The organism is Cupriavidus sp. GW823-FHT07A04 (assembly GCF_058794615.1).
Genome location: NZ_JBXAHA010000012.1, coordinates 57,672 through 115,342, shown reverse-complemented (window position 1 = coordinate 115,342; position 57,671 = coordinate 57,672). Strand labels below are relative to the sequence as shown.

The window sequence follows — 57,671 nt, the reverse complement described above, 5'->3', positions numbered from 1 at the left end:
CGCCGGCAAACAACGCTCGGAGAAGGCCATCGGCTGGATCGGCGACAAGTTCAGTGGCGAAGGCAACGACGATACCCCGGAGGACGAAGAGCTTGAAGAGGTGGCACCTGCACAGGCTGTCATGGAGCCTAAAGCTCCGGTAGCAGCGGCACCGGCACCGCTCGTCGTCAAGCCGCCGCGTCGCCCCCGCAGCATGAAGCAGATTGCAGCAGGTATTGCGCCCGAACCGGCCTTCACCGCAACGGAAAGCATCGGCGCACGGTGCGTGCAGGTCAGGAAGATCGCGCGCAAACGTGTCTTCTTCTACCAATACGCCAATCACGTGCGCCGGGTCCTGCCCGGTGAAGTGGGCCAGGCCCGCGAGCAACTTGGCATCCTCACCCGGGCCGAGTTCGAGGAAGCCGGTCTGCCCTTCGGCATTCCCAGCGCGGTGACACTCACCGAGCTGATGCTCAAGAGCGAATCCGGCTCAACGCGGAATCAGCCAAAGGCGGCGCTTGCAACGGTTCACCCGTTGCATGGCGTGGACGTCAACGCTGCACTGGCCGATGCGAGCGCAACGCAAGACGCACCGCCCTGGGAAGCCGCGGACTACGAGTTGCCAGAGCCGATGGCATTGGCGCCGGAGTCACAGCCGGCACCACTGTCCACCAAGCCTCAACCCGCCAAGGTAACGCCGCTCGCGCCGCAAGCCCGCAAGAGGCCGATCAAGGTTGGTGTCGGCCGCATTGTGGACATGGGCGTGCGTCAGTTCAAGCCGGAAGGCCGCAAGCCGTATCAGTCCTTCACGGTCACCCTAGAGAAACGCGACGGCAGCCGCAAGGCGTTCAGCGGCGAGCACCTCGCGGAACTGGTCTCGGAGCGCCACGTGCGCGTCGGCGACACCGTGAAGATCAGCATGCTCGGCCGCGTTGCCGTCCAGGTCCCGCATCCCGAACAAGTCGGGAAGTTCATCGATACCCATCGCAACGAGTTCGACCTCCGGCACGTGCGCTCACTCGCGGCGTGATTCAACAGCAGCAAACAAAGGAAAATCAATGGCATCCATCAACAAGGTCATCCTCGTCGGCAATCTGGGCGCAGATCCGGAAACCCGCTACTTGCCCAGCGGAGACGCCGTCAGCAATATCCGGCTGGCGACGACTGATCGCTACAAGGACAAGACCAGCGGCGAGACGAAGGAGGCCACCGAGTGGCACCGCATCGCGTTCTTCGGCAAGCTCGCCGAGATCGTCAGCCAGTACCTCAAGAAGGGCTCGCAGGTCTACATCGAGGGGCGCATCCGCACCCGGAAATGGACGGACCAGGCAGGCGTGGAAAAGTACAGCACCGAAATCGTGGCCGAGCAGATGCAGATGTTGGGCAGCCGCTCAACGGGCGCGTCGAACGGTGATGACGAGGGCGACGGCAGTCAAGCCCAGCGTGCGCCGGCACGCGCGTCCAACAACAGCGGCCGGCAGAACGGCGCCGCAGCACCCAGCAGTCGTGGCGCCCGCACGCCGCCCCCATCACCGCCGCCCAAGCAGCAGTCTGGTGGCTATGGCGGTGGTGGCGCGCCGCGTAGCGGCGGCTTCGAGGACATGGATGACGATATTCCGTTCGCGCCTTGTAAGGCACTTGACGGCATTCCGTTCCGGCGCTGACGCGCAGTGCGGCAGGCCCTTCGGGGCCTACTCGCTGCTTCTTCAACCTTCCCCCTTTTCGGGGGCTTTCCTGATGCGCGCTGCGCTTCAGAAAAGCCTCTGCACCTCAGCAGTGGTCTCTCCGCTTTTGAATTGCCTTTCCGAGGCAGGAGAACACGATGAGCCTGAACTTTAAAGATATCGACTGGGTGAAGGTGCTGACGCGTGCCCAGCTCGACGTGAAATATCTATCGAAGCGCCAAGGACCCTGCCCTCTCTGTGGGGGCAAGACCCGCTTCCGATTCGACAACAAGGATGACGCCGGCACCTACTTCTGCAATCACTGTGGTGCCGGTAATGGCTACACGCTCCTGCGCGCATTCACCGGCATGAACGATCGCGAAGCGCTTGAGTTCCTGAAGGACGATGCATGCTGTCGCCAGGTAGGGCGGCCAGCCGCCCGCCACGACGAGCGCAGCCTCAAGGCGAAGGCGGAAACCGAGGCCAGAAAGAAGCGGGCGAAGCTGAACGCAGCCTGGTCTGGCTCGGTAGCCATCACGGAGACTTCGCCCGTGTGGGTCTACCTCAGTCGGCGGGTGCCCCGCCTGCAACTCGCGTGGCTCGCCCCCGACCTTCGGTATCACTCGGCCATGGCCTACTGGGATACAAACGATGAAGACAAGCCGGCGAATCGCGGTGACTGGCCGGTCATGCTGGCCAGGGCAAGGCGCGCAGATGGGGCACCCGTCACGCTCCACCGCACCTATCTGAGCAAAGATGGCTACAAGGCGCCCTTCGCCGATGTGAAAAAGCAGATGGCCAGCCCCCAGAAGCTCGCTGGCGCCGCCATCCGCCTGAATTGCCCGACCGCCCAAAACCGCAGGGTCATTGTTTGCGAGGGTATCGAAACCGGCTTGGCCCTGGTGGCCGCCACCGGCAATCGCATCGAAGTCTGGTGCCTGTTGAACGCCGGCAACCTTGCCGTTGCTGACATCCCGCGAGATCGCTTCGACGAGGTGATCATCTGCGCAGACCGGGATCCCCTCGATCCGAAGCACCGCTGGCGACCAGGTGAACACTATGCCGAGCTGCTGAAGGCCAGATTGATCACCGAGGGCTTCGGCGTGCGCTTGCACGTGCCGACGAACGAGGGGGAGGACTATTCCGATCTTTGGCTCAGGGCTGCGCATCTGCGGCTCGCTGCCTAGGCCTAGACCCAACAAGGAGTTGGCAATGGAGGCGATCTCTGTATTGTTAATGCGAGCGCCCGATGAGGCACACCGGGCGATTTGCGAGAGCGAAGAGGCGGCCGCGCATTACGGCGAGGGTTTTAGCCGTTGGGATGCCTGGTGCTGCTGGTGGCGCGGATTCTTCAGTGTCGCCCGGCCGGATCGCTGTCCTATAAAGTGATCCAAGGGGCTTTTAGGCCGCCGGTCTCTCCGACTGACAACTGCCCCTGCCGCACCTAGCCGACCCGATGGGTCGGTTTTTTTTTCGCCAGGCATAGCGCCCTCTCGCTGGAGGGTGCAAGTCCCACACACCCCGCAACGGAACAGCATGCGGCCAAGAAGTCACGGGAGTCACGTGCCGGCTGCCGGTAGGTGTCTTTTGTAGCTCCCCAAGCGCTTCCCAATGCGCGTCACCTTCCGAAGGCTGCGCGAGTCATCCCCAAATCCGCATTGAAAGCGTTTTATACGTCATACGCCACTATCTGCCGGATACCGCCCCACATGCGGACAGTCCGCCCACGCTTCAACCGAGCCCTGCTGCATTCCACCCGAGGTTCATCCCAAAACAGGGTACCTTTCGCTGCGGCCAAAGGTACCCGGCTATGGTAAGGCGACGAGGCTCAGAGGACCACAATTCCCATAGACGGGTACCTTTTCACCATGGCAGCCGTCCACCCTCATTTTATTGCGCCAGTTACAACAAAAGTGGTTACTTACTTACTTTTCAAGGGCGCCGAGCCACAATCCCATAGACCGGCACCTAAACCTGCTTGGACCAGCTTGTAGACACCTTTCCCCACGATGACTTGCGGAGTATAGGCAGTCGCGCAAAGCCTTATATGTACTGGGCTTGCGGACGTTTGGCGGCCGGGAACACGACTCGGCATCCCTGAGCAACGAGTCCCATACACGGGTACCTATCGGCGTCAGGATCCCTCAAAGAGGACAGATTCGCGGCCCAAAACCGATCCCATAGCCGGCTACCTACGTAGTTATCCCATAGGCGGGTACCTCAGGAACCATCGGGACACCCCCATAACTGGGTACCTTTTGCCAGATTTCGCCCCGGCGAGAAGCTCCCAGAAACGGGTACCTCTCTCCCATATCCACATACCTTTCTTCCCATTGGAAGCTACCGTCAGTCCCATATCCACATACCTGGGTTCCCATAGCTGGGTACCTTCACCCCATATCAGGGTACCTATCGGTCTGGAAACCCTTTGTTTAAGCGGCTCTCCAGGCTCTAAAGGTTTACTAAAGAAGTAAAGTGTTAGGTAAACACGTAAACGGAAGGTGTCTTCTGAAAAGACCCTCAACCACGGGCATAGGTACCTGTCTGTGGGATATTCCAGGCTCAACCTCAGCTGCGATATCCCAACGCCGCTGCCCGAATCGAATAGGTATACTCGGTCGGGCCAAGCCAGCAGAGAAGGCAGGCCGACTGTATAGCTGAAACGGTGTCCACGACTGGCCAGAAATATGGCACAACATCCCCGCGGCCCTTCAGGCAAACTTCGACGTTGATATTGAAGGTACCAAGGTGTAATATGGGCGTGGCGCCTTTACACCTATGGCGGACTTTTCGGTATCACATCGATGGCCAGACAAAATCGTACACCGCCTACGGACACCCAAATCGCCCTCTTCCAGACCGTAGAGTCCCCTGAGCCATTCCGAAAAGCTGTTCAAGCAATCCACATCGCTCCGCGCTCCGGCATCATCTCGCTCCAACAGCGCAAGATGTTCAATTCGCTAATCAAGAATGCGATCAGCCAAAACGAAGAGAATGAGGGTCGGACGCTCTTCGAAATGACAGCCGGCAGCCTCTCAAATGATATCGGACTTAATAGTAACAACAGTCAGTACGTCAAAGACACGCTGAATTCCCTGATCAGCACTGTAGTGAACTGGGACTTCCTTACGCCAGACAAACGAAACATATGGAAGTCATCCGGTTTGCTCGCCGGAGCAGAAATCGAAGGCCCAAAGCTTCGTTATTCCTTCTCTGATCAGATAAGGACAGAGCTTCTGAATCCGGAAATATATGCGCTTATTGATATGCGCATAACGAGACAGTTCCGTCGGGCCCACTCCTTAGCACTATGGGAAAACACGGTCCGCTATGAAGCTATTGGAATTACCGCCAAGTTTCCATTGAAAACATTTCGGGAGTTGATCCTCGGACTCGACAATGGAACTCAATCCTATGCGGAATACAAAGCATTCAAGAGTAAAGTAATCGTCCCGTGCGTCCGAGAAGTAAATGAAATATCGGACCATCTGCTAGAACTCGTTGAACACAAGAACGGCCGTTCAGTTGTGGCGATTCAGTTCAAGGTAAACCGTAAGGCTGAGGCGAAACCGGACGTCACCGAAAACGAGAATGCTCTTTTAGATGAAGTAGTAAAGCTTCAGGTGCCACGCTCAGAGGCTGCCAAGCTGATTGCTGAGTACGGGGAAGACCGTGTGAATTCCGCCATCGAATATACTCGCGCTAGGAAGGCAAAGAAAAATGCGCCGGCACTAGACAACGAGGCGGCCTATTTCAGGAAGGCCTTACAGTCAGGTTGGCAGGCAGCGCCTTCTAAGGCTCCCGATTCCGCAAAGCCACCGCCTCGCAAAAAGGTAACAACAAGCGACGTGCGCGAGCGTTATATCACTTCAGAGGTCCCGCGAGCCAGGGAGTACTTCAACGAGCTTTCCATTGATGACCAAGCTATTCTCATCGATCGTTACAATGGAACCGTCGAGGTCAAGAATCTAAAGATAATTGTCGGAAAGCGCTCGACAAAGCTCGCTGAGACAAGCTTTTTCAGTTGGCTTGTAATTGACACTTGGGGAGATCCTTCCGCAGAGGATCTCTTGAGCTTTGTTGTGAATGGCGGTGCAGCGATCGACGCGGCAGCCTAAGTGGCAGTTATCCGCGATTGCGAGGACGCCCACCCGAGTTCGGAGCATCTTGGGAAGCTTCAGAGCCAGGCGGATCGGTCTTCGCGTGTCCTAGACGGCGAAGCCTCTTCGATCGCAGTTGTCACGAAGAGACATTCATCGTATAAGCCCTTCCGCCGCTAAACGTCAGTCGACGTTATAGCGGGGTTTCGCGGGTCACAGACTTTGACTTGGCTCGTTGCCGATCCTGCGGTTTCGGTCTCGCCGCCACACCCGTTCCAGGCGTGTGCGCATCGATGAGAACAACCGACGCGCTTTTCTGGTCGCGCTGCATCGTGTGCCCGCAATGTGGGCACACGATGCATGCGTTGCGCGAGGGACTTGGGAGCGAATTCCCAGCAATGCGCGCAACGCTGCGACGGCTTGAGTTGGCGCGTGATTGACACATACAGGCGCGTACCAGTTTCTACCGCTTTGTACGCGAGCATTTGATGCACCATGGCAAGCCCGACCGAGAGGATCTCGCGGTTCAGGCCCGCCTTTTGCCTCACCCGCCGGCCAGGCCGCGCGCGTCTTGCTCGTTCCCGATTCGTTTCAGGCCGGGGCACCTATAGCTTTGGCGCGAGGCTTCGAACACTAGGTCGTGCCCCCACCTATTGCCGGCATCGCGTCAGGCGGCCTCATCCAAGCCGAACTGGCGCTTGAGGGCCGCCAGGTGGCTATCGCGCTTGGATGGGTCGTCCAGTTTGATGTCGAGCACGATGCGGCCGCTGTCCCATTCCTTCAGGGTGCCAACCTCCGCCCCGCCCTGCCGGATCTTGTGCTGGCGCGACATGGCCTTGGTGGGCTTGGCGCCCTGCTCCACCGCCTTACGGATCGCCTCAACCTTGTTGAAGGGCAGTTCTTCCGCCACGACACGCTCCGCCAGCGTGGCCGCCTTGTCTTCGCCGACCTTCTTTGCGTAGAGGGTCAGCTCATAGGCGATCGAGATTCCGAAGGCACTCGGGTTCTGCGCGATCACGTCTTGCACGGGCTTGGGCAGCGCCACCACAGCGAGCATCTTGTTGACCTTGGACCGGCTCTCGCCAACGATCGCAGCCAGTTCCTCGTCGGTCTTGGCCAAGCCCTCATCCAGTAGTTTCTGATAGCCGAAGGCGACATCAAGCACGGATTCTTCTTCGCGCTCGGCGTTTAACGTACGCGCCAAACGGTAAAAATCTACCTTGGTGAGATTTTCAAGGATGCAAACATCCATGTCCGCCTGGTTAAGATGGCGGATTGCCCTCTTCCGGTAGTGCCCGTCGATGAGAATATAGCGACCCGGGTGGGTGGGGTTGGGGGTCACCAGCGCCGGAGTGAGTTGAGTCTCCGCAGCGATCGATGTTGCGCGCGCGCGGACCTTCTCCTCGCTGTAGAAGGTCCGGCTATTCAGCGGATTATCATCGAGTACTGCGATGGGCAGCCTGGTGTAGTGCCGCGACGCCTTGCCTGCAGCCACAATTTGTTCTACGTAGAACACTTCCGGCGCGGCCACTGCGGTCGCAGGGCTAGGCTTCACTGGCGGCGCCAGCAAATTTGGACGCCCTTCCAGTGCGTCCGTCACGTTGTCGAAACGGTTGTCGAGTTCTGCGCGCTTTGCGATCTCCGCCTTCGCGCCGCCGGACAGCGCCGAGCCAAATGACTTTTTACCAGCCATTATTCCTCCTCGTTCAGGACTTCCAGCACTTCGCGCACGAGACTTTGCATCTCAACGCGGGCCGGGTCATTCTTGCCGGCGATCTGCATCACCACTTGACCTATTGTTTCTGCTTCACAGAAAACGTTGCGGTCTGAGATGCGTGTCTTCATGAGCGCTACATCTTCGTCGGCTTCCAGTTGCGCGATCACGTCGCGATTCAGGACCGTGCGATTCACCATGTTTGCCACAAAGCGCAACTTCAGGGTCGGGTTCTTGACTTGCGCCTCCATTCCCAATTGCTTGGCCGCCATCGACGCCCACAGTTGCCCGCCTGAGCCGCCGACAGGGATGATGCCTAGATCGGAAATCAGCAGCGCAATCGACGGCAACTTGGCCTCCACCGACGGCGGGCAGTCGATCACTACGAAATCGTAGACGTCCAGCTGCTTGCGAATCTCGATGTGTGGCGTCTTGCTGTCCGAGAGGTTGGTCACGGTGGCAGGGAACGGGCTTTCCTCAGCGGCTTGCGACGCGGAGCGGGTGCCAGTGCCTTGCTGATCTAGGTCTACATACAAAGACCGGTGGCCAAGCAAGGCAAGGGTGCCTGCTATCTCGGACGAGAGGCGCGTCTTACCGACGCCGCCTTTCTGATTGAAGACGGTGATGATTCTTGCTGCCATATCGGCCCTCCTGGTTGCAGGCGAATGTTCTACGTAGAACAGTCCAGGCGCACTATGCGCTACGGGACGAATGATATACAGCAACGATCACAATTCCAATGTGAAGTGGAAGAGTTTGTGGATTTGCAACGGTTTTGGAGGCTGCCCCCTGAGTGTTCTACGTAGAACACTCAGGGGGCAGCCTCAACCACAGTCACCAACGCCCCTGTGGGGCTTAGGCAACCTCGTTCTGAATCGGTGCGGCCACCGCCCGTACGGACAGTTTTGGCGAGCTGGTATAGAGGTCTCTCGGAAGCCGAGTAGGGCGCGCGGAAGGCGCAATGCTGAGCGTTGACGAAGCATCCGTGGTGGTTGAACACGGAGGTCACACAGCGTCAGCGCACGACGTAGGTCACGCGGCCTTAGCGGGCCCCAGAGTTTCCTGCTTCTGGATTGCCGGGATTCCGCATGTGCTTGGGAGCGTCGCTCCTGCCGGCACAAGGTAACTGCGGAGGAGTCCGCGAGCTGCCGCCTTTTGCGCTTCCAGTGTCGCCAAATGCAGCGGCACCCGGCGCCCGGCGCACTAGCTCGAGACCTGAGCACCGGTGGGGCTGGCCCTTGCTGGATGGCAAGAGGCGACCAGCCAAGCGCCAGCGCATGCCCTGGCTTGCCGACCTGCCCACAGCCCGTGCCGGACTGCGCCCGGAAGCAAGGAAATTTATATTACTAGAACTCGGTGAGAACCGGGGCTCCCGCTACCCGCGTCGGCCAACTTCTGCTGTGCCGATCTTGCCTGGCACGGTAAAAGACGCGAGCGGTGCGGTAGCTTCGGCCGCGCCCGGCCTCGGCACAGTCACCCAAGCACGCCACTCAGGTTGACGTCATGAAGTTCATGAACTAATCTGAGGGCATGAAGCCAATCAAACGCCACCCACGTCTCCGCATAGCTGCCCACTCCGCACGTGACAGTGCGGCCTTTCCGCCACCAGGGTGGATCGGTGCACGCCGGACGCTTCGTAGTGCCGCAACCCTGAACGACGAATCCACCAAGGCAAGTGCAGTGCTCAAGGCGATCGTGCTGTTGGTTGCCGACGCGTTTCCTGACAACGAACCGCCGCATTTGGGCAACAGGGAGGTTGACCTCATCCTTGGAAGGTTGCTGCGCACCCGACTGGAAAAGGTCGCTCCGGGGCCACTTGATCGGATCAACGCTCTCCTCGCGGCCCGGCACGCCAACGAAAAAACCATGCAGATGGCGACCGAGATGGTTGAGGCAGCGTTCCTGGACGCCGCCAGGGAGCTACGCGGCAGCGTGGAAGAAGCTCGAAAGGCGCAGTGGCTTCCCGGTGAGGCGGGCAGTGATCCGCTGCAGGCAGCGCGCGAGCGCGGTAAGCACCTGGCAGTCCAGGAATGGGAGAAGCCAGAAAACTTGACCCTGAAGGACGCGGCTGACTATGCTGGCCGATCCGACCGTATGATCAACCTGAATCGGCAAGCAGGGCGACTGTATGCCCTGGTTCCTCCCGGAAAAGAGCGCGGCTTCCGCTACCCCCGCTGGCAGTTCAATGCCGATTCGGCCCGGCTCGAAGCGGCGCTTGCCCCGTTCGCCAGGGCTGGCGCCAGTTGCTGGGTGGTGCATAACTTTATGCTCCGCCCCATGGAGCGCCTGGACGGTAAGACCCCGAGTGAGTGGATTGCGGACCCGACGAGGCCGATCGAGTCGCTTGTGCGTCTTGTGGAGACGCGTTACCTCGGCGACCAGGGCGCTGCATGAACTTCACTGCCGAGGAATTGGGCTGCCCGTTCGCTGCCGCGCCTGTTTTTGGACCCAGCGTCGACGCCGCTGTGGCGTATTCACCGTGCAGCCTTCGCGCCGATCTTCTTGTACTTACCGCTTCGCTACCGCCGGTGACGAGTTTGGCGTCCGCCGTGGCCTCCCCCAGCTAGAACGTCCGGCCTTGGCCGCCGCGCAGGGCGCATTCGAGCCAACACTCGAACGAGAAATCTAAAAATATAGAAGTGAAGTAGGTCGTACCACCCAGAGATAATTCCGCACCAACGTGCGTCATAAGTGCTTGATTTCCAAGAAATTCCATCGCAAGAAGAATCTAGCCCCCCGAAGTTGTAGCCCAAATCACAATGCCGATAATTATGGCCGGATCGTGGATGGCTGGCCCTTCCTAATTCACGTCGATGTGAGCACCGGCGAGCCGCCAGAGCCAACTCTTGGTCCGGCGCTGACGGTTTGTCATTCCGGCTCGCCGTGGCGCAATCCACGGCGAGGCCGGAGCAGGGTGGAAGCGAATGGACCATAAGGCCGCAGAAGCCAACTCGGAAGAGCCGCATCGGGATCCCAAGCGGCTGCCTCGATTACTACTGCCGTGAATTGGATCTGGGCGCTGGCGACTATCCGCTGAACCATGCGGACAAGGCCGTCCGATCACTGGCCCGCTCGCTATAGTGGTGGCTGCAGGACGATTTCGGCCTTGCCGCGCGCGCCGCCGGCTGACGGATCAAGCCCGCGTCGGCGCTGCGGCAATTGCCGCGGCGGGGCTCCGCCGGCGGGATCGATACTGTCGAGTTCGACGCTCATAAGATGGACGTGGAGACAGCAACACTGGCCATGACATTGACGGAGTTTGGCCGTGATTGAGCGCCGTGACTGTCGTCTTGCGGACCTGGGCCTGACCCTCGCGGAGGGGCGGCCGCTGTTGGCCAAAGTGCAGGCCGAGCTGGTTTCGAAGCAAGCGGAGGGGTGGCTCTCGGGCCAGACCCATCTTCGGTGCTGTGGCGCGGCACCTCAAGGCCGCTGCGCCAGCATCGCTGCAGCCAAGTTGGCCATCGCAGAACTGGCTCCACGGCTACCGCAGATGCTGGTGGATAGCCTGCAAGACCAGCTTTCCCGGTTGCTGACTCTCGACGAGCAAATTCAACGGATCGAGCAACGCATCATGGCCTGGCGCCGCAGTGACGAAGCGTGCTGCCGCATCTCCGAGATTCCCGGGGTTGGCTTTGTTGACGGCCACAGCCGCGATCGCCGTCATTGGGAAGGCCCAGTCTTTCAAGTCCGGGCGAGAGTTCTCTGCCTATCTCGGACTTGTGCCTCGATAGAATGGCTCCGGCGGCAAAGTCAAGCTCGGCGGCATCAGCAAGCGCGGCGACGTGTGCCTTCGCACCTTGTTGATCCACGGGGCACGAGCCGTGATATCAAGAGCGCGACACTTACCCGACCACGTCAAGTCCATGCTTGCGCGACGACCCACAAACGTCGTCGCCGTAGCGCTCGCCAACAAAACGGCGAGAATCATTTGGGCCCTGCTGGCGTACGGACGCGCGTACCTGCCCCCCACGCTCCACCATTGCCGGCTTGACTTCGATAGGAACGACTACCCACACCACCCTTCACGGTTGCATAGGTTGATATTGAATGATGGCAAGACAGGTTGGACCGCGCAGAGACAAACCAGCAACTTTACTTGGACCTTGAGTCCGTAGTGTAGATGAGGACCTCTGCGGCGAAATCCATCGGGGCCGGCGGGCTTTCTCCCGCGATCGAGTCCGGATATAAGTCCGCAACCACCCTACTGGCTATCGACAATTTGCAAAAGGGAGGCGACCATATAAGTAAAGATGGGTCTTCCGCACTTTGTGTGACGGCCGCGTCGAGGGCTTGATTTCGGGCCGATCTAGCCCTACGTTGATCGTTACCATGAGCCAAGTTCTCGGTGGGATCGATCGTATTCTCGCCCGTGTGGGTAAGCGCGTCGTCTCCAGCGACGCGCGAGGGGAGACCATCACTGTCGAAGCCTGCAGTACGGTTCGCGCGGCACCTTGTCCCGCCTGTCGTCGTTGGAGTAACCGACTCCACGGCAGCTATGTGCGCAGGCTGGAAGAACGTCCGATGCTTGAGCAGCGAGTCGTTCTCGCCGTGGAGGTGCGTCGCTTCAAGTGTACGAATGCCGGCCGCCCCCGTCGTACGTTTGCCGAGAACATCCACGCCTTGGCCGGTCGGCATCAGCGTCGAATGCGATCACAGGCTCGGGCGTTGCACGCGCTGGGCCACGCCCTCGGTGGTGAAGCGGCAGCCCGGCTTGCTAACGTCTTGGGCTTGCGCACCAGTGCCGACACCGTGCTGCGGGAGTTGCGAAGAGCTCCTGGGCGCAAGCGCAAACCACGACCACGGGTCGTCGGCATCGATGACTGGGCGATCGCACGCGGTCATCAGTACGGAACGATGATCGTCGACTTGGAGCGACGTGAGCCGATCGAAGTGTTCGCCGGCAGGGAAACAACTGCGGTGACCGCGTGGATGCGTGCGCGCCCATCGATCGAGATCGTCGCCTGGGACCGGGCGGGGGCCTACTCCGAGGCGGTCGACATCGCGCTGCCGGCAGCCAAGCAAGTCTCCGATCGCTGGCATCTGCTGTGCAACCTGCGCGACAACGTCGAGAGGCTGCTGTACCGACTCGGACCGCAACTGCGCCAAGCCGCGCAGCAAGTCGAGGTCGGTGGCGTGACCCTGGGCCGGCAGGGGGTGCTGAGCCGCACCTCACTGCGGTCATGGCAGCGCCTGAGCGATCAGCGACGCGCCACGCGGCTGGCGCTGTACGAGCGGGTGATGGCGCTACGCGCCCAGGGCGGCACGATGAAAGGAATCGGGCGCGAGCTCTCAATCAACCATCGAACCGTGTGCAAGTTCGTCACCGCGGGGGCCTTCCCCGAGCGCGCACCCAAGGCGCGGGGTCCGACGCCTTTGGATCCCCATCGCAGCTATATTGAGGAACGAATCGCCCAGGGCTGTCGCTTTCCTGAACTGATCTGGCAAGAACTCAAGCAGCGAGGCTATACGGGCAGTCGCGCCGCCGAGCAGAATTGCGTGGTCCGCCTCCTCTTTCCGCAGGACAAGGTACCGCTTGTCCAGGCACCCGTGCGCACGATGCCGTGCCCGTCGGCCCGGCGCGTGTTCGGATGGCTTGTCGGATGGAGGAAGCTAGCCGTGGAGGAGCCCAGGAGTGCGGACCACGAGCGCTTTGCACCGGCCAATGAACTGACATCCTCGCCGCAAGTCAGGGCGCCTGACGAAATGGCCTCCCCCATCTTTTGCACGCTCTCCAAAAATCGCATCTCTACTACATTTGACGCAGGCGGCGGTCGAGCGGATGCGGGATGTGGTGCTCATGTCTCTGACAGGTTCTAGGCGGGGCGCGTCCTCGCGCTGCATTGCGAGGGCCCCGCTCAGTTTGTGGCGTGGCGACTGGCTTCAGAACGTGACTTCGGCCCGCATGGACACCGCGCCGCCCGGCAGCGCCGTCCAGACGAGCAGGCCATCCTCGTCACCGCCCTCGCCGGGCACTGCGTTGACGGTCAGTTCGTTCCCCAACGTGCTCGGTTGCACGCCCCGATAGCGAAAGCCTTTGAGCCGGCGGCCACTGACCTCCTCGGCAAAGCCGGCGAGCAGGGTAGCGTTTAGCGGGCCATGGATGACCAAGTTGGGATAGCCTTCTACCTCGCGGCAATAGTCTGCGTCGTAGTGGATGCGGTGCCCGTTGAAGGTCAGCGCCGAATAGCGGAACAGCGTGGTCGAATCAGGGCGGAACGGCTTGCTACGTGCGGGCGCCGGCATCGGCTCCGGCCTGGCAACCGCGCCGCCGACGGAGGCCTGCTTGTAGACGATGTCGTGCGTCTCGCTGATCGCCACCTGGCCATCATGCAGGATCTGATGCAGTACGGTGACGAAGACCAATTCACCGCTGCGCCCCTGCTTGTGTTCCACCGACAGGATGCGCGAGCGCTTCTCCACGCGGCTACCCAGCGGCAGGGGCGCATGGAAGGCGACGTTACCGCCGGCCCACATGCGGTTTGGCAAGGGTACCGGCGGCAGAAAGCCGCCGCGGGCGGGATGCCCGTCGCGGCCCAGTTCTGCGGGTGCCAGGCCTTCGAGGAAATAGATCCAGTGCCACAGCGGCGGCAACGGCGCGCTTTCCTGCAGGTCGGCTTGCGGCAGCCCAAGCGTGGCCGCCATCAGCCGGGCCTGCCGTACCGATAGCACATCGTGGTCGACGACTTCCTTGCCGACCCATTGGCGCAAGTGTGCGAGATCGATCGTACTCATGCTGCCAGCTCCTTGGTGTGGTTGGCGAACTCGGCGCGCAGGCTGGCCGTGTGCTGGCCGACGGCGGGCGCTAGGTCAAAGCGTTGGGTGTCCCATGGTGCGCGCACCGGCGGGGCAATCATGTCGATGTCGCGGCCGCTCACAGCCATGGGCCAGGTGCGCAATGCCGGGTGGGCGGCCATCTCCGCGACGGAGCGGACCTGGCCGTAGGCGGTGTTCGCCTCAGCCAGCAGCGCTAGTGCGTCGCCAGCATCAAGTGCCAGGAAGCGGGCGGCGATCATGGCATCGAGTTCAGCACGGTTGGCCACGCGCACGGTGTTGGAAGCAAAGCGCGCATCGCTGGATGCCTCGGGGCGCTGCAGGAATATGTCGCAGAAGTGCCGCCATTCGCGTTCGTTCTGGATGCTGATGACAATTTCTCGACCATCGCGTGTGGCATAGGCGCCATAGGGGGCAATGGAGGGGTGCTTCAGGCCTTGGCGCGTCGGCGCGCCGTTGCCATAGCGTTCATGCAGGTAGGGGATCGTCATCCAGTCTGCGGCGCCGTCGAACAGAGATACCGCAATGCCGGAACCCTCGCCAGTGCGCCCGCGCAAGGCCAGCGCGGACAGCACGCCGATGGCCGCGTTCATGCCCGCGCCAATATCGCAGATCGAGACTCCGATACGGCCGCAAGCCTCGGGCGCGCCGCTGATGCCGGCCAGGCCGCTTTCGCATTGCACCAGCAGGTCATAGGCCTTCAGCTCGCTGGCGGGTCCTTCGGCTCCATAACCCGAGATATCGCAGGTAATCAGGCGGGGATGGCGCCGGCGCAGGGCTTCACTATCGAAGCCCGCGCGCGCTAGCGCGCCGGGCGCCAGGTTCTGCACGAACACATCGGCGCTGGCGAGGATGCGTTCCAGCAGCGCGGCATCATCCGCTTGCTTGAAGTCGAGCACCAGCGACTCCTTGCCACGGTTGGTCCAAACGAAGTAGGAGGCTTCGCCATTGGCCGCCTTGTCGTACCCACGGGCGAAATCGCCTTCGGTCCGCTCAATCTTGATCACGCGCGCGCCCAGTTCGGCAAGGCGGCAGGTGCAGAGGGGCGCCGCCAGCGCCTGTTCGATCGATACTACTAGCACGCCTTCCAGCGGCTTGGCAGACTGTTGCAATGCAGCAAGCCCTTCCATTCCAATCTCCGTTCATCAGGGGTGTGCGGAGTATGGGCAGGAGCACGGCGCCGATAAAGCGAGCATTGTCGAACGGAGTGTTTGTTGAAATCGAGCGCTTACTGTACAAGGTGGCGATTCTGGCCAGATTTTGCCAGCCTCTGGCGGTAGAATATCGATGCCTTCGACATTGACTAACCCTCATGGCATACGATCTGACCGACTTAAAGGTATTCTTGGCCATCGCTGAAGAGGGCAATCTGTCACGGGGTGCAGAGCGATGCCATCTTGCGCCTTCCTCGGTCAGCCTGCGCATCAAAGGATTGGAAAGCGCTGTCGGCACGCCCTTGCTGGTGCGCCAGGCGCGCGGCGTGGCGCTCACCCCGGCCGGTCACGTGATGGTCGAGCATGCCCGCCGCTGCTTGGCGCAACTCGAGCAGATGCACGCGGACTTGTTGCCCTTTGCCCAGGGTCTGAACGGTCATGTGACCCTATTCGCAAACAACAATGCGCTCAGTTCCTACCTACCGGATGACCTAGCGCGCTTCTTTGCCAGCCACCCCTCGGTGCGCATTACTCTGGAAGAGCGGCTCAGCCACGACATTATCGGCGCCGTGGCCGCCGGACGTGCTGACGTTGGCGTCGTGGCGTTGGAAGGGGAATATCCGGAACTGGTCTTCCTGCCCTATCACGAGGATGAACTAGTCCTGCTGGCGCCGCGTGAAAGCAAACTGAGCAAGCACGGCAGGATCAGTTTTTCCGACTGCCTCGGCGAGCCATTTATCAGCCTACAACATGGTGCGGCGCTGCATACCTTCCTGATGAATCACGCCGCCGCGCTGGGCGGCCGGCTCGACGTGCGGGTGCAGGTGTCGGGCTATCGCGCCATCGCGCGCCTGGTGTCTTCAGGCGCAGGCGTTGGCGTCGTGCCTCGCTCAGCGCTGGAGCAAGCGGACAGAGACCGACTCGTTGTAGTGACATTGTCGGAAGCCTGGGCGCGGCGCGACTTGCGCATCTGCGTGCAGCGCCATCCGGCACAAGCCAACTATTTCCGGGAGTGGCTGGTCCAGACATTGTGCGGGAATAAGACCGAGACAGCGCGCACAGTGGTTTAGCGCAAGTGGCGGCACGATGTGACGCGCGGCATCCTCCACGTGAGCAGCGGGTCGCCGGTGCCTTCGGGCTCGATCTTGATTAAGCCGACGCCCACGGCGAAGGCAGCCAGCGTCTTGCCAGCATAGGGGCCGGTTCAGAACCTTGAGTTTTTTAGAGCATACAGGGCGCGCGTTCGGGGAGGCGTGCCCTGATGGATGCAGTTCGGCGCTGAAGCTGCCTTCCCAGAACACGCCGATATCCGCTAAGCCGTTCACGAAGGCGCGGGCGATATCGCCGCTGAGTTGTTCCTCCACCTCGACGTGGATCCTGGGGTGATCCACCATGAAGGTAGCGAGCCTTGCCTCGTCGCGATCCCTTGCTCGCATGAAGCGCTTCGATTTTGCGAGCTGTTTGCCGTACGATATGGTGAGACTGAATCACACCTCGTAATATGTACCTGTCGTGGAAGTGCCAATTGACGCTTGCGACCCTTCTGGCTGTAACAAGGCAATTAATCGTCAGGATTCCTGTCTCGATCGGATAGACGGCCATAGGGCGAGTAAGGCACGGACCCACACTCATCACTGGCGGACGGCCGACCGGTAAGCCTCAAGAAGAGGCAGCGGTTGACTCGACGCAAGCAAACTACTATCTACAACTCGCCTCCTACCGCAATTCTGTGCGCATGGCAGTCAAAGACGTCGAGCAAGCCCTAGTTGGTCTCGATGGCGCGGCTCAGCGCGGCGAAGACTCGATACGGGCTGCCGAACAATACCGCCGCTATGTCACGGCGATCGAATCAAGCTGGCGCGCTGGCTTCGAAACCCTGCTGATGCTGGAGGAGGCTCACGGCTCGGCAATCTTGGCAGAAATCACTTTGATCGGCCTACAGCGCGATCGCGTGCGCTATTGGGTATTGCTATACAAGGCTCTCGGTGTTGGCTGGCAGGTCGATGGCGATGTTCCTGGCAACTGGTTCGTATTGATCCCGACCGTGAGCGCCATCCCGGATACCGATACCCCTGGCAGGGGACACGCCTCGACCAGCCGGCGTTTATCCTTGGGGGCAAAGTCGCGCTTTCCATTGGAGCGAACACGGATCACCGGTAGTGGCAGAACTTCACATTCGTTGTCCATCATGCGTCCGCAAATCGTGGTTGCGGACGCAAGCATGCCCACGCTCAGCCACAAAAAGCTAGGTTGACATTCCTTCCTTTTGGCGTAGTATTAATAGAAACTACTACAAAGCAGGCGCCCGACGGGCCGGAGACAAGCATGCGATTTCTGAAATATATGTTACTTGTGAGCGCGTTTAGCACTCCATCTGCCTATGCCGATACTTGGCCGAGTCGGCCGTTGACGCTCGTTGTTCCCTTTGGTGCCGGGGGGAACATTGATCAGGTTGCGAGGATTCTTTCCAAAGACCTGTCGATACGGCTTAAGCAACCCGTCATAGTGGAAAATAAACCTGGCGCGGGGGGGATGATTGGTGCGGCCTATGTGGCCCGCAGCAAAGGCGACGGCTACACTTATCTTGTTGGCAGTAATGGCATTATCACCAATACCCTGATTCGCTCGGACCAGCCGTTTAAGGACTCGGATCTGGTGCCCGTTGCCCTGGTTTCGAGTGCACATTCTGTAATCATGGCCCAAGCTGGAACTTCGAGCAGCGATCTGCGTGATTTCTTGAAGTCCTTGCCGCGCGAGAATCCAGTCCCCTTTGCAACGGCAGGAGTGGGCAGCACGCCACACTTTGTCTCTGCGTTGCTGAAGGTGGCGGCAGATATCGACATCGAGCCGATCCAGTACAAGAGCGGCAATGATGCTGTAACGGCTGTGGCAAGCGGGCAAGTCAAGTTGGCGTCGGAATCTGTTCCAGTAGCGTTGCCCATGATCAAGGCGGGCAAAGTCAAGCCTTTGGCCGTCACCTTGGATCACCGATCCAAGGTCTTGCCCACTGTGCCGACCGCGCGCGAACTTGGCTTTCAAAGCGTGCAGATCGGCCACTGGGTCGGCATCATGGCGCCAAAGGACACGCCAGTTGGCATCTTGGATCAGTTGAATTCATCGATTCAGCAGGCGCTGGCCACGCCGGACGTAGTGAGTTTGCTGGCTTCTAGTGGCACCGAGCCCATGGGGGGCTCGCGGCAGGACTTTGCACGCTACATGCAACAGGAGCGAGAGCGCCTGCAGAAAGTGGTGCAGGCCGCAGCGATGACTAAATGAACCTCAGGTGCGAACGCAATGGATTCTACTATTCCCCTCATGCCAGGTCGGCCCACTATTCGGCCCGATCAGCTGATCCGTGTACGCGCTGCGCTTATGCGCGGCGGGTCCAGCAAAGGTGCCTTCTTTCTTGGTGATGATTTGCCCCAAGACCCTGCTCGCCGGGCAGCCATGTTGCTGGCGACTTATGGATCGCCTGACAGTCGGCAAATCGATGGTATTGGCGGATCGGACCCGTTGACCAGCAAAGCTGCAATCGTGTCCCTATCCGACCGCGACGATGCCGATGTCGAGTTCACGTTCTGTCAGGTCGGCATTGACAAACCGGTAGTATCGATGGGCGGGAACTGCGGCAATATGCTGGCAGCGGTTGGGCCTTTTGCCATCTTGCGCGGTCTGGTTCGCGCAGTCGCACCCGAAACCGTTGTGCGTATTTACACCACTAACACGCGCCAAGTGGTCATTGCGCGAGTGCCTGTTCAGGATGGTTTACCGGCCTGGGATGGCGAATGCCAGATCGCCGGCGTACCCGGCACAGGCGCGGCCATTTCGCTGGATTTTGGCGACTGCAGTGGCGCCGTGTCTGGCACGTTGCTGCCCACGGGGCAAGCGCGCGATGTGCTGGATGTCGATGGTCAGGCAGTGGACGTTTCTTTGGTTGACGCGGCCACGCCGTTTGTCTTTGTGCCAGCGCGGCAAGTCCAGGCCAGCGGCTACGAAACCCCAGATGCGATCAGTTCGAACTTGCCCTTGATGGCGCGTCTGGAGAAGATCCGCGGCTGGGCGGCGGTGCGACTGGGCTTAGTGCAAAGCGCGGATCAGGCGAAAGAGCGGACGCCGAACTTGCCGCGCGTCATGATGGTCGCTCCAGCAGCTGACTACCTGACTCCCAATGGCGTCACCATCAAACGTGAAAGCGTGGATGTCTGCGTTCGTCAACTGGCGATGCAACGTCCACACCGGGCGCTCGCGGTCACGGGCGCGGTTTGTGCCGCCGTCGCCAGCGCGATCCCCGGTTCGGTCGTCGCGGAATTGGCGGGAGAGTCAGGGCCGGCCGTCCGGCTAGGTCATCCCAGCGGGATGCTGCGGGTGGGCGCACATACCGAGCACGCCGATGGCTCGTTTCGAGTTCGCAGTGCAAGAATCGAACGCACGGCACGCTTGCTGATGGATGGCGACCTCTGCGCCAGGCGCAGCACGCTGGATCATCTCCTTAGTCTGATGGAGCAATGACATGCAACCCACTAAAGTACCTGCCGGTCTGCAACTACCGGCTCGCGACAGGAAGCCACGCCGTAAAGGTCTGACATCGATTATCGATTACGGCCCGGATTGCCTGGGATGGGGCGGCGAAAATGGCATAGGAGATCTTCTGGCCTGTGCTAGTCAATATATCGACTTTGCCAAGATTTATGCGCTCAATTCGCTTTTGATTCCGGCGGAAGTGGTAACGCGTATTGTCAAGCAGTATCAGGATGCCGATATCACCTGCTACGCTGGCGGGATCTTGTTCGAGCACGCGTATATGCGCGGCGAATTGCCAGCGTTGCTTGCGTATCTTCGCGTTTTGGGATTCGGTGCACTGGAGGTTTCTGAGAATTATCTGGTGCTGAATGACGAGCAACGTTGCCGTTGCTTCGATCAATGCACTGCCGCAGGTCTTTCGGTGGTCTATGAATTCGGTCGCAAGAATCCCGAAACGCCTCTGCAACTGGAAACGCTAGAAAGCATTGTCAAAGACGCCAAGAACGCTGGGGTGGAGCACATCATTATCGAGCAGTCTGAAATTACGCTCACAGCCCGTGACGACCCAGCAATTCTTCACGCGTTGCAAACACAGTCCTGGTTTGACCAAATTCTTATCGAGGCGGATCCGTTCAGATTTCCCGAGCAGCACGTCGGCTTGATCAGGGACTTCGGCGCGGACGTCAGCCTGGCCAATGTCGCGCCGGGACAGGCGCTGCGTCTGGAGGGTCTGCGGCAAGGCATCGGGCGTGCGGTCGACTATGAATTGTTCAAGACGCCGGCGCCGCCGCCTCGATGACCCACGTTACTCGCGGCCTGAGCATCTTGGCCGCCCGTTAGTACCACTCGCCTGATGGCGGTTTTTTTTATCAATATTTTTTTAGTAGTAGTTAACGCTACGCCGTCCAAATCAAATAGGAGTAAAGTCATGACAATGAACCAGGAAACCTCGCAAGCTCTGGAAGGACTCACCAAGCGCCTTGCCCAAGTTGTACACGACCTGAAGTTTGAGCAACTTCCCGCAGACGTGGTTCACAAGGCTAAACTGATTATCCGGGATGGTCTGGGTAACCAAATTGCGGCGTCGGCCATCAGCGATCCCGCCCGTCACGTCGTATCCATCGTGAAAGAGTGGGGTGGAAAGGGCGAGAGCACGGTTGTAGGGTATGGCTTCAAGGCCCCGGCGCCGCTGGCCGCAATGTGCAATGCCATGATGGGCCACGGCGTTGAACTTGATGACGCCCACGGCTCAGGCCTGATCAAAGCTGGTTCCGTCATGGTTCCCTCGCTAATGGCGCTGGCAGAAAGCCAAGGCAAGGGCGGTCGCGACGTCATTCTGGCGCTGGTGGGCGGCTACGAGGTGGCGGTACGTATTGCCAAGGCAATCAACCCAGGCCACCGCCAACGCGGCTTCCATACTACGGGCACGGTATCGTTGCTGGGGGCCGCCGCCGCAGGTGCAAAACTGCTGGGCTGCGACGTCGATGGCATCGCGTCAGCCATCGGTTTGGCCGCTATGCAAGCGGCCGGCATCCAATCCTATCTGGATGATCCTTGCATGGCGAAGCCGTTCAGCCCCGGCAAATCGGCCTTCAATGGCACCATGGCCGCTGTTATGGTCAGCCGCGGCTTCACCGGACCCAAGAAGGCGTTGGAAGGTCGAGAAGGCTTCTTCAATGCCTACTGTGAGGACATCCGCGTTACCGATCTCCTGGACGGGCTGGGCACAAAGTTCGCAATCATGGAAGTCGGCTTCAAACCGCATGCAGCATGCCGATACGCCCACGGCCCCATCGATCTGGCACAGCAGTTCTTCCACGAAGACGGCGTCCGTCTTGCGGACGTGGAAACGATCGAGGTTCACATGTGCGAATTGTCTATCCGGCAGGCCTCCAAGCCAAAAGCTCCCAATCTAAATGCCGCGATGGGAAGCACGCAGTTTGGCGTTGCCCTAGCGCTGGACCGTGGCCGCAACGGCTTGCGCGAGTACTGGGACGGCTTCAAGTCTAGCGACGTGCATACGGCCGCGGCTGAGCGGACCACGCTGATCTCAGAGGCAGCGTACGGGCTGACAGGGCGCCAAGCGGCTGTGGATCTGGTCATGAAGAATGGCAAGACCCTGCGCCGGGAGCAGCCAGAGCCGAAGGGCGAGCCGGCCAATCCCCTGCGCGATGATGAGTTGGCAGACAAGTTCACGGGCCTCGTCAAAATGGTACGTATGTCCAAAGACGCGGGTAACTCACTGTCCGATACGCTGATGAATCTGGAGAACGAGAAGTCGGTCGGAAATATCCTTTCGGATCTCAAGGCACAGGACGAAACTCCCGCTTTGCAAACAGCATAAGCGAGCGGCTCGGTGCATCTTTGATGCGCCGAGCTGCAGCCTTTCAACCAAAGCCAGTGGCAGTTGAATTTTCATGAAAATACTCGTGGCCATAAAGCGGGTTGTCGATCCCAATGTTCGCGTTCGTGCGGCGCCCGATGGCAGCGGCATAAACCTCGGGAATCTGAAGATGACCCTCAATCCGTTTGATGAGATTGCGGTAGAGCAGGCCGTACAACTTAAGGAAGCGGGCGTTGCCGATGAGGTGGTCTGTGTGACGGTGGGGGTGTCCCGCGCGATTGATACCTTGCGTAATGCCCTCGCCATGGGCGCTGACCGTGGCGTCCTGGTGGAGATGCCCGGAACAGCGGAACCTCTGATCATTGCGAAGATTCTCGAAAAGGTCATTGGCGAAGAGCAGCCCGACCTTGTTATTCTTGGGAAGCAAGCGATTGATGATGATTGCAACCAGACTGGCCAGATGCTCGCCGGCTTGTTGTCGTGGCCGCAGGCCACGTTCGTCTGTGATCTTGGCGTCGAGTCGGCTGAACTGGCGGTCACTCGTGAAATCGATGGGGGGTTGCAACGCCTTTCGCTGACCCTGCCCGCGGTCGTGACGGCCGATCTGCGGCTCAAGTCACCACGCTACGTCACACTGCCTCAGATTATGGCGGCGAAAAAAAAGAGGGTCGATGTCATAGACGTACAAACGTATGGCGTCGACACCGGGCCACGCACAGAGGTGCTGGCCGTCTTTGATCCGCCTGGACGCACTGCTGCCGGTACTACGGTGGCCGATGCGGCGCAACTGCTTGAGTGTCTGAAAGATGAGATAGGAGCATTAGGATGAGAACCCTCGTTCTGGCTGAGCACGACGGCAAGGCGCTGTGCGCGGTGACAAAAAACGCGGTCGCGGCTGCCGCGCTCCTCGGTGCTCCGATTGATGTTCTGGTTGTCGCGCATGAAGACGCAGAGCAAATTGCGGCTCGAACCGCGGTCATTTCCGGCGTGGCCCAAGTCTACGCAGTTGAGGGGCCCCACTATATCGGGGCCACTGCGGAAAACGTGGCGTGCCTGCTTGCGAGCATCGCAAAGGACTATACCCATGTCATAGGCGTCGCCTCCACCACGGGTAAGAACGTATTGCCGCGCACTGCAGCGTTGCTTGATGTTACCCAGATTTCCGATGTGGTCGCGATTGAGGCGCTTGACACATATATCCGCCCCATTTATGCGGGGAGCGTCATGTGTCGTGTGCGTTGCAAGGAAGCAATTCAGCTACTGACCATTCGTCCGTCCGCATTTCCCGCCCTGGCTGCAGAACAACCCGCCGTGCCAATCAAAGTTTTGCCCCCGGGCCCGGATCTCGGACTGGCCCGCTTTATTTCCAATTCCATCAAGGAGTCCGAGCGCCCCGATTTGAGCGATGCGCGGATCATCGTGTCTGGTGGCCGCGGATTGGGTTCGTCAGAGAATTACTGGACGGTTCTCGAGCCATTGGCCGACATGCTCGGCGCATCGTTGGGAGCCTCTCGTGCCGCGGTTGATGCCGGCTATGCCCCGAATGATTTTCAAGTCGGACAAACTGGCCGCATCGTCGCTCCGCAGGTCTATATAGCAGTCGGTTTATCCGGTGCCATCCAGCATCTTGCTGGGATGAAGGACAGTAAGATCATCATCTCGGTCAATAAGGATCCAGATGCCCCGATTCATGCGGTCGCGGATTATCGGATAGTGGATGACCTATTCAATGTCATTCCAGATCTAGTCCAACAAGTAAAATCCGCGCGGACTATTTAATGTTGGCTCGCCATTCGGAGAAAAAAATGGAACATGACTTCGGAACACCGGACGTGATTATCGTTGGTGCTGGCAATGCGGCGACTTGCGCAGCGCTCGCTGCAAGAGAGACAGGCGCCAGCGTCATCATGCTGGAGTCGGCGCCTAGTGATGAATGCGGCGGCAATAGCCGCTATACCGCCGGCGCAATGCGCGTAACCTTCTCCGGCGTAGAGGATCTACGAAAATTGGTACCGGATCTGACGCCAGCCGAGATTGAGAGCGCAGATTTCGGTTCTTATTCGCGAGAGGAATTTCTTGACGATATGGCCCGGTTGACAATGTATCGAACGGATCCTGAGCTCGCAGAAGCCCTTGTGAATAATAGCCTCGATACGTTGGTGTGGATGCGCAAAAAAGGCGTCCGCTTTCAGGCCAGCTTCGGGCGGCAGGCATTCAAAGTGGATGGAAAGTTCAAATTCTGGGGCGGTCTGGCAGTGGAAACCTGGGGAGGAGGCGAGGGGTTGGTGGAGTTGGGACACAAAGCCGCCAGGCGTGAAGGTATCCAGATCTTCTATGACTCGGCCGCAATTGACCTGCTGCAGGACGAACATGGCGTGGCCGGCGTGAAGATCCGCAGCCGTGGGAAGATTTATGAAATCCCTGCCAAGGCCGTGGTCCTGGCGTGTGGCGGATTCGAATCAAATGCCGCAATGCGTGCCCAGTATCTCGGCCCGAACTGGGACCTCGCCAAGGTGCGGGGTACCCGTTTCAATACCGGCGGAGGCATCACGATGGCGTTGAAGGCGGGTGCTATGCCATACGGACACTGGTCTGGCTGCCACTCGGTAGGGTGGGATCTGAATGCCCCCGCATTTGGAGATCTCGTTGTTGGAGAGAGCTATCAGAAGCACAGCTACCCACTGGGGATCATGATTAATGCTCGCGGTGAGCGTTTTGTCGATGAAGGGGCCGACTTTCGCAATTTCACCTATGCCAAGTACGGGCGCGCTGTTCTGGAGCAGCCTGGTATGTTTGCCTGGCAAGTGTTCGACGCTAAGATCAGCCCAAAGCTGCGCGATGAATACCGCATCCGCCAGGTTACTCGGGTACAGGCCGACACCCTGGAAAGCCTCGCGCAGAAGCTGGATGGGGTGAATCCGGAAGGATTCCTGAAGACCGTTGCCGATTACAACAACGCTGTGATGACTGACGTGCCATTCCATCCTGCAGTGAAGGATGGGCGCGGCACTCGAGGGTTGGCGATTGAAAAATCCAACTGGGCCAATCGCCTGGATTCCGGGCCCTATGAGGCGTATGCCGTTACGTGCGGCGTGACCTTCACCTTTGGGGGGCTGAAGATCTCTCTGCAAGGCGAGGTAGAGGATACCAACGGCAACATCATCCCCGGTCTTTTTGCAGCTGGCGAACTAGTGGGTGGGTTGTTCTACCATAACTATCCGGGTGGCACTGGTCTTACCGCAGGTTCGGTATTTGGAAGAATTGCAGGCGATTCGGCAGGAAAGAAGGCGCTTGCCGGTTGAGCAGAGGGCACTGCAGAAGCCGCCACTGTGGCGAGGCCTGCGGTGCTATCGTTTGGATTTCAGTCGGGCTTCCAGCTCTTTGACTTGATTGGTCGGCAGATACTTCTTGCGCAAGGATAAAAGAGCTGGGCCAAAATGCTTATCAAGTTCATCGCCGAAACGAGAAAATATTTCCGCTAAATAAATCTCGTGCCGAATCAGGCTGTCAGCGATGTTCACAATAGGCGCGCTTTGTGTGTATGCCCCGGACTCATCGTTCATGTTAAAAATCAATGCCTGATCGAAATCAACGGTAAGCGTAATTAAATACCTTCCAAATCCGACCACTCTGCCATCACCTTCATGCGCATAGGCATGGCAATTCTTTGAGAATTGATAGCGTGCGATTTCCTCCGTCTCACCAAAAAGAATCAACATAATAGAAACTCCTCGATCTGCTGCTTTTATCAATGAATCGCGATATGATTCAAGCTCCGTATGATGTGCCTTGATCCAGATATGCTTCTGTGCGCCAGCTATTAGCTCTGAGATTTTAACACGTGCCTCAGTATGGTTATTGATATTCCATACGTAGTGGATAGGTTCTGCGACCTTAAGTTTTTCAAGGCGCTCCTGCAAATTAGAGCATCGTGCGGTGACTGTCCGAGAGATGCGATCGAGCATGGCAGTCGGGTCGATCGGAACAAATCGGGCGGGATCGTGGCTTATGCACTGGACCGCATTCTTTCGCTCCAAATTTTCGAGTGCGGTATAGACATTTGCACGTGGTAAAGTATTTTTTTTCGCAATCTCGTAAGCCGTGGCGGGCGATTCCTGCAGCAATGAAATATATACCCTTGTCTCGTAATCGGTAAAGCCGAGCTCCTGTAGATCTCTTGATGCGGACTCAATATAGTTATCGTTGCTTTTCATTTTTTCTCCTAAATTTAATTATTATATACTAACTACGCATTGCAATCAATGGATTGGATTTAATTTTTTCTGATCATGTTGAGGTTATATCTATTTATGTAATGGAAGTTGTTATATTTGATTGGTGTGCTGTTGTCGTTGTTTTTTGAAATAATGTGATTCAATAATGTCGTGTCGATAAAGAATACTCCGGCATTCGCGACATACTGTCGGTCCTGTAGCCGGCGGTCAAGGTCGGACGTCCGCAGCTGATCGTTTCCGAGTACTTTGAGGCGAGCATTCTCAAGGCTGCCGCAGTCAAAGCGCTGGACCTCCATGATCCGCCGTAAATCATTGCTGAGAGACACCAAGATCCCGGCCGGCGGCCAGGTGGTGTCAGAACTGGTGGCGCCGTCGCTTGAAAGGATCGCGCTGGAGCAGAGGGGCCACCACTGAGCACGCGGCGAAAGCACCATCATCATCAGTGGGGTGGCGAGACTGCCCAGATGCAGCCACAGTTCAAGCGTTTCCGCACCCTCACCCAGTTCGACGAGGCCAGCTCCTGCTACGGCCGCGAGAAGCTGCAGGGTAACCGTCCCGTCATCCCACCTTGTCGGCGGACGGACGTTTGTGAGTGAAGCGAATGCGCTCAGCGCGTGGGACGCCAGTGGTGAGGAGGCAGTTCGTCGATACGACTGTTCAGGCGTGTGGGCAGGCGGGTCAATACATCGTTGAGGTAGGCTCATGGATCATGTCCATGGAGCGTGGCGGATTGCACCAGGCTCATCACGACTGCGGCACGCTGGCCGGCCAATTCACTGCCGGCGAACAACTAGGCACGCCTGCCCATCGCCCAAGGACGGATCAGGTTCCCGAAGCTGTTGTTTTCCACGCTCACCTCGCCATCGAGCGGGTCGCGCGTCCGCGTCGCCCAGTTTTTGAGGCAGTAATCCAACGCCTTGGCCGTGACGCTGCCATCGGGCACGCGAGATCGCTCCATTTGCAGCCAGGCACGCAGTTGCTCCCACAGCGGCTGTGCATCGCTGCGCCTTCCTGGCCAGCCGCTACTCACTGCCCAGCGTAGCCAGCTCCCGCCCCAGGCGATAGATCTGCGCGATGCGACTCAGTGCCTCTGGCGCGACCGTGCTGTTGCCCAGGTTCGTAGCAACTCGTCGAGCTTGCGTCGGGCATGCGCCGGCATCCAGCGGCCACGCGTCCTGGGTGGGCTTGCAACACGCTGTCGTAGACCGCATATTCGTTGCGCACCAAGGTTCTCTGCCAACTGCGCTCAGCGCCGTATTCCCTGGTTCCTCCAAGGAACGTAATTGGATACGGGGCCGCGCGACCCGTACAGAAGTCGTAGATCAATACGCTCACGGACTATTGCATTCGTCAGCTCGCCTGCAGCGTCCAAAGCGAGGACATCCCCTTCTTTAGTAAGATTGAGCCGCCGCGCCATCAGATTGTCGCCCGGAGGCCTTCTCACTGTGACGGCTGTCCCGCATAGAGCCCCTTGCTAGTGCACAGACCGAAGATCTAAAGCAGTGCCGACCATTGGTGACATGGAGTCGCTGATTTTTGCCACTGGGATGGACCGGCGTTTCTCGTGGTCGCCAATCAGTTGCTGGGCACCAGCGGGATGGTGCGAGCCGCCCGGGAATGCTGCAGCTAGGCGAGACCCACGCCCCCGTCAGGCCACGCTTCCACGTGGACTACCCCCTGCGGCCTCCGCGACTTTGATGAGCTCGTTAATAAGGGCCTTCGCGCACCCAGGAAGCCCCTCCAAATCTCGAGCCATCACAGTGCGCTCGCGTATGACCCATGGGTCGTCGAGTTCCAGAATCTCCAGCTTCATCGTCTGACGATGGCGTAGTGCCGCAGATAGCGGAACGATACCAATGCCAACTCCGGCTTCTATCATCCGGCACATCGCCTCAAAGCTACGAATCTGAATTCGAATTTGCAGCTTGCGTCGCTCGCCTCGGAGGAGGTCGGTAAGGAACGCATGAAGTGTGCTTCCCTCATGCAGACTTACATGCTCATACTCTAGTGTGTCAACAAACGAAACGTTTGGCCTTTCAAGCAGGGGATGCTCGGCAGGAGTCACCAACACCAACTTGTCCGTACTGAAATGGACGACCTCAAGGCCCTCCGAGTTTAGCGGTCCAGAGATGATTCCCAAATCGGCGCTACCGTCCAGCACGCCTCGAATGATGTCTCGCGTGAGGCGCTCTTGGAGGTCCACCGTGACTGCCGGCCGAGCGGCCATAAAGCGAGCAAGCACCTCGGGCATGAATTCCGTCACTGCAGTCGTATTCGCAAAGATACGTATATGACCAACTGAATCCTTGGAAAATTCCTCGAAGTCGCTGCGCACGTGCTCGAACTGGCGCTCGATGACCCGGGCATGCCGAAGCAGACGCTCACCTGCGGGGGTCAGGGCTAGGCCCTTGCTTTCACGATAGAAGAGGCGGGTTCCTAACTGCTCTTCCAGCGCCTTCAGCCGCGCACTAGCCGCAGCTGGGGACAAAAATGCCTTTTTAGCCCCGCGAGAAAGGTTTTCCTCCTCGGCGATGCGCGCAAACAGCCGGAGGTCGGCGAAATCAAAGTGCATGGATACTCCTTCGGCGTCACTGTAACAAGGCGTCACTTATGTCGCAAACTCTGTCTGAGGAATCCTCACCAGGAGGATGAACTGGCAGTTAGCCCAAGCGCTGCTTTCGGCGGAGGCGAACGAGTGGTTCGAGAAATCGAGATTTACCGTGTGTCTCCGCGCTGCGAGACTATCACCACGCGCGGAGATGCCGCCCCTTTCCTAGAGCAGCAGATGCCTGCTGCCTGTCGGTGAAACAAGATGTGCCGGCTTCGCGTGGCAACTTCCAGTTTATCGAGCGGCTGTCGCGCACCAAATTCTCTCGCCTGTTCCTGCTACGACGGCATGGCAGGCGATGTACTTTCTTACTAAGGCTGCTATGCGTCCCCTTGATGGCATCACCGTTGTCTCTCTAGAACATGCAATCGCTGCGCCTTTCTGCACCCGCCAGTTGGCCGACCTAGGCGCCCGGGTCATCAAGGTGGAGCGGCCCAAGGTTGGCGATTTCGCTCGGGGTTATGACGAGCGCGTGGATGGCATGTCGTCGCATTTCGCCTGGACGAACCGCTCCAAGGAGAGTCTCGCTCTAGACCTCAAGCACCGCGAAGCACCAGCCATTCTCCAGAAAATCCTCGACAAGGCGGACGTGCTGGTCCAGAACCTCGCTCCGGGTGCTGCCGATCGCCTCGGCCTCTCATACGAGGCACTTTCGCAACGCTACCCGGGCATCATCGTCTGCGATATTTCCGGATATGGCAACGACGGCCCCTACCGGGACAAGAAGGCCTACGACCTCCTCATCCAAGCCGAGTCAGGATTCGTTTCTATCACCGGCACGCCGGAGAGCCCCGCGAAAGCGGGTTGCTCCATTGCCGACATCGCAGCTGGCATGTACGCATACACGAACATCCTTGCTGCGCTGTTGCGGCGCGGCAAGACCGCTAAGGGTGCGCATATTGACGTATCGATGCTGGAGAGCATGGTTGAATGGATGAGCTATCCGCTCTACTACGCTTTTGACGGTGCCACGCCACCGCCGAGGGCAGGCGCGTCGCATGCAACTATCTTTCCTTACGGGCCGTTCACGGCTGGTGACGGAAAGACCATCATTCTCGGGCTTCAAAATGAGCGCGAATGGGATGCCTTCTGCCGGGTTGTCCTTGAGCAGCCCGAACTTGCGACTGACGAGCGGTTCGCCTCGAACTCACTGCGTAGCAAGGGCCGCGTGGAGCTTGCGGGGCTCATCACCAGTGCATTTTCCTCGCTGACTATTGATGCGGTAGTGGAGCGCCTGGAGCGCGCACAGATTGCCAACGCGCGAATGAACGATATGGGGGATGTCTGGAATCACCCGCAACTCAAGGCGCGGGAGCGCTGGACTTCGGTCCAATCGCCGGTGGGGGTCATTCCGGCATTGCTCCCTCCTGGGATGCCACAATCGTTCGAACCGCGGATGGATGCAATCCCCGCGCTTGGCCAGCACAGCGCGAGCATTCTTCGTGAGCTCGGCTACACCAGCGATGACGTCTCCCGCTTGAGCGGCGAAGGCGCAATCTGACTTCGCGCTTCACCGCGAACTGACGCGGCTCTCTCAATTCGCACAACCTCTTCACGCTGCGTTCGCGGGCGAGAGGAGGCATACGCGCTTGCTAACTAGAAGCTGACAAATGACAACCAACAACGCTGCTCGTTCCTATCTCTTTGTGCCGGCCAATCGTCCCGAGCGCTTTGCAAAAGCCCAAGCCTGCGGTGCTGATGTTGTCATTCTTGACCTTGAGGATGCCGTTTCGGTTGAGGACAAGGGCCGGGCCAGGCATCTCCTGGTGGACTACCTGGCAGGCGGCGGTTCTGGGATGGTGCGAATCAACGCCACGCAGACGCAATGGTTCGAGGACGATGTCCAGGTGTGCCGCAAAAACGGAGTCCGTGGTGTGATTCTGCCAAAGGCGGAAAGCGCAGCGGATATTGCACTGGTGGTGAAGCATCTTTCTCCGGACGTCGGGGTGCTTCCGCTTATCGAGACCGCCAAGGGCATGGCCAATGTGAGGGAAATTGCGGCCGCGCACGGGGTCGAGCGTCTTGTGTTCGGTACCGTAGATTTTCGGACTGAGCTTGGCATCGAGGGTGACGACCAGGAACTGCTCTTCTTTCGTTCGATGCTCGTCTTGGCGTCGCGGGTTGCGGGGATTGCTTCGCCGGTGGACGGGGTGACGGTATCTATTTCCGATATCGACGAACTTCACCGGGCGACTGAGCGCGGTCGGCGACTGGGATTCGGGGCAAAGCTCTGCATCCATCCAGCACAGGTCCCCGGGGTGAACAGTGCCTATCGGGCCACGGAAGCCGAGCTTGCTTGGGCAAAGGAGGTCGTGGAGCAAGCCAAGACCAGTCCCGGTGCCTTCCAGTTCGACGGAGAAATGGTGGATGCACCGGTCATTGCGCGTGCGGTGGACCTGCTAACGCGGGCCGGTCAGCAGCCAGACTGAAAACATTCACCCCAACATTCTCAACTACCAAGTGGCCCCCACGATGATGAAAATCCGCAGTCTCCTAGTCGCAAACAGGAGTGAAATCGCCATCCGCGTGATGCGCGCCGCCAGTGAGTTGGGTATCCGTACCGTAGCCATCTACTCTTACCAGGATCGGTTTGCACAGCATCGCTTCAAGGCCGATGAGAGCTACCTCGTTGGCGAGGGAAAGAAGCCCGTTGATGCGTACCTTGATATCGACGACATTCTGAGGGTGGCAAAGGAAACTGGTGTAGACGCTATCCATCCAGGCTACGGATTCCTGTCCGAGAATCCGGAGTTTGCCGAGCGTTGTGCTCAAGAAGGTATCGCCTTCATCGGCCCGAAGCCAGAGGTGATGCGGGAACTAGGCAACAAAGTGGCCGCAAGGGCGTTGGCGGAGCGCGTGGGTGTACCGGTGGTTCCTGCGACGAATGCCCTGCCGAATGACATTGCGGACGCCAGTAAGATGGCGGCAGCTGTCGGCTACCCCTTAATGCTGAAGGCTAGCTGGGGTGGTGGCGGTCGGGGTATGCGAGCAGTTCAACAAGAAGGAGAGTTGGCAGACGCGATCACCGCTGCCCGCCGCGAAGCGAAGGCAGCGTTCGGCAATGATGAGGTCTACCTCGAGAAGCTCATCGTGAGAGCGAAACATGTGGAGGTCCAGATTCTCGGGGATACCCACGGCCACATCGTTCACTTGTTCGAACGCGATTGTTCGGTGCAACGTCGAAATCAGAAGGTGGTGGAGCGAGCGCCCGCACCCTACCTGAATGAGGCTACGCGGCATGCCTTGTGCGGCGAGGCTCTGAAGCTTGCAAAGGCGGTGTCCTATACGCATGCCGGCACTGTGGAATTCCTGATGGATGCGGACACCGAGGAGTTCTACTTCATTGAGGTAAATCCCCGGGTACAAGTCGAGCACACTGTGACCGAGGAAGTGACGGGTGTCGATATTGTGAAAGCCCAAATTCGCATCACAGAAGGTGCGAGCATCGGTGACGCCTCGTCGGGGGTGCCAAACCAGGACGGTATCAAGCTGCGCGGACATGCTGTTCAGTGCCGAGTGACCACCGAAGACCCGGAGAACGGATTCGCACCTGACCACGGCAAGGTGACTGCCTATAGAAGTGCTGCAGGCTTCGGGATCCGCTTGGATGCGGGTACGGCGTACACCGGCGCCGTTGTGACCCCGTACTACGATTCGTTGCTCGTCAAGGTGACGTGCAAAGGTCGGGATGCCAATGAGGCCAACGAGCGCATGAGCCGGGCACTGCGTGAGTTCCGGATCCGTGGCGTAGCTACCAACCTTGCTTTCCTGGGAAACGTGATCGAACATGAAGAATTTCGCTCGGGACGCTGCACCACTCGATTCATCGACAATACCCCGGAGCTGTTCAGTTTCCGCCAGCGCCGAGACCGCGCGACGAAGCTTTTGAACTTCATCGCCGACGTCAACGTCAACGGGAATCCCGATGTCAAGGGGCGCCTCGTTCCCAAGTCCATCATCTTGTCGCACCCGCTTCCTTCGAAGGCAGTTAGTGATGAGATTCCGGAGGGAAGTCGGACTGTACTGTCCAGGCTTGGACCCAAAGCCTTCGCCCAGTGGATGAAGGACAGCGCGAGCGTCTTGCTTACCGACACTACCATGCGCGATGCTCACCAGTCTCTGCTGGCGACGCGGCTGCGCACGCAAGACATGACTGCAATTGCGCCTTACTATGCACGCCAGCTGTCGGGGCTCTTTTCAATGGAATGCTGGGGTGGCGCTACGTTCGACGTAGCGATGCGGTTCCTGCGCGAAGACCCCTGGCAGCGCCTTGAGGCGCTTCGTGCCGCTGTTCCCAATATCCTGTTCCAGATGCTGCTGCGCGGCTCCAATGCTGTTGGGTACACGAATTATGCAGACAACGTGGTGCAGTACTTCGTCAAACGCGCTGCTGCCGAAGGGATTGACCTTTTCCGGGTTTTCGACTCCTTCAACTGGGTCGAAAACATGCGAGTGGCCATGGATGCCGTCCTCGAATCTGGAGCGCTTTGCGAAGGCACGATTTGTTATACCGGCGATCTGTTTGACAGTTCGCGCGAGAAGTACAACATTCGCTACTACGTTGACCTGGCCAAGTCGTTGGAAAAGGCCGGCGCGCATATTCTGGGGGTCAAGGATATGGCAGGCGTTTGCAGGCCGCAGGCAGCATTTGCCTTGGTGAAGGCCTTGAAGGAAGAAGTGGGCATTCCCATTCACTTCCACACTCACGATACGAGCGGGGCATCAGTGGCGTCGGTGCTTGCGGCCGTGGAGGCGGGGGTGGATGCAGTCGATGGAGCGATGGACTCCATGAGCGGATTGACGTCCCAGCCAAGCCTGGGTGCCATTTGCGCGGCCCTCGAGCATAGTGCGCGCAGGCCAGCTGTCGGTTATCGTGACCTGCAGTCCGTCTGTACATACTGGGAATCCGTCCGCAAGAACTACGAGCCCTTCGAGGCGGCAATGCGGGCAGGCACCTCAGATGTCTACCGTCACGAGATGCCTGGCGGGCAGTATACGAATCTGCGAGAGCAGGCTCGGTCGCTGGGCCTCGAGGCGCAATGGCCAAACGTCGCACAGGCTTATGCTGATGTCAATGTGATGTTTGGGGATATCGTCAAAGTCACGCCATCTTCGAAAGTTGTAGGAGACATGGCGCTTCACATGGTCGCCAACAAGCTGTCCACCGACGATATCCTTGAACCGACAAAGGAAATCTCGGTACCGGAGTCTGTCGTCTCAATGCTCCGTGGAGAGATGGGGTACCCAGCCGATGGGTTCCCAGTAGTTCTCCAGCAAAAATTCCTGCGGGGCACCAAGCCAATCGTTGGTCGTGCCGGCGCGCACATCCCACTTGTGGACTTGGAAGCAGCACGCAGCCAGGCGGAGCGTGAGGTGGGTAGGCCAATTTCAGACAATGACCTGGCGTCGTATCTCATGTACCCCAAGGTCTTCAAGGACTTCTGCGCACATCACGAGCACTACGATGATGTCTCAATCCTTCCCACCCCCGTCTTCTTCTACGGACTGACACCCGGCAACGAAATTGCGGTGAACCTGGAGCGAGGCAAGACGCTGTTCGTTGGGTTGAACGCCCAGGCCGAGCCGGACGGTGAAGGCGGCGTGCGCCTGTTCTTTGACGTCAACGGTCAGCCGCGCCCGGTTCGTGCCAGCAAGCGAGAGGCTGGTCAGCTTGCCACGGGGGCGAGAATGGCCACCGCCGGCAATCCAATGCTTGTTGGCTCGCCGATGCAAGGTGCCGTGATAACTGTCAGCGTCAGGGTCGGACAAGTTGTTGCCAAGGGCGAAGCCGTCGCTGCTATTGAGGCGATGAAGATGGAGACAAGCGTCGTGACGGAAGTCGGTGGGACGGTGAAGGAGATTCTCGTGCAACCAGGCGCTCAGGTGCGCGCTGGCCAGCTTCTGATTGAATTGCAGTAGGATTCTCCAGGCGGATGAAGGCGGCGGCACGCTAGTGCCGCTGCTCTTGGTTCATCAGTCTTCAATGGAATGGATGACATCCAGAATGGTACCGTCACGGTATTCCACGATTCCAACTACTTTGCCCTCGGCTGTGCGGGGCTGAATATTGTTCTTAACGCCTTGGCAAGCCCTCGTCTGCAAGTCGTGGATGCTGACCACGGGAAGACCGGCGGCGATCAATCGTTCCTTGACCTCAAGGCGAAGCGGGTTGACAGCGATACCCGCTTCCGTCACAACCACGTCGATAGTGGCGCCAGGTGTGGTGACCGTACGTACCTGCTCCACAATCTTTGGCACGTTTCCAGCTCTCAGGCGCGTTGTGACGATGGCGAGTTCCGCGCCGGCAGCTGTGTCGCTGTGACCGCCGGACCCTCCAATGATTCGGCCGTCGCTGGCGGTCGTTACGTTGACATTGAAATCAAGGTCGACCTCTGCGGCACCCAGTATCATGGCGCTTAGACGGTTGACGACGGCCCCCTTGTTCCAAGGGTTGGCATACATTGACGCAGACATCGCCTGGTGAAGCGGGTTCGTGCGGAAAGACTCCACAGCCCGCAGGTCAAAACACTGGACGTCGAGGAGACTACGAAAGAGGCCCTGTTCGAGCATTTCGACCAGGAAGCCAGTGATTCCGCCGGCCGCAAAGCTGCCTTTCACACCTCGGCGAACCATGATATCCCTCAGTGCCGATGCCACCGCAAGTGAGATACCTCCCGCGCCGGTTTGAAAGCCAAAATTCTCGTCGAGGAGACCCGCAGCCTCGATGACACTTGCCGCCTGAGACGCAATTTCCAGCCCAACGGGCTCGTCGGTCGGCTTGGTCGTTCCAAAAACTATCTTTGCCCTGTCACCGATGGACGGGACTGAAACCACATAATCGACGTAATCCTGGCTGATTGCAATGGGGAAGGCAGGGTAGGGAACCAGGTTGTCGGTGACCGCAACCACCGTGGCGGCATAGCGCACGTCTACCTCGGCGTAGCCCAGCGTTCCGCAGGCTGACGGTCCATAGACGCCATTCAGGTTGCCGTAGCTGTCGGCAGTCGGTGCTGCCACAAATGCTGCATCGATATGGAGTGCTCCGGACTCTATGAGTCTGGCGCGGCCACCGTGGGTGTGCATAACAACAGGGTTGGCCAGGGCTCCCCCTACAAAGACGTCGGCGACCGGACCCGCCGCGTAGCCTGTATAAATCCTGCCGATTACGCCAGCCTCGATGAACTCGACCCATGCTTCATGGACCGGGAAGATAGAGCTGGCGGCTACCGTCAGCCCGCGGAGCCCCATTTTTGCAGCCTCACGGAGGATTGCATTCGCGACAGCATCACCGTTACGGAGATGATGATGAAACGAAATGCTCGACCCGTCCCGCAGGCCGGCAGCATCGAGGCTCTCTCGAAGTGAGGTCAGGACCTTCGGCACGCCACGAGAGACCGTACGAAGACTCGTGCCAACCCTGTGGCGAACGTCGGGACACGTACTGATGCCAGCGTACGGAACCAAGCGTTTGCCACCGGCCCACTCAGGAATTTCCCGTCCAATAGAATTCTTCACAGCTCCTCCGTAATCCGTTGTTTTCCCCTTACAACCCGTCCTCTCGCAGCCGAGAGACCGTCTGCAGTGAGACGCCAAACCAGTCGTAGAAGGACGACTCCAGGTCTTGTGGTCCCGCCCAGCCGACGCGGTCTTTAAGGTCGGCGACGGAAAGCTTGAACTGCATCGACTCGAAAAGCGCGCGCATCAAGCGCTGCGTACGGCATATTTGGGTGAATGCCATCCCTTTTGTAAAAAGGGCGCTTCGAATGTGCCGTGGGGTCGTACTGAGGGCATTCGCGACCACATCGGCGGTCCAATCTCGCCTCGGGTCATGGAATACGGTCCCCGAAATCAAGTCCCGTAGATATGGCGCCCAGGGTGAATCACCCAATGTTCCTTGGGTGATAAGGAGGCCGACTTCGCTGCGCCCCTTACCACCGAGTTCCAAACTACAGCTTGTTGCCGAGAATGCGTTGCCTGCGAAGTGCAGGTCAATGGATTCGAAGGCCGGGACCTCGATTGTGTGGCCAACCCTCACGGTGCGCTCGAAGCCACGTATCGTGAGGCGGTGGTCACCGTGAGCCGGCGCAATCCTCAGAGGGAAAGCTGGCACTAGTCTACGGAGAGAGACCCGGGAGCGGCAACGAATCTGGATGCGCATTTGACTTTCTAAGTCCTGTTCTGTTTCCAAATCATCGTCAGAGTGTCGTGCGGCGTAAATCTGATTCTTCCGAACGCACCGTTCGGCTAGCCATGCGCCACCTGCATTCTGTGTGAGCGAAAGGCGCGTTCCGAACTTTCGAATTGGATGTTGGCCAGGCCCCGTGCATAGTGGGGCCCTAGGAAACACACTGAAGAGACGTACATGGACATCGTGAAGCTGAAGGAGTGGATAGGCAAGTGCACCGAATCGCAGGACGAGATCACCGCATTTCCAATCAAGGCACTCTCGGCAACACTCGACCGCGAGGATCCCACGCCCACCCGCGGCGACGCGCTGGCGCCCCTTTGGCACTGGCTCTATTTCTTGCCACTGCACCAGCAGTCTGAGCTGGGCTCCGATGGGCATGCAAACCGCGGCGGCTTTCTACCCCCAGTACCACTTCCGCGTCGTATGTGGGCAGGTGGCAGGCTCAAATTCCACCAGCCTCTTCGTGTGGGGGACGCCGTCTCAAAGAGGTCCAGCATTCTGGACGTTAGCGCCAAAGCCGGGCGCAGCGGCTCGTTGGCCTTCGTAACGGTTGAGCACCAGTACTCCGGCCAGAATGGTCTGGCAATTACGGAAGAGCACGACATTGTCTACAGGGAGGCCGCTTTGCCGAACGCTCGTTCTCCCGAGCCGGTAGTTGCGCCGACGGATGAGGAGTGGGTACGCGAAATCGTGCCTGACCCCGTGCTGCTGTTCCGCTTCTCCGCCCTCACCTTCAACGGACATCGAATTCACTACGACAGGCAGTATGTGACTGGGGTCGAGCACTATCGCCACCTTATCGTGCATGGGCCACTGCTCGCTGTTCTTCTTCTTGACCTGGTGCGCAGGAACTTACCAGACGCCACCGTCAGCAGCTTCTCCTTTAAGGGACTTCGACCAACGTTTGTACCCCAACGCTTCTACGTTTGCGGGAAGCGAAACGGGGACGGGAGGTCTGTGGAACTTTGGATTCGCCACGAGGACGGTGCTCTCGCAATGAGCGCTTACGCCGAACTTAACTGAACAAACACTCACGGAGACATGCTGTGTTGAACAAAGTCGATGAATATCAAGAAATCCGCGAAGCTATCCGGGATTTGTGCGGCCAGTTTTCGTCTGAGTACTTCCGTAAAATTGACGAAGCCCGTGGCTACCCTGAGGAATTCGTCAATGCGCTGACCGCCGCCGGATGGCTGGCTGCCCTGATTCCCGAGGAATACGGTGGCTCGGGGCTGGGGCTGACCCAGGCGTCGGTCATCATGGAAGAAATTAACCGTGCCGGCGGCAACTCCGGGGCATGCCATGGGCAGATGTACAACATGGGAACGCTGCTGCGCCATGGCTCAGCAGCACAAAAGAAGGAATACCTTCCGAAGATTGCGAGCGGCGAATTGCGCCTGCAATCGATGGCCGTCACGGAACCGACTACCGGCACCGACACGACGAAAATCAAGACCACAGCGGTCCGCAAAGGCGACAAGTATGTGGTCAATGGCCAGAAGGTCTGGATTTCGCGCGTCCAGCACTCCGACCTAATGATTCTGCTGGCACGGACCACGCCACTGGCGGAGTGCAAGAAGAAGTCGGAAGGCATGTCCATCTTCCTCGTGGACCTGCGCGAAGCCATCGGCAAGGGCATGACCGTCCAGCCCATCATCAACATGGTCAACCACGAGACCAATGAGCTCTTCTTCGACAATCTCGAGATTCCGGTGGAGAACCTCATAGGTGAAGAGGGTAAGGGCTTTAAGTACATTCTGGATGGCCTGAATGCCGAGCGTACGCTGATTGCAGCGGAATGCATTGGTGATGGCTACTGGTTCATCGATAAGGTGACCAAGTACGTCAACGAGCGTGTGGTGTTCGGTCGCCCCATCGGTCAGAATCAGGGCGTGCAATTCCCTATCGCCAAGGCATTCGTCAATGTGGAGGCGGCAAGCCTCATGCGTTTCAAGGCCGCAAAGTTGTTCGACGAACATCTACCCTGCGGCGCGGAGGCTAACATGGCCAAGCTGCTTGCAGCGGATGCCTCTTGGGAGGCGGCTAATGCCTGCCTGCAGTACCACGGCGGCTTCGGCTTCGCCGCGGAATACGACGTAGAGCGCAAGTTCCGCGAGACGCGTCTCTACCAGGTTGCCCCTATCTCGACAAACCTTATCCTTTCGTATGTCGGGGAGCACATCCTAGGTATGCCCCGCTCTTTCTGAACTACACATCACGTTGACAAGAGCGGCCTGTGATTCGTCGTAGGTCGCCTTCTCCGAATGGCGATGCTACGCCCAGTGACTATCCAAGTCGGTGCGGGTCACGCGGGCGCAAGCGATCTTCAGATTCCCAGGAAGTTGCACATCTGTTCCGTATCTTCGATGCCAATCGTGGACCTCTCTAGGGACTCGTTGCCAGGATAATCGCGCAGTGGACCCATCAATGCCGCACATTGCGATCACACAACGCAGCTACCTGTCGGTATGCATCTTTCACGGCACCGCCAGCGCCGATAGATCTACCTTCAGAACCGGCCTTCCCGGTGCATCCAGAAGGTAAAGCGGAACTTGTCGGCGGGATACGTGTTTACCGTGATCAGGTAAGCCTTCTCCGCACGGTCCAGGTACAGCCGGGTGATCTCGAGTCCGGGCGTGCCGGAACTGACCAGCAGCCGCTTTGCCATGTCGCCAACAATGGTGGTCGCACCCAGCGTCTGCTTGATATCGGAGACGGCGACACCTGTCTCCCTCTCTATGATTTGGCACAACAAACCGGGGCCATTCGGCACCAGTGGCGCCACTTGCCTTCCGATCTTGGGCTCGAGATAGGCGTCGTTCCAGCACAGTGGCGTGTGTGCCTGGTCCTTCTCGGTCCGCAGCATTCTGATTCGCAACCATTTTGCGCCTGGCTTGCACTCGAGTGAGCTGGCCAATTGCTCATCAGCCACGATATTGCTGACGCCAAGCACTTCACGTTCGGTATGGCTGGCGTAGTTGATCAGGTCTTCGATTGTGTGGAGCGACTTGCTGTAACTGTTGCTAGCGGTCGTGGAGCAAACCACCGTGCCGGCGCGGCGGCGACGCGTCACAAGTCCGAGGCCTTCGACAATGGCAAGCGCCGCACGCACCGTTGAGCGGCTGACCTCAAATTGGGTGGCGAGTGCAACTTCGCTGGGCAACTGCTCGCCAACGCCGAAGCGTCCCTCGGTAATATTCTTGACCAGCGTGTTGGCGAGTTCCGTATAGCGCACTGAAAACTTGATTGGTGGCGGAATAAAAGAGTAAAAGCCGGCTGGGGCCGGCTTTGCATTGTACAGGATGCTAGGGTCCCGAACGTTCGTTCAGCCCATCAGCAGCGTCTTAAACTTGAGAACTTCCTCTTCGTACATGTCGCGGCCATGGGCGTCGTTGGTTACCAACAGCGGAAAACCCTCGATCTCCAGGCGCTGCACCGCTTCCGTCTTCAGGTCCTCATACGCGACCACTGTCGCCGTCTTGATGCAGGCGAATAAAGTTGCGGAGATGCCACCGATGGCCGAGAAGCAAACGGCGGTATTGTCGCGACATGAGGATCGAATCGCGACGCCACGATTTCCCTTGCCGATCGCGCCCTTAACTCCGTAGTCGAACAGCACTGTCGCATAGGGATCCATGCGGTAGGCCGAGGTCGGCGCTACCACGCCGATGACATGCCCAGGCTTGGCGGGGCCGGGGCCTCCGTAGAAGACGACCTGGCCAACGAGGTCAACGGGCAATGGCTCGCCGCGAGACAGCGTGTCAACGAAGCGCTTGTGCGCAGCATCCCGTGCCATGTAAATCACGCCTGAGAGGAATACTTCGTCCCCGGCCTGCAGTTGCTTAATGGCCTCGTCCGAGAGAGGGGTGCGCAGGTGATGGATTGTCATGGTTGCCTTCCCGCGTTTCAGATGATCGCCGTCGCGCGACGGCCCGCATGGCATTGGATATTGACTGCCACTGGCAGCGCAGTGATGTGGCAGGCGTAGGTTTCCACTGCCACCCACAATGCGGTGTTGATGCCACCATAGCCCTGAGGGCCGATTCCGGTCTTGTTGATCGCCTCCAGTAGGTCGGCTTCCAGCTTTGCAATATGCGCTTCCTTGTGATGCACGCCGATATCCCGCAGGATGGCCTTCTTTGCGATCGCGGTCACTTTGTCAAAGCTGCCGCCGATTCCGACGCCCACGGTCAATGGCGGGCAAGCCGCACCGCCGGCGGCTTCGATGGCCGACAACACGAACTTCATTACACCTTCCGCGCCTTCGCCGGGCAGTAGGAACTTCATCGTACTCCAGTTTTCGCTACCACCACCCTTGGGTACAACGGTCAGCTGGATATCGGAACCGGGCACGATCTCGGTATGCAGAACGGCCGGCGTATTGTCATTGCTGTTCACGCGCAGCAGCGGGTCAGATACCACCGACTTCCGCATGTAGCCATCGGCATAGCCTTTGCGCACGCCGGCCTGAATGGCCTCCACATAGCTGCCGCCAACTAAATGGACGTCTTGGCCCACGTCGGCAAACACGATAGCGAGGCCCGTGTCATGGCAATACGACACCTGGTTCTCACGCGCTATCCGGTCATTGTCGATCAGCTTCAGCAGCACAGATTTTCCGAGTGGCGAGATTTCCCTTTCAGCCGCCGCGTGAAAGCTCTCTACCAAGTTGTCAGGCAAGAGATGACAGGCGTCGATGCACAACTGCGCGACGGCATTGGTTAGTTCATTAACATGGATCTCACGCATTATTCACCTCTACTAAAGACACTGTTCAAATTCACGCGCCAGCTCGGCCTTGCGCTCAAAGCCGAAACCTGGAAGTTGTGGAACCCGCATACTCCCGTCCTCTATCACCGCATCGTCTGTGAAGCCGCCCAAGGGCCGGAAGATATCCGGATAGACTTCGCAGCCCCCGAGTCCAAGCCCCGCGACCACATGTAGTGCCATCAACTGACCGCCATGCGGGAAGGCAAATCGTCGAGAGAAGCCACGGCTCTCCATCTCGTGCAGCATGCGGACATAGCCGGTGATGCCGTAGGACAGCCCAGAGTCCATCTGAAAGATATCGAGATCGCGACGTGCGCCGCCGAACAGCACCAGGTTCCTCACATCCTGGGGCGAGAACAGGTTTTCGCCCGTAGCCAATGCGCCGCGGTACTCGGCCGCCAATTTCGCATTCGCCTCGTAGTCCAGAGGATCGCAAGCTTCCTCGTACCACATCAGCCCGAAGTCCTGCAGCTGGCGGGCGTATTCAATTGCCAGTGCTGCGTCGAGGCGTCCATTGGCATCGACGGCAAGATGGCTTGCTGCCCCCGCGGCACCTACGGCGACCTCGACCCGACGGATGTCCTCCGCCAGCGAGATGCCTCCGATTTTCATCTTGAATCGGGTGAAGCCGCGTGCCCTGTAGCTTTCAATTTCCTTCTGCAGGCCGTTGCCACTTTCGCCGGGGTAGTAGTACCCGCCGGCCGCGTATACCGCGATTCTCTCCTGCGCATGGCGGCCAAAATGGCGCGCGATGGCGACGGCTGCAGGCTCATCATTCAGCTTCGCATTCAGGTCCCACGCAGCGAGTTCCAGTGCGGCCGCCGCATGCGCACGGTCGCCATGGCCTCCCGGCTTCTCGTTCTGCATGGCGCAAGCGAGCACTTTTTCCGGGCTGAGCATTGGGCCCTCGTCCTGCAGCAAGCTGTTCGGCTCCGCTTGCAGCAGGCGAGGGATCATGCGATCGGCCAAAATGCCATCTTGTGCGAAACGGCCGATCGAGTTGAAGGCAAGCCCGACCACCGGCTTGCCGTTCCGGGTCTGATCTGAAACCAGCGCTACCAGAGAAACGGTGTGACTGGAGAAATTGACGAGCGCATTCGAGATATTGCTTTGCAGGCGGACCGGCCGCTGCAGGATCTTCACTATCCTCATCCTTGGCTCGCTCAGTATTGTTCAACCTGGACATTCGAGTCCTCAACAATCTTTTTCCAACGCGCGACCTCATTGGCGAGGTAGGCGCCAAACTGGTCCGGCGTTCTCTCGTCGGGCGGCGTCAGCGCCTGCTCCTTCAGCTTTTCCCTGAAGGCCGGGGTGCGGAACATCTGGAGGATTTGCTTGTTTAGCGTATCGACTACTTCATTCGGCGTGCCTTTCGGCGCGACCAATCCGAAAAATGCCACGGTCGACAGCATCGGGAAGCCCGCTTCTGCCAGAGTCGGCACGTTCGGCAGGTAGGTCGAGCGCTTGGCGTCTATGACCGCCAGTGCCCTCATCTGACCGCTCTTGATGTTGGTGAGCACGGCGGGCAGCGAGTCCGAAGTGACTGGAATCATTCCGCTCATCACCTGCATTTTCGATTCGGAGCTTCCCTTGAACGGCACATGCACCATCGGGAAACGCAACTCCTTCTTCAGCAGTTCCATCGTTAGATGCTGGGTGGAACCATTACCAGCCGAGCCATAGGACATGTCCTTGGTCCGGGCCTGCTTGACCATCTCGGCAAAGCTATTGATGCCGGATTGGTTGGACACAGCAATCACCTGCGGGGTGGAGGCTGTTTCGGCGATAGCGGTGAAGTCGCGCACGGGGTTGTACGGTGTTCCTTTTGGATAGAGTGCGGGTGCAATCGCGAACGGGCCGGAGCTTGTCAACAACAGGGTGTACCCATCCGGCTTGGCCTTGGCCGCGAAGGCGGTGCCGATCCGGCCACCGCCGCCGGCTTTGTTGTCGACGATGAACGCATGGCCCAGTTGTACCGCCAATTCCTTGGCGATCAGGCGCGCAATGATGTCGCCGGTTTGGCCCGCAGCAAACGGAACGACGATGGTGACAGGTGCGGTTGGCCATGCGGCTTGTACCGTACCGGCAGCCAAAAGGCTCGCGATAGACCCGCACAGAAGCTTCCTCAACATGTTCTCCTCCTTCTTGATTATAGTACGTACCATTTATTGGTACGTACTAATGATATGAGGAACCGAACCATCCGTCAACGCGACTGAGCCTGTGGGCGCGTGGCTAATCTTGCTCCGGACCGAGGGGTGCCAAATTCCGACTGAGGTTGCGGCAGAAAGTACATTCCAGTGCCGGACCGGGGTCCCCATGGGCCGGCCGAATCGTCCTTGGATTCGCGTAAATGGGTACGGCTTTCTTCTCGAACTTGCGCGTGACGCAGGCGTGCTGCATTGCGACCGATGGCATGACGGGCATCGCTACCTACTGTCCGGCGAACAGATCCAGTACGCTCGTGCAGGACCCACCTGGCCAACGGCTGAGCGTGAGCGAAGTCACTCCGTGCTGATATCGTGGTGGCCGGTTTGATACGCTGCCGCACGAGAGCAATAGCGCACGTGGAGGAAAATTCTGACTATTCGGAGACTTCGTCCAGTACCTTGATGTTTAATCGCCCCGAATCGCAGCATGCGGTTAGCGTTCGACTGCGTGGGAGACTACCGAGTCCGAGCCGCTTCGTGGAGGATGATAGGTTTCGCCTAATGATCTGATCGTGAATTCAGAATTTACCGATGTGGAGTTTTGACGCATAGTCCGCGGTTCGACGCACGGCAACGATAATTGAGCTCGCGCAGCGCCGTCTCTAGCACAGCATCTTCGCTGGGCCGCTGACATCCCCTGCACCAGCTTCGGCGGGCCAGGGATGCGCACGCATTGACACCGCATCTCGGCGTTAGGTCTTGGCAGCTTCGCGATCAGCGGCGCGACCCGCGCCGCGCCCCAACGTAATGGCAGCGATGGGATCGACGGCCGATCGTCCCTTGCATGTTGTATTTGAAGAATGGCGAGCGATCGCTGTTCCGAGACATTGCCATCAGGCGTGAAGTCCTCTTTCTGCTCATGACGTGTTAAGAAGGCCAGCAGAAGAAGTCGACCAACACGGCAGTTTTTTAGCAGAATTGTATGGATGTATTTCGTGACACCGCGCGGGATTTAGGTGAATTCCGGTCGCGCGTGGGGGCGGCTGGCCTATTCGTGGTGATCTGCTTCGGCCTGCTGCTTACGCGTTTCTTGTGGCTACAGTGGTACAAGCATGATCAGTACGCGGCCAAGGCCGAGGACAACCGCATCTCGGTGGCACCGATCGAGCCCGACCGCGGCATCATCATGGACAGAAACGGCGTGGTCTTGGCGCGCAACTACTCCGCCTACACGCTCGAAATTACGCCGTCCAAGCTGTCCGAGACACTCGACAACACGATCGAGCAGCTGGCCCGGCTGATCGACATCCAGCCGCGCGACCGGCGCCGCTTCAAGCGGTTGATGGAAGAATCCCGCAGCTTCGAGAGCTTGCCGATCCGTAGCCAGCTGACCGACGAGGAAGTGGCGCGCTTCTCCGCGCAGCGCTTCCGTTTTCCCGGCGTGGACGTGCGCGCGCGGCTGTACCGGCAGTACCCGATGGCCGAGTCCGCCTCGCATGTGATCGGTTATCTGGGCCGCATCTCGCAGCGCGACCAGGAACGCATCGAGGCAATGGACGAGGCCAACGACGCCGAGGGCGTCAAGTACGATCCGCGCAAGGATGCCGACAACTACAAGGGAACCAACTACATCGGTAAGATCGGTATCGAGCAGAGCTATGAGACCGAACTGCACGGCCTGACCGGTTTCGAGGAAGAGGAAGTGAGCGCAGGAGGCCGGCCGATCCGCACGCTGTCTACCTCCCCCGCCACGCCCGGTAACAACCTGATTCTGTCGCTGGACATCCGCCTCCAGCAACTGGCCGAGGCGCTGTTCGGCGACCGCCGTGGCGCACTGGTAGCGATCGAGCCGGCTACCGGCGACATCCTGGCCTTTGTCTCCAAGCCCACCTTCGACCCCAACCTGTTTGTCGAGGGCATCGACAGCAATACCTGGAACAAACTGAACAACTCGCCCGATAAGCCGTTACTGGACCGCCCGCTGCGCGGCACTTATCCGCCCGGCTCGACCTACAAGCCCTTCATGGCTTTGGCGGCGCTCTCGACGGGAAAGCGTACTGCTGCCTGGGGCTTTCAGGATCAAGGGTTCTATACGATGGGTGGTCATACGTTTCACGACGATACACCGGCAGGGCATGGCTGGGTGGACATGCAAGCCTCCATTGTTCACTCGTGCGATGACTACTATTACATGCTGGCCCATGACATGGGTGTGAACGCCATCCACGACTTCATGAAGCCGTTTGGTTTCGGCCAGCTGACAGGCATTGACATCGAGGGTGAAAACGCCGGCATCCTGCCCTCTACCGATTGGAAGCGGCACGCCTACCGTCGCCCTGAGCAGCAGAAGTGGTATGACGGCGAGACTATTTCGCTGGGGATCGGCCAAGGCTATAACAACTTCACAATTTTGCAGTTGGCCAATGCCGTCTCAATCTTGGCGAACAATGGGGTGGAGATGAAGCCACACCTGGTGAAGGCTGTCGAGAACGCCGTAACCCGCGCGCGAACGCTCAGGGTATCTAGTGCGAGCTATCGAATTCCGCTCAAGCAATCGGATATCGATGTGGTCAGGAAAGCGATGATCGCAGTAACCCACTCGGGAACTGCGGCACGGGCCTTTGCCAACGCTGCCTATGAGTCGGCCGGAAAGACGGGGACAGCGCAAACGTTTTCGCTGAGCAGAGATGAGAAGTACAACCATCACGCTCTTGACGAACGACGGCGGGACCACGCCCTATACACGGGATTCGCCCCAGCAGCTAGCCCGAAGATTGCAATCGCGATGATTGTCGAGAATGCGGGTTGGGGTGCGGCGGAAGCAGCTCCCATTGCACGCATGGTCATGGACTACTATCTTCTTGGAAAATGGCCGGAGGCCCTGAGTGGTATCGCTCCGCCAGTCGGCGAGCGTTCAGGCGGGCGGGCGCCGGCGGACACCCCTAGTGTGTTTGCCACCGGACACACAGAGAGCATTGCCAGTACGACCGTGATGGCAGGCACCAATGGTGTCGACAACGAGACAAATGGATACGATTCGTCTGGACCCGACGCGATTGAAGCCGATCGGGAACCACTTGGGTTAGATCCAGATGCCATTGCCTCCGCGTCGTCTGGGGAAACGCTAACACAGAGATTGGAGCAGGCCCTGGCCCACAGTCACCCCGCCCCATTTCCCTCTGGAATTCGCCACTCAACGCAAAACTAGGCTTTCCGAGGATGTATTGCGTACAAAGTGCAGCGGCCGCGCACCCTGGGTACTTTGCGTTATTGGACCAGCGCAAGGAGCCATCCGCACGGCTACTACCGTCGCTTTGGGCTTACGGTATAAGGCGGCAAGGATGATGGCAGGCGGCCAATGACTTGGGCGTCGGAAAACCGGCCGGCGACGAGCCCAGGCCAGACATCCGCCGGGTATCATAAGCACTCGTAATAGAGTCAGGATGAAGGGTTTAGCTGACCCATATCGAGATATTGAGAAGGATGGCAGCGGGGGCGCACCGACGCATTGCACGCAATCCATGGGGAGAAGTACTTCAATCCGCGACACTGGAAAAACAGACGCACGAGGCGTCTGTTTTTCCCAAATTGAAGGCCCATTCTGGCACCTTCGATTTGGGTTCCGTTGCGTGAGACAACGGGGATTGTGTGTTAGTAGCGCCCGATGCTTGGCGGCCCGTTCAGGGCTTGCGAACGGCGGACCCCTCTGGCACCAGAGTAGTCGAAGGAGGGCTATTCGTGATCGACCGTGGTCTGGACGCAATCAGCAATGCGCCGCCTATGATGCCAGTGATGCCCAATGCAACAAACGATGGGCCGAATCCGTTGGAGATCGACTTGGTGTAGCCGACTAGCAGAGGACCGAGAAATTGCCCCAGGAAGCTTCCTCCGCCGACCACCACGCCGACTGCAGGCACGGCCTTGTTGAGGGGCAAAATCTCCGTCAGATAAGTCGATACCAGTGGCGTCGGCATTTTCAGCATAAAGCCGATACAAAGAATGAGACAGATCTGCAGATAGAGATAATGGTTCGGGACGGCGGACAAGACAACCAGCGTGATGCCGGTGACGATCATAGGAATGGCGGCATGCAGGCGTCGTTCCTGTCCATGCTTGTCGGAGCGGTGGGTTATATAGTAGATACCGAACATCGACATGACGAAAGGCGCACCAGAGAGGATGCCGACCATCATGCCGCCAATCTGGCTATAGGAATTGAAGATGGTCGGAAGCCACAGCGTGAGGCCATAAAGGATGATCTGGCTGCACGCAAATCCAATCATCAGCACCCAGACATAGGGCTCACGGAGGATAACGAGCCACGATACCGCTTCCTTCTCCCCATGCGCCTCCTGCTCTGCAGCGAGATCCTTCTCGATGGCGAGGCGATCGTCTTCGGATAGCCACTTTGCAGCGCTGAGGCTCTTGGGGATGGTATAAAACCAGACCAGACAGAAGATCCAGGCGGGCAGGCCCTCAATGATCATCATGGCACGCCAGTCATAGTGTGCCAGCACGGCGGCGGAGATCGGCCCCGCCAGGAAGCCGCCTGCGGCCACACTGAGGTTCCAGATGCCGAACGCGCGGCCCCGCTCGGACTTGATGAACCACTGTGCGAGCAGCATTGAGGACGCGGCATAGATGGGGCCTTCGGCGAGTCCGAGAAAGAATCGGACTGCGAGCAGTTCATCAAAAGTCCGCGCCAATCCCGTCAACATTGCGATCCCTCCGAAGAGAATCAGGCATGCACCAATCAGTCGGCGAGATCCAAATCGCAAGGCCAGATAGCCTGCCAGCAACTGCGTGATGATGTAGCCCCATGCGAACGATCCGCCCAACCAGCCAGCCTGGACGGGTGTAAGGGACATCTCCTTCGTAATGTATGGCAATGCCATCCCGATGTTGACACGATCGAAAAACGAAATCATGTACATCAGGAACACGGCTGGCAAAATGATGAGCCATCGTTTTCTTGCCGTGTTCTCAGTGTGGGCTATAGCTTTTGTGTACATCATGTGTCTCCGGTTGCCCCAGTTCTGGATGGCAAATAATCCACGTGCCGGTCCCGTCTTATTCGCCAGAGTGGGACTCGCCGCTGGCCAAGCGCCAGCAGGGAATGGGCACAGTTAAGCGCCGCCTCGAGGGATTCTGCTGCGCGAGGGAGGCGCAGTCAGTGTCCTTGAGGAGGCTACCTTTTCGGCGCCGAGAGGGCTGGAGGGAACTTGTGCAAGCCGATTTCCATTGAATTCCGGTGGATTCGACAGCAGTCTCCCGTCTGCATTCAACGAATGCGGTGCGGCGCTTACCACGCCGGCGGCTTCCATGAAGGGACTGTCGAGCGCTTGCTTCAGATCCAAGGCGTTTCCTGTATCGGTCCAGCGGCGAAGGGCACTGCGGCTAACGATGAGAATAGCGGTGCAGGAAGTGGGGTTCCTTGCATATAAAATGGTGCGCTCCTCTGACTCAATTGAGTCATGCGCGCATTTCTCGGCGTCTCCGTAATCTCATTCCAGCGCGACCTTGTCTAGGCGCGCTTGGATCGCAATCAACATGCTTCGTCCAAAGGACGGCAGATTTCCTGAGCGAGCCGCTCGCCATCAAATTTCAATGGGTTAGCCAGCAGCCTCATATCTGGCCTCATAGGATGAGGAACTGATTTCACCATGTCGACTTCTTCGACAAAAGGATTGCTGAGCGCCTGTTCCACATTGAGCACGGGTGAAACGGGGAGTACTCCGCTGAGAGCAGTCAACCAATGTGCAGTAGTTTCACGACGGAATTCCGCGTCAAGTACCTCCGTCAGTTCTGCACGGTGTTTCGCCCGCTCCTCCTTGGCCTTGAAACGTGGGTCTTCGCTGAGTTCTGGCCTTCCGATGGTGCGATTTAGCGCCTCCCAGAACTTCTCTGTCATGCACATCACGTAAATCCAACCGTCGGCAGTAGGAAACGTCTGTACGGGTGTGGCGGATAGGTGGGCACCCCGAGGAAGGCGGCTGGCCGCATGACCCTCATTCAGAAACCAGGTCGCAGCGTAGCCGAGCTGGTGAAGGGCCACGTCGAACAGGCTCACATCGACATCACAACCTTCCCCTGTCATTTGTGCGCGTCGAATCGCTCCCAGCAAGCCGAGCATTCCGGTGACTCCGGTCATATAGTCAATCACGGAGGCGCCGAAGCGCGTCGGGTCGCCTGCAGGATCGCCGGTCAGGTCCATGAGCCCGGCCTCAGCTTGCATCAGGAAGTCGTACCCCGGCCATGATGCCCGTGCGTTGTCTCGTCCGTAGGCAGAGATGTGCAGGCAGACAATCTTGGGGTTAATCTTGCAGAGGTTCTCGAAATCAATCTTAAGCTTCTTCGGTTGGTCGCCGCGCAGGTTGTTCACTACCGCATCGGCTGTAAATACGAGCGCCTCAAGTTCGGCGCGACCCTCCGGTGTCTTCAGATCCAGCGAGACGCTTTGCTTGTTGGTGTTCCAGCCCTGGAAGAACAAGCTGTCGGATGGGCCAAGTAGGAACGGCCCCATGTGGCGGGCGGGGTCTCCACCAATCTCCTTGTTCTCGATCTTGATGACGTCAGCGCCCATGTCCGCGAGGAACATTGAGCCGTACGGACCCGCGGCAAATTGTTCGATCGATAGGATGCGCAACCCTTCGAGTGGCTTCATGCTTGTGGATTTTTCATTCATGGTTTTCGCGACCCGCCGCGGTTACGCTATGCGGGCTCCCGTTAAGTTAACTAGATATTGGTGAACGAAGGGCCTTCCTTCGCGAGAAATGCTCGTACGCCTTCCGCGCATTCGGCAGAGCTGAAGGCCATATCGCTTGCAACGAAGGAGCGTTCCATGACTTCCTTCATAGGCAGCTCGAACGATAGGTCGATGATGGACTTGCACAGAGCCATCGCACGACGCGGCCTATTGACCAGGCTGCTGGCAAGTTCCATGGCGACATCCACTGCACGCCCAGTGGGAGCCAAGCGATTAATCAATCCCCAGGAAAGAGCGGTGGCCGCGTCGATCGGCTCCCCGATGAGCATCATCTCCTTCGCTCGACCTTCGCCAATCCGACGCGTAGCGCGGACCGTTCCGCCGCTGCTTGGGAAGACGCCCAGCTTGATTTCCGGCAATGCGAGCCTGCTGCCTTCCGACGCAACAAGCAAATCGCAGCACATGGCGATTTCGAGACCTCCGCCATAGGCCAATCCGTTGATGGCCGCAATGGTCGGCTTTGGGAATGCGTCTAGCCTGTTAAAGACCTCGTTTTGCCTCGCCAGCTTTTTGGGTACCACCTGACCGGGTGCCATGAGACCCTGAAACTCGTTGATATCGGAGCCCGCACAGAAGGCCTTGCTGCCGCTTCCAGTCACGATGAGCACACGCACCGCATCGTCGTTCTCTATTGCATCCAAGGCCTCATCGAGTTCACGCGTCAGCGTGAGGGTCACGACATTGAGAGGCGGGTTATGCAACGTAATCGTTGCGACCCCGTTCGAGTTTGTGTGTGAAACTTGTCTTGCGCTCATCTTGACTTTCCTTAGTCGAGGGTCAGCTTGGCCTGGACGACCAGCGTTTTGAAGTCAACCATTTCCTTCTTGATCAGTGCTGCGAACTCGGCCTGGCTGCTCGGATGTGGTTCGATTCCCTGGTCGAGCAGCTGTTTCTTTACCGCCGGATCGTTGACGACCTTAACTACAGCGGCGTTCAGCTTCGCGAGAATCGACGGCGGCGTGGCAGCCGGTGCGAGCAGGCCGAACCAGGTTCCGATGTCCATGCCCGGTACGCCGGCTTCGGCCAGTGTCGGTACATTGGGTAGAGCGCTTGAACGGGTGGCAGTCGTTACGGCAAGTGCACGGGTCTTGCCTGCCTTGATTTGCGGCAGTGCTGACGTGACGGTGTCGAACATGACTGACACCTGTCCTCCTATTAGGTCGGAGACCGCGGGAGCACTGCCGCGATAAGGGATATGGGTGAGCGGCGCGCCAGTACGTAGCTTGAACATTTCGCCAATCAGATGATGGGCGCTGCCTGAACCGGCGGATGCGTAGTTGTACTTGTCGGGATGGGCCTTCGCATCCTGGACGAGCTCCTGGATGGTGCGAGCCTTCACTTTCTCGTTCACGACGACCACGTTTGGAACAATCGCGACCAGGGCAATGGGCGCGAGGTCTTTGTCGAAGCTGTACGAGAGTTTTGGCAGGACAGCTTGGGCGATTGTGTGGTGCGCACTGCCAGCCAGCAACGTGTAGCCGTCTGGGATGGCCTTGGCTGCGGCGTCTGCGCCGAGCGTTGCGGCGGCGCCTGCCTTGTTGTCGACGACGATGGGCTGCCCCAACTCCTTCATCAACTTCGGCGCAAGCAAGCGCATCATGGTGTCCGTTGTACCACCAGCGGGGAACGGCACGATGACTCGAATAGGGCGGGAGGGGTAGCCGGCGGCGGGGGCGGCGGAGATTGCAGGCGTAGATGCGGTAATGCTACAGACGAGCGCACCCAGCGCCAGGCGTGACATGGCGAACATACTGTCTCCTATATGGACTAGTTTTGAGTTACTGCGGAAGGCCGTGTGCTATCCGGGCGTTATGGCTTGCGGGGGTGGACTTGCGCCGGATGTAATCTGTAGTAGTTGGCCGCCAGCGAGCCAACGCAAAGAATTGGTTTCTCGCCGGGGCTGAGGGCGGAGTGGAAGCCCGCACCGGCATGCCCCTCTAAAATCAAGCATTAGGAGATCGCCGTCGTGCATCCAGACGTAGCGTGAAATCCGCGAGGCGATGGCCCGAAATGCCATACTTTCTTGCGCGGGTGGTGCGTTCAGCGCTAAGCGCTTCGACGGTTTGTATCCCATGGCATCAGGCGTCCGAATGGATGTTCGCTCGGTCAGGCTTCCGCGCTAGTTGCACGGAAACGTACACTCTGCGTGTACCTGTCATGCGGGTAGTAGCTAATGGATGCTTGAATCAGCGCTTGATTGGCGTCGTAGAAAAAACGAACAATTTGCAAAGCCGCGCTGCCCACTTCCGCTTGCAGGACCTGGGACAACTCCTTGTCAACAATGGTGGCAGTCGTGTGCTGCTGAATTTCGCAAACACGTACCCCAAACATGCTCTCGATGCTCTTGTATACGGGCGTGTTGGAGATAGTGGGCCGTGCTTGCGCCGCAGCGTAACGCGGCGGAACGTAGATCTTCACGTAGCTCATTGGCAGCGCGGCGCCGGGGGTCTTGCGAAGAAATCCAGCCTCAGACAGCAAAAGGCCTGGCTTTGTGTTAAGCACCTTGGCCAGTTTTTCGTCCACGACTACCTCAACGAGAGAGACCGTGTGCATCTCCGTGTTCTCGACGAACTGCAGCAAGTCGTTGACAGAATTCACCGCGCTAAACACGTCATCGCGCTGCACCGGCTCCCGGACAATGGTTCCGATGCCGGGATGCGAAGAGATGAGTCCTTGTTCGCGAACCGCGCGGAGTGCCTGACGCACCGTCTGACGGCTCACGCCGTATCGCTGAGCCAGTTCGTTTTCAGAAGGCAGGGTCGTCGACGGCTGGTACTTACCCTCGTATATGTCATTGGAGAGAATTGTCGCTAATGCGGTGTGGAGCGGTTGTCGACCGCTCAACGCCAGGAGCGAGTTCCTTCCGGGTTGCGTTGCCATTGCGTGAGTCCCTTTGCACTGTTGGAGGCTTTCAGGCTCCGCAGGTGCGAAGCCATCCAGTCCTGAAAGGCAAATTATCTCCGACTGGCGCCGCGAGGCGTGCGCAATGCTGCGACACCCTCGAGGGTAGCCAGGCGGGCTTCCAGCTTGAAGTATCGCTCTTTGCACGTGGCACTGTCCGGTTGTACGAATGGTCTGGTTGTACGTATGGTACGGCTGTACGTACAATATACTAGTCGTGCGCGGACGCGTATGCGCGTTTACCCGTGGTCTCGGAAATTGGCGCGGCCACGATAGGAATGCCGGGCGTCTCGCCGCCAATACGTCAGCCGGCGCGCCGGCGTCAGAATTTGCTGTTGAGCTTGAATAGCGAAATAGTGTAACCAGTGGGCTGAGTAGCCAGGCTGATCACCGCGCAAGTCATTTGGTAGACACCCGGCGCCAGCTTGCTGCCGGTGGCTCCGATCGTCCAGGTCAGGATGATGGGCGCGAAGCCGCCGGACAGCGTCACCGCGTGTTGTACTGAAGCGAACGGCCCTGGGGCGGGCCATCAAGAAGGCGGAAACGTCGCCGCGCAGCGCCGAAGGGGAGAGGGATGGGCGCGTCGGAACGACGGGTGCGGCGCTGCAGCGGCTAGTGCCAACCAGATTCGATTAGCAGCTAGCGTATATCAGTCGGTCAGCGATTGGCAAAACTTCTGGATTGCCGTACAGGCTTGACGCAGCGACTCCGAATCAAGGGCATAGGCGATCCGGATGTACGGCGCAAGACCAAACGCACTACCATGAACAACGGCCACGTTGGCCTCGTCGAGAAGCGCTCCGGCAACGTCCTCGTCCGTGTTCAGCAGCGTGCCGGCGGGTGTTCGTCGACCAAGCAGGCCTTCGCACGAAGGAAACGCGTAGAAGGCACCGCCAGGCATTGCGCAACTTAGGCCTGGAGTGTCATTTAGCATTTGGACCATCATGTTTCGCCGCTCTTGGAACACGGCCCGGGTTTCGCGGATGAAATCCTGCGGCCCCGTCAATGCCGCGAGGGCGGCATGCTGCGAGATGGAGCTGGCGCCGGAGGTTTGCTGGCCCTGGAGTTTTTCCATTGCATCAAGAAGCCATCGGGGACCTGTACCAAAGCCGATACGCCAGCCCGTCATGGCATAGGCTTTGGATACGCCGTTCATGGTCAGCGTGCGAGTCGCCAAGCGTGGCTCCACTGCCGCGAGGGTATGGAAGGGCGCATCGTCAAACGTCAGGTGCTCATAGATATCGTCCGACAGCACAAGAACCGTCGGGTGTGCGAGCAAGACTTCCGCGAGCGCTGCTAACTCCTCGCGCGTATATACGGCGCCTGTCGGATTGGATGGTGAGTTAAGGATGAGCCAGCGGGTCCGCGGGCCGATAGCTTCGGAGAGGGCGGAGGCCGTCAGCTTGAACCCGACGTCCGCGCCACACGAAACGATAACGGGACGCGCGCCGCAGAGTTGAACCATCTCAGGGTAACTTACCCAGTAAGGCGCGGGCACAATCACCTCGTCACCCTCGTTCAGCGTTGCCGCCAAGGCGTTATAGATCACTTGTTTGCCGCCACTGCAAACGATGATGTCCTGCCATTCCACGTCAAGGCCGTTCTCGCGTTTGAACTTGGCTGCGATGGCTTCCCGAAGGGGCCGTAGACCAGCCACCTGCGTGTATCGGGTATGCCCCTTGCGGATGGCTTCAACCGCGGCATCGCATATATGTACCGGCGTATCGAAGTCGGGCTCGCCCGCGCTAAGGGAGATCACCTTTGCACCCGTTGCGCGCTTTGCGGCAACGCGGTCCATCATGCGGTAGGTGGCGGACGATTGAGCACTCGCCAGGTTTGCATTCAGGCGTTGGAGATTGGATGTCATCAGGCTTTCCTTTGCAGCGTGTGGTAGCCCAGTGCTTCGCGCGCCTCGCCAAGAGTCTTCCCGTTGGAGATATGCTCGCGAATCTTCGCTTCTACCGATTCAATCTTTCGTGCCAGTTCTGCAACCTCCCGGGCGCGGTCACGGGGAACGACAACAACGCCGTTGGCATCTGCGACAACGATATCTCGCGCGCAGACGCGGGCGGTGCCGATAGAGACCGGTGCGTTGATCGATTCGACCTGTACGCGGTCCTTGCCAGTGCGCATGAATCGGCCGCGGGTGAACAGCGGATACCCGTTGCCCAGTGTCTTCGCCACATCGCGGCACACGCCGTCGATGACCGTGGCAGCGATGCCGCGTGTGCCAGCATATTGGGTCATGATGTCGCCCCAGACCGTGCAGTCGGTGCGGCCATCGTTGTCGATGACCACCACGTCGCCGTCGGCCACGTCATCGATGAAGTCTCCGACGGTGCCGGGCGGCGTGCTTGCGGAAGCGTATTTGACGGTATAGGCAGGCCCAACGACCACCCGCGAATAATTATCGAGAGGCGCAATCCCCAGGCACTGGCCGGGCAGGCCCAGTTTGTCCATGGCGTCCGAGACGCCCGGGGTATCGAGGCCCGCGAACAAGGCAGATAGTTCTTTGTCTGCTGCGTTCATTTGATATCTCCACTGGTAATGGCTTCGAATTCCTTGTCGTGCATGACTTCTGCTACCGAACGTCCCGCCCGTACTGCTTGCACCATGCCGTCCTGGCGGCGGGCGATGCGCTCGCCTAGGGACAAGACTTCCTCGATGCGTGCGGCCGGAACGAAAACGGTTCCGCACCGGTCGGCGATGACGTAATCGTCCTGATTGACGACCACGCCTGCCACGTTGACGGGCGCGCCGGAACCGGTCTGCACCACCCGGTTTCGAGCACTCATCATCGTTACGCCCCGGCCGAATACGGGATAGCCAATGGATTCGCTGCCTTCGATGTCCCGGCTCAGGCCATCGATCACCGAACCTCGGACGCCTTTCGCCGTCGCGGCATTGGCGAGGATGTCGCCCCAGCAAGAGATGCCATCGATGCCGCCGGCAATGACCAGAACCCGGTCGTCGGACTGAACCTCTGCAATGACCGGCGAGATAAGGTGCACGGTTGGCTGTGCGTTCGTCTTCGGACCCAGCTGAATAGTGCTGGCGCGGCCAACGATCTTGGGGCAATCCCACAGGGGGCGAAGACCGAACGTAGCCCCGGGAAGATTCAGAAAATCTAGCGCATCCGAGACCGTGTTGGTATCGAGGGCGGCGAGTCGGTCGAGCAGGGAGCGTGAGGACATTGTTTGGAGGATGCGAAGTGGGTTGCCAAGCTTCCACTTTCAGCGATAGAGTCTGATCTGTAAATTCCGAATCCTGGAATTCGACCATACGCAAAACCTATCGAATCCTATGATCAACTTTCGGCTTGTGCGTCATCTCTGGGTGTTCATGGCGGTCGCCGAGGAACAGCATTTCGGACGGGCGGCGAAACGGCTTGGCATGTCTCAGCCACCCGTCACGGAGCAGATTCAGATTTTGGAGCAGGCGTTGAAGGTGAAGCTCTTTGACCGCTCGCGCCGGGGTGCACAGCTCACAGCAGTCGGGGTCGCCATACTGCCCGCGGTGCAAAAGCTTGCCGAGCAGCTGGAGCGACTCGAACTGGCCGTGAGGGAGGCCATCAATGGTCAGGCAGGCATGTTGACGATCGGGGCGATATCATCCGCCATGCTGGATACGCTGCCCGCACTCATAGGCCAGCTCAAGGCCGCTCATCCGCAACTGACCATTTCCGTGAAGGAGATTGACAGCGTCGACGCTGTGCCCGCGCTGGTACAGGGAGACGTCGATCTCGCGTTTGCGCGCCTCGAAGGCGATCTCGGCGCCTCGATCAAGTCTATTCCTCTCAAGCAGGA

45 protein-coding genes and 2 pseudogenes (2 of these 47 cut by a window edge) are annotated in these 57,671 nt (G+C 58.9%); 23 read left to right on the top strand and 24 right to left on the bottom strand.

Annotated features, from left to right (window positions below; all coding sequences use genetic code 11):
• From AC1Q7Q_RS21445 to AC1Q7Q_RS21430, 4 genes are all read left to right on the top strand, one after another.
• Nucleotides 1-1,009, top strand: the 3' portion of a protein-coding gene (locus AC1Q7Q_RS21445) for a hypothetical protein (RefSeq protein WP_492370972.1). Its footprint begins 80 nt before the window's first position; only the last 1,009 of its 1,089 coding nucleotides appear in the window; its start codon lies off the left edge, out of view; its stop codon occupies nucleotides 1,007-1,009.
• Nucleotides 1,010-1,037: 28 nt separating this feature from the next.
• Nucleotides 1,038-1,643, top strand: a complete 606-nt coding sequence (locus AC1Q7Q_RS21440; protein WP_492370971.1) for a single-stranded DNA-binding protein — start codon at nucleotides 1,038-1,040, stop codon at nucleotides 1,641-1,643.
• 158 nt (nucleotides 1,644-1,801) lie between these two features.
• Nucleotides 1,802-2,830, top strand: coding sequence for a DUF7146 domain-containing protein (locus tag AC1Q7Q_RS21435; RefSeq protein WP_492370970.1), 1,029 nt, complete (start codon nucleotides 1,802-1,804; stop codon nucleotides 2,828-2,830).
• A 1,617-nt stretch (nucleotides 2,831-4,447) separates the two neighbouring features.
• Complete coding sequence (locus tag AC1Q7Q_RS21430) at nucleotides 4,448-5,761, top strand: replication initiation protein (RefSeq protein WP_492370969.1); 1,314 nt, start codon at nucleotides 4,448-4,450, stop codon at nucleotides 5,759-5,761.
• Nucleotides 5,762-6,410: 649 nt separating this feature from the next.
• On the opposite strand, the gene AC1Q7Q_RS21425 is transcribed toward AC1Q7Q_RS21430, so the two are convergent.
• Together AC1Q7Q_RS21425 and AC1Q7Q_RS21420 are read right to left on the bottom strand one after the other, a co-directional pair.
• Complete coding sequence (locus AC1Q7Q_RS21425; RefSeq protein ID WP_492387209.1) at nucleotides 6,411-7,436, bottom strand: ParB/RepB/Spo0J family partition protein; 1,026 nt, start codon at nucleotides 7,434-7,436, stop codon at nucleotides 6,411-6,413.
• Entirely contained in the window at nucleotides 7,436-8,098 is a 663-nt protein-coding gene (locus AC1Q7Q_RS21420; RefSeq protein ID WP_045242924.1) for an AAA family ATPase, read from the bottom strand. The genes AC1Q7Q_RS21425 and AC1Q7Q_RS21420 overlap by 1 nt, the downstream gene beginning before the upstream one ends.
• A 1,039-nt stretch (nucleotides 8,099-9,137) precedes the next feature.
• Between AC1Q7Q_RS21420 and AC1Q7Q_RS21415 the strand changes: the two genes are divergently transcribed.
• From AC1Q7Q_RS21415 to AC1Q7Q_RS21405, 3 genes and pseudogenes are all read left to right on the top strand, one after another.
• The gene (locus AC1Q7Q_RS21415; RefSeq protein ID WP_492374857.1) at nucleotides 9,138-9,851 is read left to right on the top strand and encodes a hypothetical protein; all 714 of its coding nucleotides are present in this window, start codon (nucleotides 9,138-9,140) and stop codon (nucleotides 9,849-9,851) included.
• 1,024 nt (nucleotides 9,852-10,875) lie between these two features.
• A pseudogene (locus tag AC1Q7Q_RS21410) lies at nucleotides 10,876-11,416 on the top strand (IS110 family RNA-guided transposase); the annotation flags it as partial.
• 370 nt (nucleotides 11,417-11,786) lie between these two features.
• Nucleotides 11,787-13,118, top strand: a pseudogene (locus AC1Q7Q_RS21405) (ISL3 family transposase); the annotation flags it as partial.
• A 219-nt stretch (nucleotides 13,119-13,337) separates the two neighbouring features.
• On the opposite strand, the gene AC1Q7Q_RS21400 reads toward AC1Q7Q_RS21405, so the two are convergent.
• Together AC1Q7Q_RS21400 and AC1Q7Q_RS21395 are read right to left on the bottom strand one after the other, a co-directional pair.
• Nucleotides 13,338-14,189, bottom strand: a complete 852-nt coding sequence (locus tag AC1Q7Q_RS21400; RefSeq protein WP_492374858.1) for an HTD2 family dehydratase — start codon at nucleotides 14,187-14,189, stop codon at nucleotides 13,338-13,340.
• Nucleotides 14,186-15,358, bottom strand: coding sequence for a CaiB/BaiF CoA transferase family protein (locus tag AC1Q7Q_RS21395; RefSeq protein ID WP_492374859.1), 1,173 nt, complete (start codon nucleotides 15,356-15,358; stop codon nucleotides 14,186-14,188). The genes AC1Q7Q_RS21400 and AC1Q7Q_RS21395 overlap by 4 nt, the downstream gene beginning before the upstream one ends.
• A 182-nt stretch (nucleotides 15,359-15,540) precedes the next feature.
• On the opposite strand from AC1Q7Q_RS21395, the gene AC1Q7Q_RS21390 reads away from it, so the two are divergent.
• The 9 genes from AC1Q7Q_RS21390 (at nucleotide 15,541) to tcuA (ending at nucleotide 25,549) form a co-directional block, all read left to right on the top strand.
• On the top strand, nucleotides 15,541-16,452 hold the full coding sequence (locus tag AC1Q7Q_RS21390) for a LysR family transcriptional regulator (RefSeq protein WP_492374860.1): 912 nt from the start codon (nucleotides 15,541-15,543) through the stop codon (nucleotides 16,450-16,452).
• Between the two features lie 530 nt (nucleotides 16,453-16,982).
• Nucleotides 16,983-17,636: a TolC family protein gene (locus tag AC1Q7Q_RS21385; protein WP_492387213.1), complete on the top strand. Its 654-nt coding sequence runs from the start codon at nucleotides 16,983-16,985 to the stop codon at nucleotides 17,634-17,636.
• Between the two features lie 71 nt (nucleotides 17,637-17,707).
• Nucleotides 17,708-18,658, top strand: a complete 951-nt coding sequence (locus AC1Q7Q_RS21380; RefSeq protein WP_492374861.1) for a Bug family tripartite tricarboxylate transporter substrate binding protein — start codon at nucleotides 17,708-17,710, stop codon at nucleotides 18,656-18,658.
• 18 nt (nucleotides 18,659-18,676) lie between these two features.
• Nucleotides 18,677-19,891 (top strand): 2-methylaconitate cis-trans isomerase PrpF family protein, encoded by a 1,215-nt coding sequence (locus tag AC1Q7Q_RS21375; RefSeq protein WP_492387208.1) that lies wholly within the window; start codon nucleotides 18,677-18,679, stop codon nucleotides 19,889-19,891.
• A 1-nt stretch (nucleotide 19,892) separates the two neighbouring features.
• Entirely contained in the window at nucleotides 19,893-20,702 is an 810-nt protein-coding gene (locus AC1Q7Q_RS21370) for a phosphosulfolactate synthase (protein WP_492374862.1), read from the top strand.
• A gap of 129 nt (nucleotides 20,703-20,831) precedes the next feature.
• Complete coding sequence (locus AC1Q7Q_RS21365; protein WP_492374863.1) at nucleotides 20,832-22,247, top strand: MmgE/PrpD family protein; 1,416 nt, start codon at nucleotides 20,832-20,834, stop codon at nucleotides 22,245-22,247.
• 73 nt (nucleotides 22,248-22,320) lie between these two features.
• Nucleotides 22,321-23,076 carry an electron transfer flavoprotein subunit beta/FixA family protein gene (locus AC1Q7Q_RS21360; protein ID WP_492374864.1) on the top strand — a complete coding sequence of 252 codons (756 nt, stop codon included), beginning with the start codon at nucleotides 22,321-22,323 and terminating at the stop codon, nucleotides 23,074-23,076.
• Nucleotides 23,073-24,026, top strand: coding sequence for an electron transfer flavoprotein subunit alpha/FixB family protein (locus AC1Q7Q_RS21355; protein ID WP_492374865.1), 954 nt, complete (start codon nucleotides 23,073-23,075; stop codon nucleotides 24,024-24,026). Before AC1Q7Q_RS21360 ends, AC1Q7Q_RS21355 begins: the two co-directional genes overlap by 4 nt.
• Before the next feature lie 26 nt (nucleotides 24,027-24,052).
• On the top strand, nucleotides 24,053-25,549 hold the full coding sequence (gene tcuA / locus AC1Q7Q_RS21350) for an FAD-dependent tricarballylate dehydrogenase TcuA (RefSeq protein ID WP_492374866.1): 1,497 nt from the start codon (nucleotides 24,053-24,055) through the stop codon (nucleotides 25,547-25,549).
• 45 nt (nucleotides 25,550-25,594) lie between these two features.
• Here tcuA and AC1Q7Q_RS21345 read toward each other — a convergent pair whose 3' ends face one another.
• The 4 genes from AC1Q7Q_RS21345 to AC1Q7Q_RS21330 form a co-directional block, all read right to left on the bottom strand.
• The gene (locus AC1Q7Q_RS21345; RefSeq protein WP_492374867.1) at nucleotides 25,595-26,461 is read right to left on the bottom strand and encodes a TrmB family transcriptional regulator; all 867 of its coding nucleotides are present in this window, start codon (nucleotides 26,459-26,461) and stop codon (nucleotides 25,595-25,597) included.
• A gap of 59 nt (nucleotides 26,462-26,520) precedes the next feature.
• On the bottom strand, nucleotides 26,521-27,186 hold the full coding sequence (locus AC1Q7Q_RS21340) for a hypothetical protein (protein WP_492374868.1): 666 nt from the start codon (nucleotides 27,184-27,186) through the stop codon (nucleotides 26,521-26,523).
• A gap of 86 nt (nucleotides 27,187-27,272) precedes the next feature.
• Nucleotides 27,273-27,512, bottom strand: coding sequence for an IS66 family transposase (locus AC1Q7Q_RS21335; protein WP_492374869.1), 240 nt, complete (start codon nucleotides 27,510-27,512; stop codon nucleotides 27,273-27,275).
• A gap of 618 nt (nucleotides 27,513-28,130) precedes the next feature.
• Nucleotides 28,131-29,054, bottom strand: coding sequence for a LysR family transcriptional regulator (locus AC1Q7Q_RS21330; RefSeq protein ID WP_492374870.1), 924 nt, complete (start codon nucleotides 29,052-29,054; stop codon nucleotides 28,131-28,133).
• A 358-nt stretch (nucleotides 29,055-29,412) separates the two neighbouring features.
• Between AC1Q7Q_RS21330 and AC1Q7Q_RS21325 the strand changes: the two genes are divergently transcribed.
• From AC1Q7Q_RS21325 to AC1Q7Q_RS21315, 3 genes are all read left to right on the top strand, one after another.
• A complete protein-coding gene (locus AC1Q7Q_RS21325; RefSeq protein WP_492374871.1) occupies nucleotides 29,413-30,591 on the top strand; it encodes a CaiB/BaiF CoA transferase family protein in 1,179 nt (392 codons plus the stop codon).
• A 109-nt stretch (nucleotides 30,592-30,700) separates the two neighbouring features.
• Complete coding sequence (locus tag AC1Q7Q_RS21320; protein WP_492374872.1) at nucleotides 30,701-31,519, top strand: HpcH/HpaI aldolase/citrate lyase family protein; 819 nt, start codon at nucleotides 30,701-30,703, stop codon at nucleotides 31,517-31,519.
• Between the two features lie 43 nt (nucleotides 31,520-31,562).
• On the top strand, nucleotides 31,563-35,009 hold the full coding sequence (locus tag AC1Q7Q_RS21315) for a pyruvate carboxylase (protein WP_492374873.1): 3,447 nt from the start codon (nucleotides 31,563-31,565) through the stop codon (nucleotides 35,007-35,009).
• A 54-nt stretch (nucleotides 35,010-35,063) separates the two neighbouring features.
• Here AC1Q7Q_RS21315 and citF read toward each other — a convergent pair whose 3' ends face one another.
• Nucleotides 35,064-36,605, bottom strand: a complete 1,542-nt coding sequence (citF, locus tag AC1Q7Q_RS21310; protein ID WP_492374874.1) for a citrate lyase subunit alpha — start codon at nucleotides 36,603-36,605, stop codon at nucleotides 35,064-35,066.
• 28 nt (nucleotides 36,606-36,633) lie between these two features.
• On the bottom strand, nucleotides 36,634-36,828 hold the full coding sequence (locus tag AC1Q7Q_RS21305; protein ID WP_492374875.1) for a hypothetical protein: 195 nt from the start codon (nucleotides 36,826-36,828) through the stop codon (nucleotides 36,634-36,636).
• A 624-nt stretch (nucleotides 36,829-37,452) separates the two neighbouring features.
• Here AC1Q7Q_RS21305 and AC1Q7Q_RS21300 point away from each other — a divergent pair.
• On the top strand, nucleotides 37,453-38,301 hold the full coding sequence (locus AC1Q7Q_RS21300; protein ID WP_492374876.1) for an HTD2 family dehydratase: 849 nt from the start codon (nucleotides 37,453-37,455) through the stop codon (nucleotides 38,299-38,301).
• Between the two features lie 26 nt (nucleotides 38,302-38,327).
• Nucleotides 38,328-39,485, top strand: a complete 1,158-nt coding sequence (locus tag AC1Q7Q_RS21295) for an acyl-CoA dehydrogenase family protein (protein ID WP_492374877.1) — start codon at nucleotides 38,328-38,330, stop codon at nucleotides 39,483-39,485.
• A gap of 302 nt (nucleotides 39,486-39,787) precedes the next feature.
• Here AC1Q7Q_RS21295 and AC1Q7Q_RS21290 read toward each other — a convergent pair whose 3' ends face one another.
• The 5 genes from AC1Q7Q_RS21290 to AC1Q7Q_RS21270 all read right to left on the bottom strand — a co-directional run bounded on the left by AC1Q7Q_RS21290 (nucleotide 39,788) and on the right by AC1Q7Q_RS21270 (nucleotide 44,180).
• Nucleotides 39,788-40,513: a GntR family transcriptional regulator gene (locus AC1Q7Q_RS21290; RefSeq protein WP_492374878.1), complete on the bottom strand. Its 726-nt coding sequence runs from the start codon at nucleotides 40,511-40,513 to the stop codon at nucleotides 39,788-39,790.
• A gap of 90 nt (nucleotides 40,514-40,603) precedes the next feature.
• Complete coding sequence (locus AC1Q7Q_RS21285; protein ID WP_492374879.1) at nucleotides 40,604-41,167, bottom strand: fumarate hydratase C-terminal domain-containing protein; 564 nt, start codon at nucleotides 41,165-41,167, stop codon at nucleotides 40,604-40,606.
• Between the two features lie 17 nt (nucleotides 41,168-41,184).
• Complete coding sequence (locus AC1Q7Q_RS21280; RefSeq protein WP_492374880.1) at nucleotides 41,185-42,027, bottom strand: fumarate hydratase; 843 nt, start codon at nucleotides 42,025-42,027, stop codon at nucleotides 41,185-41,187.
• 12 nt (nucleotides 42,028-42,039) lie between these two features.
• Nucleotides 42,040-43,200, bottom strand: a complete 1,161-nt coding sequence (locus AC1Q7Q_RS21275) for an enolase C-terminal domain-like protein (protein ID WP_492374881.1) — start codon at nucleotides 43,198-43,200, stop codon at nucleotides 42,040-42,042.
• A gap of 11 nt (nucleotides 43,201-43,211) precedes the next feature.
• On the bottom strand, nucleotides 43,212-44,180 hold the full coding sequence (locus AC1Q7Q_RS21270) for a Bug family tripartite tricarboxylate transporter substrate binding protein (protein ID WP_492374882.1): 969 nt from the start codon (nucleotides 44,178-44,180) through the stop codon (nucleotides 43,212-43,214).
• Nucleotides 44,181-45,180: 1,000 nt separating this feature from the next.
• Between AC1Q7Q_RS21270 and mrdA the strand changes: the two genes are divergently transcribed.
• On the top strand, nucleotides 45,181-47,406 hold the full coding sequence (mrdA, locus tag AC1Q7Q_RS21265; protein ID WP_492374883.1) for a penicillin-binding protein 2: 2,226 nt from the start codon (nucleotides 45,181-45,183) through the stop codon (nucleotides 47,404-47,406).
• Nucleotides 47,407-47,878: 472 nt separating this feature from the next.
• Here the strand turns inward: mrdA and AC1Q7Q_RS21260 are convergent, their stop codons facing one another.
• The 9 genes from AC1Q7Q_RS21260 to AC1Q7Q_RS21220 all read right to left on the bottom strand — a co-directional run bounded on the left by AC1Q7Q_RS21260 (nucleotide 47,879) and on the right by AC1Q7Q_RS21220 (nucleotide 57,059).
• Nucleotides 47,879-49,213: an MFS transporter gene (locus tag AC1Q7Q_RS21260; RefSeq protein WP_492374884.1), complete on the bottom strand. Its 1,335-nt coding sequence runs from the start codon at nucleotides 49,211-49,213 to the stop codon at nucleotides 47,879-47,881.
• Between the two features lie 530 nt (nucleotides 49,214-49,743).
• Nucleotides 49,744-50,883, bottom strand: coding sequence for a CaiB/BaiF CoA transferase family protein (locus AC1Q7Q_RS21255; RefSeq protein ID WP_492374885.1), 1,140 nt, complete (start codon nucleotides 50,881-50,883; stop codon nucleotides 49,744-49,746).
• Between the two features lie 50 nt (nucleotides 50,884-50,933).
• Complete coding sequence (locus AC1Q7Q_RS21250) at nucleotides 50,934-51,719, bottom strand: enoyl-CoA hydratase/isomerase family protein (protein WP_492374886.1); 786 nt, start codon at nucleotides 51,717-51,719, stop codon at nucleotides 50,934-50,936.
• Nucleotides 51,720-51,730: 11 nt separating this feature from the next.
• Nucleotides 51,731-52,705, bottom strand: coding sequence for a Bug family tripartite tricarboxylate transporter substrate binding protein (locus AC1Q7Q_RS21245; RefSeq protein WP_492387212.1), 975 nt, complete (start codon nucleotides 52,703-52,705; stop codon nucleotides 51,731-51,733).
• A gap of 365 nt (nucleotides 52,706-53,070) precedes the next feature.
• A complete protein-coding gene (locus AC1Q7Q_RS21240; RefSeq protein ID WP_492374086.1) occupies nucleotides 53,071-53,844 on the bottom strand; it encodes a GntR family transcriptional regulator in 774 nt (257 codons plus the stop codon).
• A gap of 343 nt (nucleotides 53,845-54,187) precedes the next feature.
• The gene (locus AC1Q7Q_RS21235; protein WP_492374085.1) at nucleotides 54,188-54,355 is read right to left on the bottom strand and encodes a hypothetical protein; all 168 of its coding nucleotides are present in this window, start codon (nucleotides 54,353-54,355) and stop codon (nucleotides 54,188-54,190) included.
• A 159-nt stretch (nucleotides 54,356-54,514) separates the two neighbouring features.
• Nucleotides 54,515-55,732, bottom strand: a complete 1,218-nt coding sequence (locus AC1Q7Q_RS21230) for a pyridoxal phosphate-dependent aminotransferase (RefSeq protein ID WP_492374084.1) — start codon at nucleotides 55,730-55,732, stop codon at nucleotides 54,515-54,517.
• The gene (locus AC1Q7Q_RS21225) at nucleotides 55,732-56,394 is read right to left on the bottom strand and encodes an RraA family protein (RefSeq protein WP_492374083.1); all 663 of its coding nucleotides are present in this window, start codon (nucleotides 56,392-56,394) and stop codon (nucleotides 55,732-55,734) included. Before AC1Q7Q_RS21225 ends, AC1Q7Q_RS21230 begins: the two co-directional genes overlap by 1 nt.
• Nucleotides 56,391-57,059, bottom strand: coding sequence for an RraA family protein (locus AC1Q7Q_RS21220; protein WP_492374082.1), 669 nt, complete (start codon nucleotides 57,057-57,059; stop codon nucleotides 56,391-56,393). The genes AC1Q7Q_RS21225 and AC1Q7Q_RS21220 overlap by 4 nt, the downstream gene beginning before the upstream one ends.
• A gap of 109 nt (nucleotides 57,060-57,168) precedes the next feature.
• Here AC1Q7Q_RS21220 and AC1Q7Q_RS21215 point away from each other — a divergent pair, with 109 nt between their 5' ends.
• Nucleotides 57,169-57,671 carry the 5' portion of a LysR family transcriptional regulator gene (locus tag AC1Q7Q_RS21215; protein ID WP_492374081.1) on the top strand. It continues 400 nt past the right edge of the window, so the window shows 503 of its 903 coding nt (coding positions 1-503); its start codon is at nucleotides 57,169-57,171; its stop codon lies off the right edge, out of view.

Coding starts and splice junctions, on each gene's coding strand:
- AC1Q7Q_RS21370 (WP_492374862.1), top strand. CDS start 19,893: ATGCAACCCACTAAAGTACCTGCCGGTCTGCAACTACCGGCTCGCGAC.
- AC1Q7Q_RS21240 (WP_492374086.1), bottom strand. CDS start 53,844: ATGGCAACGCAACCCGGAAGGAACTCGCTCCTGGCGTTGAGCGGTCGA.
- AC1Q7Q_RS21435 (WP_492370970.1), top strand. CDS start 1,802: ATGAGCCTGAACTTTAAAGATATCGACTGGGTGAAGGTGCTGACGCGT.
- AC1Q7Q_RS21395 (WP_492374859.1), bottom strand. CDS start 15,358: ATGGAAGGGCTTGCTGCATTGCAACAGTCTGCCAAGCCGCTGGAAGGC.
- AC1Q7Q_RS21275 (WP_492374881.1), bottom strand. CDS start 43,200: ATGAGGATAGTGAAGATCCTGCAGCGGCCGGTCCGCCTGCAAAGCAAT.
- AC1Q7Q_RS21260 (WP_492374884.1), bottom strand. CDS start 49,213: ATGATGTACACAAAAGCTATAGCCCACACTGAGAACACGGCAAGAAAA.
- AC1Q7Q_RS21345 (WP_492374867.1), bottom strand. CDS start 26,461: ATGAAAAGCAACGATAACTATATTGAGTCCGCATCAAGAGATCTACAG.
- AC1Q7Q_RS21315 (WP_492374873.1), top strand. CDS start 31,563: ATGATGAAAATCCGCAGTCTCCTAGTCGCAAACAGGAGTGAAATCGCC.
- AC1Q7Q_RS21270 (WP_492374882.1), bottom strand. CDS start 44,180: ATGTTGAGGAAGCTTCTGTGCGGGTCTATCGCGAGCCTTTTGGCTGCC.
- AC1Q7Q_RS21330 (WP_492374870.1), bottom strand. CDS start 29,054: ATGCACTTTGATTTCGCCGACCTCCGGCTGTTTGCGCGCATCGCCGAG.
- AC1Q7Q_RS21305 (WP_492374875.1), bottom strand. CDS start 36,828: ATGGCATTCACCCAAATATGCCGTACGCAGCGCTTGATGCGCGCGCTT.
- AC1Q7Q_RS21440 (WP_492370971.1), top strand. CDS start 1,038: ATGGCATCCATCAACAAGGTCATCCTCGTCGGCAATCTGGGCGCAGAT.
- AC1Q7Q_RS21220 (WP_492374082.1), bottom strand. CDS start 57,059: ATGTCCTCACGCTCCCTGCTCGACCGACTCGCCGCCCTCGATACCAAC.
- AC1Q7Q_RS21360 (WP_492374864.1), top strand. CDS start 22,321: ATGAAAATACTCGTGGCCATAAAGCGGGTTGTCGATCCCAATGTTCGC.
- AC1Q7Q_RS21280 (WP_492374880.1), bottom strand. CDS start 42,027: ATGCGTGAGATCCATGTTAATGAACTAACCAATGCCGTCGCGCAGTTG.
- AC1Q7Q_RS21230 (WP_492374084.1), bottom strand. CDS start 55,732: ATGACATCCAATCTCCAACGCCTGAATGCAAACCTGGCGAGTGCTCAA.
- AC1Q7Q_RS21250 (WP_492374886.1), bottom strand. CDS start 51,719: ATGAGCGCAAGACAAGTTTCACACACAAACTCGAACGGGGTCGCAACG.
- AC1Q7Q_RS21380 (WP_492374861.1), top strand. CDS start 17,708: ATGCGATTTCTGAAATATATGTTACTTGTGAGCGCGTTTAGCACTCCA.
- AC1Q7Q_RS21425 (WP_492387209.1), bottom strand. CDS start 7,436: ATGGCTGGTAAAAAGTCATTTGGCTCGGCGCTGTCCGGCGGCGCGAAG.
- AC1Q7Q_RS21430 (WP_492370969.1), top strand. CDS start 4,448: ATGGCCAGACAAAATCGTACACCGCCTACGGACACCCAAATCGCCCTC.
- tcuA (WP_492374866.1), top strand. CDS start 24,053: ATGGAACATGACTTCGGAACACCGGACGTGATTATCGTTGGTGCTGGC.
- mrdA (WP_492374883.1), top strand. CDS start 45,181: ATGGATGTATTTCGTGACACCGCGCGGGATTTAGGTGAATTCCGGTCG.
- AC1Q7Q_RS21225 (WP_492374083.1), bottom strand. CDS start 56,394: ATGAACGCAGCAGACAAAGAACTATCTGCCTTGTTCGCGGGCCTCGAT.
- AC1Q7Q_RS21320 (WP_492374872.1), top strand. CDS start 30,701: ATGACAACCAACAACGCTGCTCGTTCCTATCTCTTTGTGCCGGCCAAT.
- AC1Q7Q_RS21365 (WP_492374863.1), top strand. CDS start 20,832: ATGACAATGAACCAGGAAACCTCGCAAGCTCTGGAAGGACTCACCAAG.
- AC1Q7Q_RS21375 (WP_492387208.1), top strand. CDS start 18,677: ATGGATTCTACTATTCCCCTCATGCCAGGTCGGCCCACTATTCGGCCC.
- AC1Q7Q_RS21340 (WP_492374868.1), bottom strand. CDS start 27,186: ATGAGCCTACCTCAACGATGTATTGACCCGCCTGCCCACACGCCTGAA.
- AC1Q7Q_RS21355 (WP_492374865.1), top strand. CDS start 23,073: ATGAGAACCCTCGTTCTGGCTGAGCACGACGGCAAGGCGCTGTGCGCG.
- AC1Q7Q_RS21300 (WP_492374876.1), top strand. CDS start 37,453: ATGGACATCGTGAAGCTGAAGGAGTGGATAGGCAAGTGCACCGAATCG.
- AC1Q7Q_RS21390 (WP_492374860.1), top strand. CDS start 15,541: ATGGCATACGATCTGACCGACTTAAAGGTATTCTTGGCCATCGCTGAA.
- AC1Q7Q_RS21245 (WP_492387212.1), bottom strand. CDS start 52,705: ATGTCACGCCTGGCGCTGGGTGCGCTCGTCTGTAGCATTACCGCATCT.
- AC1Q7Q_RS21285 (WP_492374879.1), bottom strand. CDS start 41,167: ATGACAATCCATCACCTGCGCACCCCTCTCTCGGACGAGGCCATTAAG.
- AC1Q7Q_RS21255 (WP_492374885.1), bottom strand. CDS start 50,883: ATGAATGAAAAATCCACAAGCATGAAGCCACTCGAAGGGTTGCGCATC.
- AC1Q7Q_RS21400 (WP_492374858.1), bottom strand. CDS start 14,189: ATGAGTACGATCGATCTCGCACACTTGCGCCAATGGGTCGGCAAGGAA.
- AC1Q7Q_RS21325 (WP_492374871.1), top strand. CDS start 29,413: ATGCGTCCCCTTGATGGCATCACCGTTGTCTCTCTAGAACATGCAATC.
- AC1Q7Q_RS21420 (WP_045242924.1), bottom strand. CDS start 8,098: ATGGCAGCAAGAATCATCACCGTCTTCAATCAGAAAGGCGGCGTCGGT.